Source organism: Roseibium aggregatum, from assembly GCF_017309185.1.
GTDB lineage: Bacteria > Pseudomonadota > Alphaproteobacteria > Rhizobiales > Stappiaceae > Roseibium > Roseibium aggregatum_B.
Genome location: NZ_JAEKJZ010000003.1, coordinates 285335 through 342755 on the forward strand (window position 1 = coordinate 285335; position 57421 = coordinate 342755).

Annotated in this window: 53 protein-coding genes (2 of these 53 cut by a window edge); 21 read left to right on the plus strand and 32 right to left on the minus strand. The window is 60.8% G+C overall.

The window, feature by feature from the left end; translation table 11 throughout:
- Positions 1 to 290, plus strand: the end of a protein-coding gene (locus JF539_RS16495; protein ID WP_207141795.1) for a glycoside hydrolase family 3 protein. 934 nt of this gene lie to the left of the window's left edge; 290 of the gene's 1224 nt are visible here — the last part of the coding sequence; the start codon falls outside the window, past its left edge; its stop codon occupies positions 288 to 290.
- Between the two features lie 106 nt (positions 291 to 396).
- On the opposite strand, the gene JF539_RS16500 is transcribed toward JF539_RS16495, so the two are convergent.
- From JF539_RS16500 to urtA, 7 genes are all read right to left on the minus strand, one after another.
- Positions 397 to 771: an FmdB family zinc ribbon protein gene (locus JF539_RS16500; RefSeq protein WP_207141796.1), complete on the minus strand. Its 375-nt coding sequence runs from the start codon at positions 769 to 771 to the stop codon at positions 397 to 399.
- Positions 772 to 780: 9 nt separating this feature from the next.
- A complete protein-coding gene (gene fmdA, locus JF539_RS16505; protein ID WP_207141797.1) occupies positions 781 to 2010 on the minus strand; it encodes a formamidase in 1230 nt (409 codons plus the stop codon).
- A gap of 54 nt (positions 2011 to 2064) precedes the next feature.
- Complete coding sequence (urtE, locus tag JF539_RS16510) at positions 2065 to 2754, minus strand: urea ABC transporter ATP-binding subunit UrtE (protein ID WP_207141798.1); 690 nt, start codon at positions 2752 to 2754, stop codon at positions 2065 to 2067.
- A gap of 14 nt (positions 2755 to 2768) precedes the next feature.
- On the minus strand, positions 2769 to 3524 hold the full coding sequence (gene urtD, locus JF539_RS16515) for an urea ABC transporter ATP-binding protein UrtD (RefSeq protein ID WP_207141799.1): 756 nt from the start codon (positions 3522 to 3524) through the stop codon (positions 2769 to 2771).
- Positions 3525 to 3536: 12 nt separating this feature from the next.
- Positions 3537 to 4703, minus strand: a complete 1167-nt coding sequence (gene urtC, locus JF539_RS16520; protein ID WP_207141800.1) for an urea ABC transporter permease subunit UrtC — start codon at positions 4701 to 4703, stop codon at positions 3537 to 3539.
- A gap of 10 nt (positions 4704 to 4713) precedes the next feature.
- Entirely contained in the window at positions 4714 to 5640 is a 927-nt protein-coding gene (gene urtB / locus JF539_RS16525) for an urea ABC transporter permease subunit UrtB (protein ID WP_207141801.1), read from the minus strand.
- A gap of 174 nt (positions 5641 to 5814) precedes the next feature.
- Entirely contained in the window at positions 5815 to 6993 is a 1179-nt protein-coding gene (urtA, locus tag JF539_RS16530) for an urea ABC transporter substrate-binding protein (protein WP_209017388.1), read from the minus strand.
- A gap of 514 nt (positions 6994 to 7507) precedes the next feature.
- Between urtA and JF539_RS16535 the strand changes: the two genes are divergently transcribed.
- The 8 genes from JF539_RS16535 (at position 7508) to JF539_RS16570 (ending at position 19312) form a co-directional block, all read left to right on the plus strand.
- Entirely contained in the window at positions 7508 to 10936 is a 3429-nt protein-coding gene (locus JF539_RS16535; RefSeq protein ID WP_207141803.1) for an ATP-binding protein, read from the plus strand.
- Positions 10917 to 11852 carry a DNA-binding response regulator gene (locus JF539_RS16540; RefSeq protein ID WP_209017362.1) on the plus strand — a complete coding sequence of 312 codons (936 nt, stop codon included), beginning with the start codon at positions 10917 to 10919 and terminating at the stop codon, positions 11850 to 11852. The genes JF539_RS16535 and JF539_RS16540 overlap by 20 nt, the downstream gene beginning before the upstream one ends.
- 472 nt (positions 11853 to 12324) lie before the next feature.
- Positions 12325 to 14025, plus strand: a complete 1701-nt coding sequence (dld, locus tag JF539_RS16545) for a D-lactate dehydrogenase (protein WP_207141804.1) — start codon at positions 12325 to 12327, stop codon at positions 14023 to 14025.
- A gap of 20 nt (positions 14026 to 14045) precedes the next feature.
- Complete coding sequence (locus JF539_RS16550; protein ID WP_207141805.1) at positions 14046 to 14204, plus strand: LuxR C-terminal-related transcriptional regulator; 159 nt, start codon at positions 14046 to 14048, stop codon at positions 14202 to 14204.
- Between the two features lie 498 nt (positions 14205 to 14702).
- Complete coding sequence (locus tag JF539_RS16555; protein WP_207141806.1) at positions 14703 to 16853, plus strand: helicase HerA domain-containing protein; 2151 nt, start codon at positions 14703 to 14705, stop codon at positions 16851 to 16853.
- A 41-nt stretch (positions 16854 to 16894) separates the two neighbouring features.
- Complete coding sequence (locus JF539_RS16560) at positions 16895 to 17842, plus strand: DNA double-strand break repair nuclease NurA (RefSeq protein WP_207141807.1); 948 nt, start codon at positions 16895 to 16897, stop codon at positions 17840 to 17842.
- 107 nt (positions 17843 to 17949) lie between these two features.
- Positions 17950 to 18174 carry a hypothetical protein gene (locus tag JF539_RS16565; protein ID WP_207141808.1) on the plus strand — a complete coding sequence of 75 codons (225 nt, stop codon included), beginning with the start codon at positions 17950 to 17952 and terminating at the stop codon, positions 18172 to 18174.
- A complete protein-coding gene (locus JF539_RS16570; protein WP_236042541.1) occupies positions 18167 to 19312 on the plus strand; it encodes a DNA methyltransferase in 1146 nt (381 codons plus the stop codon). Before JF539_RS16565 ends, JF539_RS16570 begins: the two co-directional genes overlap by 8 nt.
- 283 nt (positions 19313 to 19595) lie before the next feature.
- Here JF539_RS16570 and JF539_RS16575 read toward each other — a convergent pair whose 3' ends face one another.
- The 6 genes from JF539_RS16575 to JF539_RS16600 form a co-directional block, all read right to left on the minus strand.
- Positions 19596 to 21917 carry a hypothetical protein gene (locus JF539_RS16575; RefSeq protein ID WP_207141810.1) on the minus strand — a complete coding sequence of 774 codons (2322 nt, stop codon included), beginning with the start codon at positions 21915 to 21917 and terminating at the stop codon, positions 19596 to 19598.
- Between the two features lie 57 nt (positions 21918 to 21974).
- Entirely contained in the window at positions 21975 to 23246 is a 1272-nt protein-coding gene (locus JF539_RS16580; RefSeq protein ID WP_207141811.1) for a TRAP transporter large permease, read from the minus strand.
- A gap of 36 nt (positions 23247 to 23282) precedes the next feature.
- Positions 23283 to 23783 carry a TRAP transporter small permease gene (locus JF539_RS16585; RefSeq protein WP_207141812.1) on the minus strand — a complete coding sequence of 167 codons (501 nt, stop codon included), beginning with the start codon at positions 23781 to 23783 and terminating at the stop codon, positions 23283 to 23285.
- Between the two features lie 31 nt (positions 23784 to 23814).
- Entirely contained in the window at positions 23815 to 24855 is a 1041-nt protein-coding gene (locus JF539_RS16590; RefSeq protein WP_207141813.1) for a TRAP transporter substrate-binding protein, read from the minus strand.
- A 109-nt stretch (positions 24856 to 24964) separates the two neighbouring features.
- Positions 24965 to 25756 carry a GntR family transcriptional regulator gene (locus JF539_RS16595; RefSeq protein WP_207141814.1) on the minus strand — a complete coding sequence of 264 codons (792 nt, stop codon included), beginning with the start codon at positions 25754 to 25756 and terminating at the stop codon, positions 24965 to 24967.
- A gap of 224 nt (positions 25757 to 25980) precedes the next feature.
- Entirely contained in the window at positions 25981 to 26871 is an 891-nt protein-coding gene (locus JF539_RS16600; protein WP_207141815.1) for a LysR family transcriptional regulator, read from the minus strand.
- A 119-nt stretch (positions 26872 to 26990) separates the two neighbouring features.
- Between JF539_RS16600 and JF539_RS16605 the strand changes: the two genes are divergently transcribed.
- From JF539_RS16605 to JF539_RS16645, 9 genes are all read left to right on the plus strand, one after another.
- A complete protein-coding gene (locus JF539_RS16605) occupies positions 26991 to 28148 on the plus strand; it encodes an ABC transporter ATP-binding protein (RefSeq protein WP_207141816.1) in 1158 nt (385 codons plus the stop codon).
- Positions 28148 to 29068, plus strand: a complete 921-nt coding sequence (locus JF539_RS16610; protein ID WP_207141817.1) for a carbohydrate ABC transporter permease — start codon at positions 28148 to 28150, stop codon at positions 29066 to 29068. The genes JF539_RS16605 and JF539_RS16610 overlap by 1 nt, the downstream gene beginning before the upstream one ends.
- Entirely contained in the window at positions 29065 to 30000 is a 936-nt protein-coding gene (locus JF539_RS16615; protein ID WP_209017363.1) for a carbohydrate ABC transporter permease, read from the plus strand. Before JF539_RS16610 ends, JF539_RS16615 begins: the two co-directional genes overlap by 4 nt.
- A gap of 120 nt (positions 30001 to 30120) precedes the next feature.
- Positions 30121 to 31383 (plus strand): extracellular solute-binding protein, encoded by a 1263-nt coding sequence (locus JF539_RS16620; protein ID WP_207141818.1) that lies wholly within the window; start codon positions 30121 to 30123, stop codon positions 31381 to 31383.
- Positions 31384 to 31454: 71 nt separating this feature from the next.
- Complete coding sequence (locus JF539_RS16625; protein ID WP_207141819.1) at positions 31455 to 32279, plus strand: phosphodiesterase; 825 nt, start codon at positions 31455 to 31457, stop codon at positions 32277 to 32279.
- Between the two features lie 343 nt (positions 32280 to 32622).
- Positions 32623 to 33300 carry a FadR/GntR family transcriptional regulator gene (locus JF539_RS16630; RefSeq protein WP_207141820.1) on the plus strand — a complete coding sequence of 226 codons (678 nt, stop codon included), beginning with the start codon at positions 32623 to 32625 and terminating at the stop codon, positions 33298 to 33300.
- Positions 33297 to 34574, plus strand: coding sequence for a CynX/NimT family MFS transporter (locus tag JF539_RS16635; protein WP_207141821.1), 1278 nt, complete (start codon positions 33297 to 33299; stop codon positions 34572 to 34574). The genes JF539_RS16630 and JF539_RS16635 overlap by 4 nt, the downstream gene beginning before the upstream one ends.
- A 273-nt stretch (positions 34575 to 34847) precedes the next feature.
- The gene (locus JF539_RS16640; protein WP_207141822.1) at positions 34848 to 37517 is read left to right on the plus strand and encodes a hypothetical protein; all 2670 of its coding nucleotides are present in this window, start codon (positions 34848 to 34850) and stop codon (positions 37515 to 37517) included.
- A gap of 112 nt (positions 37518 to 37629) precedes the next feature.
- A complete protein-coding gene (locus JF539_RS16645) occupies positions 37630 to 38160 on the plus strand; it encodes a hypothetical protein (protein ID WP_207141823.1) in 531 nt (176 codons plus the stop codon).
- A 56-nt stretch (positions 38161 to 38216) separates the two neighbouring features.
- On the opposite strand, the gene JF539_RS16650 is transcribed toward JF539_RS16645, so the two are convergent.
- The 5 genes from JF539_RS16650 to JF539_RS16670 all read right to left on the minus strand — a co-directional run bounded on the left by JF539_RS16650 (position 38217) and on the right by JF539_RS16670 (position 41876).
- Positions 38217 to 38678 carry a YHS domain-containing (seleno)protein gene (locus tag JF539_RS16650; RefSeq protein ID WP_209017365.1) on the minus strand — a complete coding sequence of 154 codons (462 nt, stop codon included), beginning with the start codon at positions 38676 to 38678 and terminating at the stop codon, positions 38217 to 38219.
- A gap of 77 nt (positions 38679 to 38755) precedes the next feature.
- Positions 38756 to 39619: a cysteine hydrolase gene (locus JF539_RS16655; protein WP_207141825.1), complete on the minus strand. Its 864-nt coding sequence runs from the start codon at positions 39617 to 39619 to the stop codon at positions 38756 to 38758.
- Positions 39620 to 39828: 209 nt separating this feature from the next.
- Entirely contained in the window at positions 39829 to 40713 is an 885-nt protein-coding gene (locus JF539_RS16660; RefSeq protein WP_207141826.1) for a sensor histidine kinase, read from the minus strand.
- 77 nt (positions 40714 to 40790) lie between these two features.
- On the minus strand, positions 40791 to 41255 hold the full coding sequence (locus JF539_RS16665) for a DUF1348 family protein (protein WP_207141827.1): 465 nt from the start codon (positions 41253 to 41255) through the stop codon (positions 40791 to 40793).
- A 72-nt stretch (positions 41256 to 41327) separates the two neighbouring features.
- Positions 41328 to 41876 carry a carboxymuconolactone decarboxylase family protein gene (locus JF539_RS16670; protein WP_207141828.1) on the minus strand — a complete coding sequence of 183 codons (549 nt, stop codon included), beginning with the start codon at positions 41874 to 41876 and terminating at the stop codon, positions 41328 to 41330.
- 182 nt (positions 41877 to 42058) lie between these two features.
- Here JF539_RS16670 and JF539_RS16675 point away from each other — a divergent pair, with 182 nt between their 5' ends.
- Positions 42059 to 42631 carry a TetR/AcrR family transcriptional regulator gene (locus JF539_RS16675; protein WP_207141829.1) on the plus strand — a complete coding sequence of 191 codons (573 nt, stop codon included), beginning with the start codon at positions 42059 to 42061 and terminating at the stop codon, positions 42629 to 42631.
- A 60-nt stretch (positions 42632 to 42691) separates the two neighbouring features.
- On the opposite strand, the gene JF539_RS16680 is transcribed toward JF539_RS16675, so the two are convergent.
- The 5 genes from JF539_RS16680 to JF539_RS16695 all read right to left on the minus strand — a co-directional run bounded on the left by JF539_RS16680 (position 42692) and on the right by JF539_RS16695 (position 48629).
- The gene (locus JF539_RS16680; protein ID WP_207141830.1) at positions 42692 to 43921 is read right to left on the minus strand and encodes a M24 family metallopeptidase; all 1230 of its coding nucleotides are present in this window, start codon (positions 43919 to 43921) and stop codon (positions 42692 to 42694) included.
- A 205-nt stretch (positions 43922 to 44126) separates the two neighbouring features.
- Entirely contained in the window at positions 44127 to 44981 is an 855-nt protein-coding gene (locus JF539_RS27510) for an ABC transporter permease (protein ID WP_209017366.1), read from the minus strand.
- Between the two features lie 9 nt (positions 44982 to 44990).
- Positions 44991 to 46256, minus strand: a complete 1266-nt coding sequence (locus JF539_RS27515) for an ABC transporter permease (RefSeq protein ID WP_236042531.1) — start codon at positions 46254 to 46256, stop codon at positions 44991 to 44993.
- A 93-nt stretch (positions 46257 to 46349) separates the two neighbouring features.
- Positions 46350 to 47450: an extracellular solute-binding protein gene (locus tag JF539_RS16690; protein WP_207141831.1), complete on the minus strand. Its 1101-nt coding sequence runs from the start codon at positions 47448 to 47450 to the stop codon at positions 46350 to 46352.
- An 84-nt stretch (positions 47451 to 47534) separates the two neighbouring features.
- Positions 47535 to 48629, minus strand: coding sequence for an ABC transporter ATP-binding protein (locus tag JF539_RS16695; RefSeq protein WP_207141832.1), 1095 nt, complete (start codon positions 48627 to 48629; stop codon positions 47535 to 47537).
- Positions 48630 to 48768: 139 nt separating this feature from the next.
- On the opposite strand from JF539_RS16695, the gene JF539_RS16700 reads away from it, so the two are divergent.
- Positions 48769 to 48930, plus strand: coding sequence for a hypothetical protein (locus JF539_RS16700; RefSeq protein ID WP_207141833.1), 162 nt, complete (start codon positions 48769 to 48771; stop codon positions 48928 to 48930).
- Positions 48931 to 49113: 183 nt separating this feature from the next.
- Here the strand turns inward: JF539_RS16700 and JF539_RS16705 are convergent, their stop codons facing one another.
- The 9 genes from JF539_RS16705 to JF539_RS16745 all read right to left on the minus strand — a co-directional run bounded on the left by JF539_RS16705 (position 49114) and on the right by JF539_RS16745 (position 57169).
- The gene (locus JF539_RS16705; protein ID WP_207142046.1) at positions 49114 to 50214 is read right to left on the minus strand and encodes a branched-chain amino acid ABC transporter substrate-binding protein; all 1101 of its coding nucleotides are present in this window, start codon (positions 50212 to 50214) and stop codon (positions 49114 to 49116) included.
- Positions 50215 to 50364: 150 nt separating this feature from the next.
- Positions 50365 to 50733: a DUF6867 family protein gene (locus JF539_RS16710; protein ID WP_207141834.1), complete on the minus strand. Its 369-nt coding sequence runs from the start codon at positions 50731 to 50733 to the stop codon at positions 50365 to 50367.
- Positions 50734 to 50742: 9 nt separating this feature from the next.
- Positions 50743 to 51474 (minus strand): ABC transporter ATP-binding protein, encoded by a 732-nt coding sequence (locus tag JF539_RS16715; RefSeq protein ID WP_207141835.1) that lies wholly within the window; start codon positions 51472 to 51474, stop codon positions 50743 to 50745.
- Positions 51471 to 52316: an ABC transporter ATP-binding protein gene (locus JF539_RS16720; protein ID WP_207141836.1), complete on the minus strand. Its 846-nt coding sequence runs from the start codon at positions 52314 to 52316 to the stop codon at positions 51471 to 51473. Before JF539_RS16720 ends, JF539_RS16715 begins: the two co-directional genes overlap by 4 nt.
- Complete coding sequence (gene livM / locus JF539_RS16725; protein ID WP_207141837.1) at positions 52313 to 53647, minus strand: high-affinity branched-chain amino acid ABC transporter permease LivM; 1335 nt, start codon at positions 53645 to 53647, stop codon at positions 52313 to 52315. The genes JF539_RS16720 and livM overlap by 4 nt, the downstream gene beginning before the upstream one ends.
- A 3-nt stretch (positions 53648 to 53650) precedes the next feature.
- Positions 53651 to 54586: an ABC transporter permease subunit gene (locus JF539_RS16730; protein WP_207141838.1), complete on the minus strand. Its 936-nt coding sequence runs from the start codon at positions 54584 to 54586 to the stop codon at positions 53651 to 53653.
- A gap of 245 nt (positions 54587 to 54831) precedes the next feature.
- Complete coding sequence (locus JF539_RS28020) at positions 54832 to 56193, minus strand: sensor histidine kinase (protein WP_207141839.1); 1362 nt, start codon at positions 56191 to 56193, stop codon at positions 54832 to 54834.
- Positions 56190 to 56855, minus strand: a complete 666-nt coding sequence (locus JF539_RS16740) for a response regulator transcription factor (protein ID WP_207141840.1) — start codon at positions 56853 to 56855, stop codon at positions 56190 to 56192. Before JF539_RS16740 ends, JF539_RS28020 begins: the two co-directional genes overlap by 4 nt.
- Complete coding sequence (locus tag JF539_RS16745) at positions 56855 to 57169, minus strand: PepSY domain-containing protein (RefSeq protein ID WP_207141841.1); 315 nt, start codon at positions 57167 to 57169, stop codon at positions 56855 to 56857. The genes JF539_RS16740 and JF539_RS16745 overlap by 1 nt, the downstream gene beginning before the upstream one ends.
- A gap of 138 nt (positions 57170 to 57307) precedes the next feature.
- Between JF539_RS16745 and JF539_RS16750 the strand changes: the two genes are divergently transcribed.
- A protein-coding gene (locus JF539_RS16750) for a DUF3500 domain-containing protein (protein ID WP_207141842.1) crosses the window boundary here: on the plus strand, positions 57308 to 57421 show its 5' end (the start). The gene runs 1089 nt beyond the window's last position; 114 of the gene's 1203 nt are visible here — the first part of the coding sequence; the start codon lies at positions 57308 to 57310; its stop codon lies beyond the right edge, outside the window.

The window sequence follows — 57421 nt, forward strand, 5'->3', positions numbered from 1 at the left end:
TCATTTCCGATGATCTGCAGATGGACGCGATCCGCAAGACGTATGGGTTGAAGGAAACGGTCGTCGGGGCGGTGAAAGCGGGAACGGACATCCTGCTGTTTGCCAACGACAAGCACCCCGATCCGGATATTCCGGTGAAGGTCGCGGATATCCTGGAAGAGGCGGCAGAAAGCGATCCGGACCTGATCGCGAAAATCGATGCCGCTTCTGAACGCGTTCTCGCCCTGAAAGGCCGGTTGGCGGAACCGGTGGAAGAAAGCAGGTGCCTGGACGGGGCGGAAGCGGAATGAAAAACCAGGGTCGGCCGGCTCCCGCCTCACTTGTCCGGAATGACGATTCGAGGGAGCGTCAGAAGCCCTGGGGCGGGTCGAAAACCCGCCCTCAGAATTGCGGACTTCAGTGGCTGATCATCCACGGCCGCTTTGACGGGAAGGTCTTGCTGCCGTCAGGGCGGTAGACCGCGCTGGAGCGGAAGTTGCCCTTGGTTCCCGAACAACAGGAGCATCCCGCCGGGTGGCGTTTCTTCGTCTCACGGGCGCGATCTTCCCGGTCCGCCTTGGTCGAGAACTTCGGCGCGTGGCGGGCGGTTTCGTTGCGCTCGTGCGCGTTCCGGCTGTCCGGAGACAGGCCGGACATGTGCGGCGCTTGCAGGATGGCCCTGGGGGCCTCCTGCTTGCAGGCCGGACATTCGATCGGATCCGCGTGAGCCGACATGGGCCGGGACGCTGTGATCGGACCGCAACTGGTGCAAAGGTAATCGTAGACCGGCATGTGACGTCCTTAAAGATCGGGTGCCAACGGCACGTCGACAGAGCCATCGAGGAATTTCGTCGGTCCGTCGGAACCCGGCATCATGTCGAAGTCGAAGATATCCGTCGGCAGCCACAAGGTTGCGCAGGCGTTCGGGATGTCGACGACGCCCGAGATGTGACCCTGCACCGGAGCCGTCCCAAGGATGGCGTAGCTCTGCGCGCCCGTGTAGCCGAATTTCTTCATGTATTCGATGGCGTTGAGGCAGGCCATGCGGTAGGCGACATGAACGTCGAGATAGTGCTGGGTGCCGGCCTCATCGACCGAAATCCCCTCGAAGATCAGGTAGTCGTCGTATTTCGGCGTGATCGGCGAAGGTTTGAAGATCGGGTTCTTGACGCCGTATTTGGAGACGCCGCCCTTGATCAGGTTTACCCGGATATGCAGCCAGCCGGCCATTTCGATGGCGCCGCAGAAGGTGATCTCGCCGTCGCCCTGGCTGAAGTGCAGGTCACCCATGGAAAGACCGGCACCGTCCACATAGACGGGGAAGTAGATCTTGGAACCGCGCGACAGGTCCTTGATGTCGCAGTTGCCGCCGTGTTCGCGTGGCGGCACGGTCCGTGCGCCCTCGGCGGCCGCCGCGTCGCGGGCTTCCCCCTTGAGCTGGCCCATGTGGGCGGACTGGGTGTTCGGCAGGGCCGCTAGTGCAGGCACCCGGTCGGGGTCGGTGTCGAACAGGCTCTTTTCGCGATCGTTCCACATGTCCAGCATCTTGCGGTCAGGCAGGCAGCCGATCAGGCCCGGATGGATCAGACCGGCATAGCTGACGCCCGGCACGTGACGGGAGCGGGTGAACATGCCTTCGATGTCCCAGATCGACTTCTGCGCTTCCGGAAAATGCTCGGTCAGGAAGCCGCCGCCGTTCTGCTTGGAAAAGAAGCCGTTGAAGCCCCACAGCATGTCTTCCTTGGCGCCGATGTCGAGAATGTCGACCACCAGGAGATCGCCCGGCTCCGCCCCTTTGACGCCGATCGGGCCGGAAAGGTAGTGGACCTGCTCCAGCTCGACGTCGCGCACGTCCGCCGCGTCGTCGTCGTTCTTGATCTGGCCGCCGGTCCAGTCATAGGTCTCGATCTTGAAATCGTCGCCGGGCTCCACCCAGACCGCCATCGGGATATCCGGATGCCAGCGGTTGTGGACCTTTTCGTTGGTATGGGGAGACTCTTTCAGGTCTACCGAGATCAGTGTGTCTGCCATTGGGCTCTCCTCTGGTTTGCACCCGCACCGGGCGCGGTTGGACTTCAAAAAGGGTTAGACGGACAGGAAGGCGGCGACTTTTTCCTCGTCGACGCTGGAGCGCGGCTCGTCGTGAACGAGACGGCCGTTTTCGAGAACGAGCACCCGGTCCGCCACATCGAGCGCGAAGGACAGGACCTGTTCGGAAACCACGATGGACAGGCCGCGCTCGTCGCGGATGCGTTTCAGGACGCGGGCCATTTCGCGGATGATCGAGGGCTGGATGCCTTCGGTCGGCTCGTCGAGCAGCAGCACCTTCGGGTCGGTCGCCAGGGCCCTGGCGATGGCGAGCTGCTGCTGCTGACCGCCGGACAGGTTGCCGCCCCGGCGGCCCTTCATGTCAAGGAGCACCGGAAACAGCTCGTAGATGTTTTCCGGAACCTTGGACTTGCCGCTCAGCGTCAGGCCGGTCTCGATGTTTTCCTGGACCGTCATGGTCGGGAAGATCATCCGGCCCTGGGGCACATAGGCGATCCCCTTGGCGACCCGCTCGTAGCTTTTCAGCGTGGTGATATCGATGCCGTCGACGGCGGCGGCACCGGTCTTGGTGGGGACGATCCCCATCAACGACTTCATCAGCGTGGTCTTGCCCATGCCGTTGCGGCCCATGATGGCGATGATTTCGCCGGGGGCGACCGTGAAGTCGAGGCCGTGAAGCACTTCGCTCTGGCCATAGGCGACGTGGTATTGCGCGACATTCAGCATGATTGCGGTGCCTCCTAGTGACCGAGATAGACTTCGACGACCTTCGGGTCGGCCTGGACCTTGGCCATCGACCCTTCGGCGAGGATCTTGCCCTGGTGCATGACCGTGACCCGGTGCGCGATGTCCTCGACGAATTTCATGTCGTGCTCGACCACCATCACCGAACGGCCCTTGGTGATCTCGTTGAGGAGCTTGGCGGTCTGCTTGCGCTCCGACACGCTCATGCCGGCGACCGGCTCATCGAGCATCAGGAGTTCCGGGTCCTGGATGAGCAGCATGCCGATCTCCAGCCACTGTTTCTGGCCGTGGCTGAGGAGGGCGGCCTGCATGCCGAGAAGCGTGTCGAGAAAGACCATTTCCGCGATCTCGCGCACCCGGGTGACGACTTCCGCGTCCCGCTTGAAGGTCAGCGCGCCGAAGACGCTGCGGCCCCGGGGGAAGGAAATCTCCAGGTTCTCGAAGACCGTCAGATCCTCGTAGATGGTCGGGTTCTGGAACTTGCGGCCGACGCCCTCGCGGACGATTTCATGCTCGCGCAGTTCCGTCAGTTCCTTGTTGCGGAACTTGATGGACCCGTCGGTGGCCTTGGTGCGGCCGCAGATCAGGTCGAGGACCGTCGTCTTGCCGGCGCCGTTCGGGCCGATGATGACGTGGATCTCGTTCTCGTCGACATAGAGGTTGAGATCGTTGACCGCCTTGAACCCGTCGAAGGAGACCGTGAGGTTTTCCACGGAGAGCAGGAAGTCTGTGTTGTTGCTGACGACATTCATTTGTTCACACTCCTACTCGGCGGGTTTCGCGGCTGGATCTGCGTCGTAGTCCGCCGGAGTGGCCGCAGGGGCCGGCGTGCCGCCCGACGGAGGCTTTTTCGATATCCAGCGGTCGACGTAAGGACCGAGGTAGGTCCGGTAGAGACCGGCCAGACCGTTGGGGAAGACGAGCACGACGGCGATAAACAGCGCGCCGAGGCCGAAGAGCCAGAGCTCCGGGAAGGTTTCGGAGAAGGTGGTCTTGGCCCAGTTGACCAGCAGCGTGCCGTAGACCGCGCCGAAGATCGAAAGGCGTCCGCCAACCGCGCAGAAGATCACCATTTCAATGGAGGGAACGATGCCGACGAAGGACGGCGACATGAAGCCGACCTGGAGCGTGAACATGGCGCCTCCGACCGCGGACAGGACCGCCGCGAGACAGAAGACGAAGATCTTGAAGTTCGCCACGTCGTAGCCGGAGAAGCGGACGCGGTCCTCCTTGTCGCGCAGGGCGACGAGCAGCCGGCCGAGCTTGCTTTTGAGCACGAACTGGCAAAGCACCAAGGCTCCGATCAGCAGCGCGCCGTTGACATAGTAGAGGATGTACTTGGCCTCGTCGGTGCGGATGTCCCAGCCCTTGAGGGTTCTGAGGTCGGTGATGCCGTTGACGCCGCCGGTATAGCCCTGCTGGCCGATGATCAGGATGGTCAGGATCGCGGCGATCGCCTGGGTGATGATGGCGAAGTAGACGCCGCCGACCCGCCGCTTGAACATCGCCGCGCCGATGATGAAGGCAAAGGCGGCCGGCACGACGAAGATGGCGATCAGGGTGAAGGTCAGGCTGTTGAAGGGCTCCCAGAACCAGGGCAGGGCGGTGATCTGGTTCCAGTCCATGAAGTCCGGGATGCCCGGTGTGGACTGGATGGCGGTCGCTTCCGGGGTGGAGGCTTCCAGCTTCAGATACATGGCCATGCAATAGCCGCCGAGGCCGAAGAAGACGCCCTGGCCGAGGCTGAGGATGCCACCCCGGCCCCAGCAGAGCACCAGGCCGATGGCGACGAAGGCATAGGTCAGATACTTGCCGAACAGGTTGAGGCGGAAGATGTCCATCGCGAGCGGCATGAGGACGAAGATCACCGCGGCGATGATGGCAAGACCGAGAAGGTCTTGCCGGGAGAGAAAGGATTTCACGTTGGTCATGGCGGTCTCCTCAGCGGCGCATTTTCAGCGAGAACAGGCCTTCGGGACGCAGCATCAGGATGCCGACCACCGTCAGGAGCGTGAGAACCTTGGCCATGGAGCCGGACAGGAAGAATTCCATGGTCGACTGGGCCTGGCTGATGGCGAAGGAGGAGGCGATGGTGCCGAGCAGGCTCGCCGCGCCGCCGAAGACGACGATCAGGAAGGTGTCGACGATATAGAGCTGACCCGCCGTCGGTCCGGTGGAACCGATCATGGTGAAGGCGCTGCCGGCGATGCCGGCGATGCCGCAGCCGAGCGCGAAGGTGTTGCGGTCGACTTTTTCGGTGTTGATGCCGACGGCGCCGGCCATGACCCGGTTCTGGACCACTGCGCGGGTCTGCATGCCCATGCGCGAACGGAACAGGAGGAAGTAGACGCCGATGGCGATGACGAGGGTGAGCACCATGACAAAGATGCCGTTGATCGGGATCTCGATGATGTCGGTGAGTGGAACGGAGCCCAGCAGCCAGTTCGGCAGGGACACGCCGACCTCGCGGGCGCCGAAAATCGAGCGGTAGGCCTGCTGCAGGATGAGGCTGAGGCCCCAGGTCGCGAGAAGCGTGTCGAGCGGCCGTTTATAGAGATGACGTATGAGGGCCCATTCGACCAGCGCTCCGAGCGCGCCGGCGGCCACGAAGGCGAGCGCCATGGCGAAGAAAAAGTAGATGCCGAAAAGCGAGGGAATGTAGGCCTGAACGAAGTTCGAGCACAGATAGGTGACATAGGCGCCGAGGATCATGAACTCGCCGTGAGCCATGTTGATGACGCCCATCTGTCCGAAAATGATTGCAAGACCCAGGGCCATCAGGACGAAAACGGAAAACAGGATCAGTCCGGCGAAGCCCTGCATGGCGAAAATGGACCCGAGTTCAGTCCACGTGTAGTCGGCGAACATTGCGCACGTCTCCATGCTGCGGGGCGCGGGCGGGTGCCTTGAAGCCCCTGCGAGGGAAAGGGTTTGGTACGAAGAGAGAGAGGTGGCGCTGCGCGGGCTGCTTCCGCGCAGCGCCTTCAAATGAGCCCGTGATCAACCTCGGGCGTTTCCTCCGCCGGGGAGTTCAGGCAGGGCTTACTGGTAGCCTTCCGGGAACGGATCCGGCTCCATCAGCTCTTCGGTTTCGTAGACGAGGTCGTACTGACCGTCCGTCTTGGCGAGACCGATCCGGGTCTTGGACCACAGGTGGTGGTTCTCGTGGATACGGACATAGCCTTCCGGCGCCGTGGTCAGCTCGATGCCGGGAGAGGCGAGGCGGACCTTGTCGATGTCGAAGCTGCCGGCCTTTTCAACCGCGGCCTTCCACAGCCAGGGGCCGAGATAGGCGGCCTGGGTCACGTCGCCGATGACGATGTCGTCGCCCCACATTTCCTTGAACGCCTTGACGAATTCCTTGTTGTTCTCGTTGTCGAGAGACTGGAAGTACTTCATCGCGGCGTAGGCGCCTTCGATGTTCTCGCCGCCGATGCCGCGGATCTCGTCCTCGGTCACGGAGATGGTCAGGAGAACCGGCTTTTCCTTGGTCATGTCGATGCCGGCTGCCTTCAGCTGCTTGTAGAAGGCAACGTTGGAACCGCCGACGACGATGGCGTAGATCACGTCAGGCTTTTTCAGCTTGATCTTGTTGATGACCGAGTTGAACTGGGTGTGGCCGAGCGGGTAGTACTCCTCGCCGACGACCTTCAGGCCGAGTTTCTCGATGTGCTTGCGGGCGATCTTGTTGGAGGTGCGCGGCCAGATGTAGTCGGAGCCGAGCAGGTAGAAGCTTTTCGCTCCCTTTTCCTTGGCGACCCAGTCGATGCCGGCGATGATCTGCTGGGTGGCTTCCTGGCCGGTGTAGATCACGTTCGGGGACTGCTCCAGGCCTTCGTAGAAGGTCGGGTAGTAGAGCATGCCGTTGTACTGTTCGAAGACCGGCAGGACGGCCTTGCGCGAAGCGGAGGTCCAGCAGCCGAACACGGCGGCGACCTTGTCGTTGACGAGCAGCTTCTTGGCCTTCTCGGCGAAGGTCGGCCAGTCGGAGGCGCCGTCTTCCTGAATGTATTCGATCTTCCTGCCGAGCACACCGCCCATGGCGTTGATCTGCTCGATGGCGAGCTTTTCCGCCTGCACGGAGCCGGTTTCGGAAATCGCCATGGTGCCGGTGACGGAATGCAGGATGCCGACCGTGACGGTGTCATCGGTGACGGCAAGGCCTGTCGTGTTCACGTCCTGGGCCAGCGACGGCGCGAACGCGCCGGCGGTTGCCAGCATTGCCGCTGCTGCTGTTCCTGTGAGAACAGAGCGGCGGGACAGCCGGTTTTCAATCAAGTCTTTCAGACGTCGCATACTTGGACCCCTCCAGGTTTGAGGTTTAAGCAGGGCGCCCCCGGGCACCACCGCATGGGTCAAAGGCTCGTCTGAATTTGTGCGCTGCCGCAATGCGTCAGTTGCTGTGGGTCAATTGACTGATTCACACCGGCTTGAATTCGTGAAATAGTTATATGTTTGTCGCCAAGTAAGTGAAACTCTGACCAATTGGAGATAATTATTAGGTTTGTGTCTGAATTAGTGTGTTTTCATTTTTCTGAAACTGTAAATTTATTTATGTTTCAGGAGATGATTTCACTGCAAATTCGTGGAGTAGGCATGAAATTTGCTTAGAAATTGTTAGGCTATCGTTCGATCGCCATCTTGAAAAATTTGCCGGAGCATTAAGCGTCGGCTGCACCAAAAGACGTTGCGGTGCACAATTGATGGGCGTTGCCGAATGGAATGGTTGGGGTGAATGACAACACATCAGCGGGTCGTCCGCTTGCGCCGAACCTATAACCAGTGGGTCGCGAACCAGACCCTGGAAGACTACGCCTTGCGGTTCACCGCGAAAAGCGCGCGGCGCTGGTCGCCGGTCTGGGTCGCCAACACCGCGCTCGGCGCGATCTCCTTCCTGGCGCTTGAGGCCATCGGCGCCGCCATCACCTACAATTACGGATCGACCAACGCCGTCTCGGCCATCCTGTTTGTCGGACTGCTGATCTTCATAACCGGCCTGCCGATCTCCTTCTACGCGGTCAAATACGGCGTCGACATCGATCTTCTGACCCGCGGCGCGGGCTTCGGCTACATCGGCTCGACGGTTACCTCGCTGATCTACGCCGGCTTCACCTTCATCTTCTTCGCGCTCGAAGCCGCGATCATGGCGACCGCGCTGGAACTGTTTTTCGGCGTTCCGCTCAACATCGGCTATCTCGTCTGCGCGCTCGTGGTCATTCCGCTGGTCATTTACGGGATAACGCTGATCAGCCGCCTGCAGATCTACACCCAGCCGGTCTGGATCGTGCTTCAGCTTCTGCCCTTCGTGTTTCTCGCCTGGCAGGGCATGGCGCCCCTGGAGGACTGGCGCGGTTTCACCGGCCGGCTCGGCAATACGGAAGGGCATTTCAGCCTGCTGCTCTTCGGAGCCGCGAGCGCCGTGCTGTTTTCCCTGATCGCGCAGATCGGCGAACAGGTCGATTTTCTCCGCTTCCTGCCACGCAAGAAAAAGGGTCAGCGGGCGAAGTGGTGGCTGGCCATGCTGGCGGCAGGTCCGGGCTGGATCGTCGTCGGCGTGGTGAAGTTGCTGATGGGCTCCTTCCTGGTCGTGCTCGCGCTCCAGAACGGTCTCAGCCCCGAGAAGGCCATCGAACCGACGCATATGTACCTGGTGGCCTTCACCAAGGCGACGACCCCGGAAGTGGCCGTGGCCCTGACCGGCATTTTCGTCATTGTCTGCCAGGTCAAGATCAACGTCACCAATTCCTATGCCGGTTCGATTGCCTGGTCGAATTTCTTCTCCCGGCTGACCCATAGCCATCCCGGCCGCGTCGTCTGGCTGGTCTTCAACGTGGCGATCGCGCTGACGCTTATGGAACTCGGCGTCTACAAGGCGCTGGAGCGCACGCTCGGTCTTTATTCCGTCGTGGCGGTCGCCTGGATCGGCTCGATCTTCGCCGATCTGGTGATCAACAAGCCGCTCGGATTCAGTCCGCCGCACATCGAATTCAAGCGGGCGCACCTTTATGACATCAACCCGGTCGGCCTCGGCTCCATGACGGCGGCCAGCATCGTCGCCTTCATCGCCTATTCCGGGGTGTTCGGACAGGCAGCCCATGCGCTGGCGAGCTATATCGCGCTGTTCACAGCGATCCTGCTCGCGCCGCTGATCGCCTGGGGCACCAAGGGCCGCTATTACATCGCGCGCCAACCGGAAAAACCGGCCCCGGAGACCCTGACTTCCGGAAACGGCGACAAGAGACTCCGGATCAAATGCTGCATCTGTGAGCATTCATTCGAGCCCGAGGATATGGCTCATTGTCCGGTTTACGCCGGCCCGATCTGTTCGCTGTGCTGCTCGCTCGACGCGCGCTGCGAGGACGACTGCAAGGAAAACGCCCGCATCGGCGATCAGCTGGGACTGCTTCTGGACGCGCTTTTGCCGGTGCCGGCGGTGCAATGGCTCAATTCACGGCTTGGCATCTATCTCAGTGTCATGACCATCGTGACCCTGTCGCTGGGAGCGATCCTTTACCTGGTCTTTATCGAGGCCGCGACGCTCGGCGTGAATGGAGCCCAGGAGGGGATCGCGCGGGCGCTCACGCAGGTGTTCTTCATCCTGCTGGTGATCCTGGGGGTGCTGGCCTGGCTTTTCGTGCTTGTGCACGAAAGCCGGAAATTCGCCAACGAGGAAACCCGCCGCCAGACCAGCCTCCTGATGAAGGAAGTGCGCGCCCACAAACGCACCGACGCGAAACTTCAAAAGGCCAAGGAAGCCGCCGAGTCCGCCAATCAGGCCAAGAGCCGCTACGTTGTCGGCATCAGCCATGAATTGCGCTCTCCGCTGAACGCCATTGCGGGCTATGCCCAGCTCATGCGCAAGGACCCAGCGATCCCTGCCCACCGGCGCGACGCGGTCAAGGTGATCCAGCATTCGGCGGATCATCTGGCCGGGCTGATCGAGGGGCTGCTCGACATCTCCAAGATCGAGGCGGGCCATCTGACGATCTACCGCGAGCGCTTCAATCTGCACGAGTTCCTGACGCAGATCGTCGACATGTTCCGCCTGCAGACCGACGCCAAGGCGCTTCGTTTCGAGTTCCGGCCCGCCGACAATCTGCCGGTCTATGTGTTCGGCGACGAGAAACGCCTGCGCCAGGTGCTGATCAATCTGCTGTCGAACGCCATCAAATGGACCGACACAGGTAGCGTCAGCCTTGTCGTCGGTTATCAAAGCCAAGTCGCGGAATTCTCGGTCGTCGACACGGGGATCGGTATCGCGCAGGAAAACCTGCAGCGGATCTTCAATCCCTTCGAGCGGATCGAGGAGGAGGGCAAGACCTCGGCGCCCGGAACCGGGCTCGGCCTGACGATCACCAAGCTTCTCAGCGAGGTCATGGGCGGAGATATCCAGGTGACGAGCGAACCGGGAAAAGGCAGCACCTTCAAGGTGCGGATCCTGTTGAGCTCGGCCGAGGCGCCGACCCAGATCGTGCGCGCGGAAAAACGCATCCTCGGCTACGAAGGGCCGGTCCAGACCGTGATGGTGGTGGACGACGATCCGGCCCAGCGATCGCTGGTCGCCGATTTCCTGACGCCGCTCGGCTTCAAGGTGCTGGCGGCAAGGGGCGGGCAGTCCTGCCTGGATCAGGTGGCCAGGGAAAGGCCGGATGCCTTCCTGCTCGATATCAGCATGCCGGGCATGAGCGGCTGGTCGCTTGCCGGCAAGCTGCGGGAAAACGGCCACGGCGACGCCGTCATCATCATGATCTCCGCCAATGCCGACGACAGCGGCCGGGATCCGCTGCACCGGATCTATCACGACGACTATCTGGTGAAGCCAGTGCGACTGAGCGCCCTGCTGGACAAGCTGCAACAGGGTTTGAAACTGGTCTGGTTGACGGAAGAGGATCAGCCGCCACCCGCGCTTCAGCCCTATGCGCCGCCGGAAAAAGCCGATCCGGGCAAGATGGTCCTGCCTTCGGAGGAAAGCCTCGGCATTCTGAAACAGCTTTCCAGCATCGGCTATGTGCGCGGGATCCGGGCGAAGCTCGACGACATCGAGGCCCATGAACCGCAGGCGGCGGAGTTCGTCGCCCATATGCGCAAGCTGATCCGCGAATTCGATCTAACCCAATACGACAAGATCCTGGAGGGGCTCGGCCATGATCATGAATGCTCCTAACGTGAGTGAGACCGTTCTGGTCGTCGACGATACGCCGTCCTCGCTGGGCATGCTGACCGATGCCCTTGAAGAGGCCGGCTTCACTGTTCTGGTCGCCCAGGACGGCCGCAAGGCGATCGAGATCGCGCACCGGGTGACGCCCGATGCGGTGCTGATGGATGCGGTCATGCCGGAACCGGACGGCTTCGAGACCGCCAAGCGCATGAAGGCCGTGGAGGCGCTGCGCGACGTGCCGGTGCTCTTCATGACGGGACTGAGCGAAACGGAGCATATCGTCCGGGGGCTGGAATCGGGCGGCGTCGACTACATCACCAAGCCAGTGAACCCGGAAGAGCTGATCGCGCGGCTGAAGGTGCATATGTCCAATGCGCGCAATTCCCACAGCGCCCATGTGGCGCTCGACGTCTCGGGCCGCTTCCTGCTGTCGGTGGATCTTTCGGGAAACATCTGCTGGGCGACGCCCCAGGCCATGGCGCTGATCGCCGTCGGCGACAAGAGTGCGGAGGGCAAGCTGGGCCGGCTGCCGTCGCATGCCGTCGACTGGCTGCGCACGCTGCTGCTCGAAGGCGGCAAGGTGCCTCAGATGGGCCAGGAAGTCACCGCCGCGATGGCGGGACGCGAGCTGAAATTCAGCTATGCCGGGCTGATCAGCGCCGGCGAGCATCTGCTGCGCGTCGACGAGGTCTCCGAAGGCAAGCCGGCGGATGTGCTGAAGGCCGCCTTCGAGCTCACCGAGCGCGAGGCGGAGGTGCTCACGTGGATCGCCAACGGCAAGTCCAACAAGGAAATCGCCGCCATCCTCGACATGAGCCCCAGAACGGTGAACAAGCATCTCGACCGAATTTTCGGCAAGCTCGGGGTGGAGAACCGGACTTCCGCCGCGATCGTATCGCTCCGGAAGCTGCTGGAGACGTGACGGGGAGGCCGTCGAACACCCGGTTTGCAAATTGGCTGGAAATGCCTGGAGGCCGATACTTCGGAGCCATTTGAAAAGTCTGACCCGCCGACAAGGTGCCTGGAAACCGCCGGTTTCGGGAGGCGGCCCAGGTTGGCGGGGTGCTGGACTTTTTCAGGAGCCCGGAGGAGCCGCAAAATAAAGCCCCGCTGCCTTCGGTGAACCCCGACACGCACTCCACCTTCAGGAAGGTGTCGGGTTTCGGTCCGCGCTCCCGGTCTGGGGCATCCGGCCCGGGCTCCACAGGCGATACGCCGTCCCGGGCCGCCGGCTCGGCCGCTGCACCTGCGGGAACCGCTTTGAACGGTCGGCCGGCCGTGATATTCCAGCGGCATAAAACACCAGGGGAAACAGACGATGACCGTTCAGAGCAGTCATCGTCTGTTTCCCCTGGTACACGGCATCATAACCATCGTTAGGGATATCCGGGCAAATGACTTCCGATGCGCATTTCACCGACGCACTGAGCGAGATCGTAGGAGCTTCCTTCGTGCGGACCGGCTCCGCCGGCACCAAGCGGTTCCGGACGGGATTTCGCTCGGGGCAGGGCGAGGCGGAAGCCGTGGTTCTGCCCGGCACGCTTCTGGAGATGTGGCGCGTCTTGCAGGCCTGTGTCGAGGCCAACCGGATCGTCATCCTGCAGGCGGCCAACACCGGGTTGACGGAGGGCTCGACCCCAAGCGGCGACTATGACCGCAACGTCGTGATCGTCAACACGCTGCGCATCGACAAGATCCATCTTCTCAACAACGGGCACCAGATCGTCAGCCTTCCGGGCGGCACGCTCTACAAGCTGGAGAGGATGCTCAAGCCGCTCGGCCGGGAGCCCCATTCGGTGATCGGCTCCTCCAACATCGGCGCATCGATCGTCGGCGGTGTCTGCAACAATTCCGGCGGGGCCCTGACCCGGCGCGGACCCGCCTACACGGAGCTTGCCCTCTACGCGCAGGTGGGCCGCGACGGGGTGTTGCGGCTCGTCAACCACCTGGGGATCGACCTGGGCGAGACGCCCGAGGAAATCCTGGGCCGGCTCGACCGGGGCGAGTTCACCGAAGCGGACGTCAGGGACGGGGTCGGCCGGGCCTCGGACGACGGCTATGCCGACAAGGTCCGCGATGTCACCGCGTCAACGCCCTCCCGCTACAATGCCGACCCGGACCGGCTGTTCGAGGCGTCCGGCTCCGCCGGCAAACTGGCGGTTTTCGCGGTGCGGCTCGACACCTATCCGGCCACCGGAGGGGAGCGCGTCTATTATATTGGCACCAACGATCCGGCGGATCTGGCCCGGTTGCGCCGCCGCATCCTGACCGAGTGCGACGAACTGCCGATCTGCGGCGAATACGTGCACCGCGAACTGTTCGATGTAGCGCGCAAATACGGCAAGGACACCCTGCTGATGATCGACTGGTTCGGCACGGACCGGCTGCCCGTGTTCTTTGCCATCAAGGGCGCGCTCGACGCGCGGCTGAACAAGGTGCCGTTCCTGCCGCGCAATCTGGTCGACCGCACGATGCAGGTGTTGAGCAGCCTCGTCCCCGAGCCGCTGCCGAAGCGGATGCTGGACTGGCGCGCGCGCTATGAGCACCATCTCATCCTGAAGGTCGGCACGGATGCGGCCGGGGCGACGGAAAAGATCCTGTCGGAGATGCTCGACGGGGACGCCTGGTTCGCCTGTTCCGAGGCCGAAGCCAGGAAGGCGATGCTGCACCGCTTTGCCGCGGCCGGCGCGGCCGTGCGCTATCACGCGGTGCATACGAGCGAGGTCGAGGATGTCATCGCGCTCGACATCGCGCTGGCGCGCAACGAGGAAGACTGGTTTGAAACGCTTCCCGAGGAGATCGAGAAGGATCTCGTCGCCAAGCTCTATTACGGCCACTTCTTCTGCCATGTCTTTCACCAGGATTACGTGGTGCGCAAGGGGGCGGATCCCAAGGCGCTCAAGCAGAAGATGCTGGCGCTGCTGGACCGGCGCGGCGCCGAATACCCGGCCGAGCACAATGTCGGGCATCTCTACCCCGCCAAGCCCGCACTGGCCGCCTTCTACGAAGACCTCGACCCGACCAACAGCTTCAACCCGGGCATCGGAAAATCGTCGAAACAGCGGCGGGTGTTCGACACCGAAGCGCAGCCCTGACGCCTGCCGCTTACCGGTTGGTGCGAAGTGACAGCGGGGTCCGGAAAGGCAAGCCGGCGGACGTCCTGAACGCGGCTTTCGAGCTCACCGGGCGCGTGCCGGAAGTCCTCACCTGGATCGCCAACGGCAAGTCCAACAAGGAAATCGCCGTTCTCCTCGACAGGGGTCAAGGACCGTGAAAAAGTATCCTGACGGCGTTTTCGGGAAGCTGGGCGTGGAGAACCGGACGTCGGCGGCGATTGTGTCGCTAAGGAAGTTGTTGGAGACGTGAGGGGGGCGGCGGGTAAACATTAAACTGATGTTGACAGAAGGTAACTTCTTGGTGCGTCAGTGAGTGGGGCTAGAATTGCCGACCATTGCGCTATGCGAAGCCGCTTGATTGGCCAAAAAATCAAGTTTGGTATAGGAAGTAGTTCTTGTCATCTCACTAGATTTTGATTCTTGTTTGCATTTTTAATTTTATTTTTCTTGTCTGCCGTGGGTTTGCAAAGGCGCTTACGTGGTAGGTTTTGTTGTCGCGCCTAGAAAATTTCTCCTCAGTCGATCTCAAATTATTGTCGCGAAGTTTCTTCACGGTGAAAAATATTTTCTTTGAAGGATCGGAACTGCGAAACGAATCATATAAGTTGTAAGTTCCTATTAATGCAATTCGGAGATGTTTATCGTAGGGGGGTGTTTTGCACAACGATATTCTTTCAGAAATAACTCAAGAAGCTAACTTAAGTAGATCCTCCGACGCGGGACGGGAGCTGGTGTCGTTCTTGGATCCAGAACTCACCATAGGGGAATTGCTTGCAATAAATTTTCAAGACGCTCAAGTCTTGGTGCATGATTATGCCCGTCAGAAGGTGAGAGGCCTACCTCACGGTTCGTTTCTCGTGGCTAGTCGGATGAGCTTGGACCCTTCCGCTATTATCCCCGCCGAGGACGAAGAGGCGGCTTTGGTGCTTCTCCGAATTGTAGGCGACTACCAATTACCAAACGCCCGCCTGATGGAGGACTATCGGTTCCAAGCCGGTATGCGCGCGACAGACAGTGAGGAGACCTGGGATCACCCAAATCGGGTGGATGAATGGACCAAAAACAATTTATCCTACGGGGGGTATAAATGCCGAGTCCTTGGCACCTTTCGGATGAAAGAAGCGGAAAACGGAGTTTACAAGTTTTCGTTCGGAGCCGACCTCGTCAACTACTACTCTGGGCGAGGTATGAAGGTTTACAAGCCGGTCGGAAAGCTCTTGTCCAACATAGTGAATTTTCAAAAGACAGTGGGAACAAGTGAATTTGGAGAAGCTGGGCGTCTTCGCATTGGGCGTGTGAGGTTTGCGGCAAGTGAGATAGGGGTTGACGAAGCTTTGGATAACGTTCCGGTCGAAGTCGATCCCACTGACTTTGTATCTCGACGTACATTTTATGGCGGGATGAGTAGAGGCGGTAAATCAAACGCTATGAAGATCACTGCAAAGGCTGTGTATCTTCTGCGTGCGAGGTCAAACTCAGCGAGAGTTGGGCAACTGATTTTTGATCCAAACGGGGAATACGCTAACGCGAATATTCAAGATGGCGGCTCCATCCGGTCTGTCTATGAAGAGATTTCTGGTTTGCAATACGCAGACGAGATTGCGACATATGGTTTGAATGCTCACCCAAATGATCCTCAGCGCAAGATAGTAAAGATCAATTTTTACGGTGCTACGCCCACAAATTGGGGCGACTCCGCGGTTGTCAGAACTGCGCTCGATCAACTTTTTGTTGGCAAACAAATAATTGCGACCTCACTTGGTGAAGCCGGAGAAAAATATATTCTAGCATTTCGTGATGCGAACATTGTTGTGCCAGATGACCTTTCCAGCCGAGGTGATCAAACCCGTCTTAAGAGAGAGGTGCAAGTTTACCGCGGGATACTTCATGCCGCGGGATTTGATGCGCCTAACCAGACAGCGAATATCAGAGGTTTATTTAGTCGTGATCTTCGCGAAGCCATGCAGAACAACCGATGTGACGGCGACAAACAGACCAATATCGCTGCGGCTGGCGCCATCCTTGAGGACGATACTGTATCTTGGGGAGATTTTGTGGATGCTCTTCGTGGATTGCTGTTATTCATGGAAGAGAGAGACAGTGGTTGGAGTGACTTCGATAGGACTTACAGGGACGGCCATAACGGTCGACCTTGGGATCGGGGAACGTTAAATAATCTTCTGCAGATTTTTAGGTATCCAAACGGTGTCCGAAGTTTCATGAGCTTGACAAGGCTGCATTCTGCCAGCTCAGCAGTAGATTACGCGCAGGAAGTAGTGAACGACCTGCGCCTTGGGAAACTGGTGATATTTGATCAATCGACCGGAGATCCTGATCAAAACGTTGCTGCGGCAGAAAGAATTTTGTGGGCAATATTCAATCGCCAAAAAGCTGACTTCGTGGATCCGTCGGTTGACTCTGACGGACAGATCGTACCGCCTCCTCCTGTGATGGTTTATCTTGAGGAAGCGCACAACTTGCTACCCGCCGGCGGTGGGAAAGATGAGCTTCGTACTATTTGGGCAAGAACCGCTAAAGAAGGTTCGAAGTACCGGATAGGAATGGTTTTGGCTACACAAGAACCATCCTCTGTAATGCCAGCGATTTTGAAGAATACAGACAATTGGTTTGTGGCGCACTTGAATAATACGGATGAAGTTCGATCGTTGTCAAAATTCTACGATTTTGAGGATTATGCTCATCAGATAAAAAGTATTTCAGATCCTGGTTTTGTTCGAATGCGGACGCTATCTAATCCTTTTACTATTCCAGTCCAAATCGATCTCTTTCAGGCGAGGTCTAACTGATCGCAATGCCGTACGAAAATCAGCGTGCTTCCGGAGAATCTTTGATTGCGCTGCAACAAAGTGCAATTTTTCAGGAATTTGCGGGTAAGATTAGAGCGCCTGAAACAGTCGCCGTTGATCCTCTCCGACCTACAGACATTCCTCGGCCGGCTTCCGAAATCAATCGCATTGTTGCTATCGATGGTTCACTTGTGACTGAAACACTTCGGGATGGCTTTCCTGGCGCAGAGGCGAGTCTCGTTCAGTTGGCTTTGGTCTATGTCGATCTTAGGAAGCTAAAAACTGAACCCGCGGCAAAGATAATTCCGCCTCGTGCGTTCAACACAATGGATACCGCCCACACACTTCAAACTGTGCTTCCGGGTAGGAATGTTGTGCGAGAGGATGGACTTTCTCCGCGAGATTACTTTCGTGTTTCAGTTTTCGAGGCATTGCAGGGCAAAGTTGTTGCTCAGGGACATGAAACCCTGTTGGAGACCTACGAAAGCCTTGTCTCCGGTAGGGATACACCGTTTAAGTGCCCCGCCTGCGGGAACGAAATAATACCAACCGTGGGTAGGAGCAACTGCCGTTGTGGTGCTGAAGTATTGAGCACGGACCAGCTAAGGTTTCATGAGCGGTTCAACGAAACCGGTCCAAATGGTGAACCTCACGGTGAAGTCATGAGGTTCTTGGAAATTGTTCTCCTTGTAAACGTCCTTCGATATTTTCTAACTTCGGAGTCTGCAGTTCGCGTTCTGCCGGATATTGCATTTGTTCTTGATGGTCCGCTAGCTGCTTTCGGGCAATATGCGTCGTTGGCACCTTACGTCAAAGCCGAATTACGACGCATTCACGAAGAGTCTATCAAAAGAACTGGCCGTGGATTGCTGATATTCTCACTAATAAAGACCGGGCAATTTGTCGAACATTTTGAGCGAATAGACTTTGATCGTGAAAAAGGGCCCGACAGTTTTTTTCCTCGCAGAGTGCGCTTCTCCCAAGTATAAAATATATTCATAGAAATATTGTTTACCGGCCAGATGATGCAAAGGAATGGGGGAAAGCAACATATTTTGGCAGAATGGTACTTTACAAAAGTAAGACTGGGCAAAAGATGGTTGTAAACACGGCGATTACAACAGAAGAGGCGGATGATTTATCTAATGTCTCATTGGGTGCGTACCCAAGACTTGGTGATGTCCTCACTATTGTAGATAGGTTATCCACTTACCTGTTTGAAGGAGGTTTTGTCCCAATTGTTCGGGCACACTCTCACGCTGCAATTCCATTGAAACTTGGTGGTGAAATATTGAAGAACCTCTTTGACGAAGATGTTTGACGGGGAAGTAGATACTTGGCGCATTGGAACGCCAGAAGGTCGATGGGCAGGCTTTGGGCCTTACTACGCGATGTTTCCGGTCAATTTCGCACGTTATATCATTTCAGAATACAGCAATTTAGGTGAAACTGTAATTGATCCGTTTTGTGGGCGCGGAACGACCAACTATGTTTCTCAAGTCCTAGGCAGAAATTCATATGGATGTGAATTGAATCCTGTCGGTTGGTTATACGCAAAGACAAAGGTAAGTCCGGCACGACAGCTAGGGCGCGTATTGCGGCGAATAGACGAGGTGTCAGCTTCGCAAACAGGAGGAGATCGCGATCCAGTCAATGAGTTTCAGGATTGGGCGTGGTGTCCAGAAGTTCTTGGATTCATCAATAGTGCAAGACGAAACTTGGATTGGAGAACCTCGGTCGTTGATCGAACGGTAGCTTCTCTGATGTTGGTTTATCTCCATGCCAAGCTGGGAGGTGGTCTTTCCAACCAGATGCGACAAAGCAAGTCCATGGCACCGGACTATGCGGTCCGTTGGTGGAAAGAGAGAAAAATGCGCCCACCATTCGTTGATCCAAGTAAATTCTTAAAATCTCGCGCAGAGTGGCGATATGCTAAGGGTTTCAGCGCGGCACATGGGCGCAGTCGCTTGTACTTTGGAGACGCAAGAGTCGGTCTTGAACGCTACAATTGCGAACTGGCGTCTTTGATACTTACGTCACCACCTTACCTGGGCATCACCAACTATCAATATGATAACTGGATTCGTTTATGGGCGCTCGGGGGACCAGAACTCCCCGAATGGAATCAAAAATATCGATACGCAAACAAAGAAACCTATGACGCTCTCATCAACGATGTATTTGGTGCTCTTGCCCTCAAATCCCGAGCAGATGCAGTAATCGTCGTTCGGACTGACGCACGTAAATTCACATTGGAAACTACCGCATACTCAATGGACCGCGTCTGGCCACACCATCAATTGTTTGGGCGTAAGTCGAAAGCAAGCAAGCCTACGCAAACATCTCTTTTTGGCGATAAATCGGAAAAGCCAGGAGAAATTGACTTGATTGCAATTCCTCAAGGAAAGGAACCGCCTAGAGGGTTTATTGACGTGGCCACATGTGCAGTAATCTCGTAGGGAATGAGTGAAATGCTTCTCCTGTACGGACATCACCTCGGTCCGTAATTGCCATTTTATTTCAAAGAGCGGGCTATCCAATGAACGTCCAAAAGCACGGGTGAATGAAAGCCGCCAATCCAATTTACCTCGCCCTCACAATCTCCACTGTCCATGGCCTATCTCCTCATTTCGCTGCGCCCAGTCTCAGACCCGATGTAGAGATTGAACTGGCCGCGCGAAAGCTTCTAGAGGCTGGAGCAGGTCTCATTGCATGTTCGACGAAGAAGGGAACTCGTCCCCCTCACCGAAACACATAAACCGGGCTCGTCCAGGCGCGGGTGCCGTCTTCGAGGGTGACGCGGATGTAGAGCGGGTTGTCTTTTTCCGCTTCGATGGCGAGCTTGCGGGTGAAGCGCATCGACGTTGCGGCGTTTTCGTCCGGCAAGCGGTAGAGCTTGAAGAAGCGCGGCAGCTCGCCGGAGTCGTCGAAGATCGTGTCGTCGTAGCCGATATCGGCGATGTCGATTTCGGTGGTGACCAGCGGGGTTTCGATGGCGAGCGTGCCGGCGCTCGGGTCGGCGAGGGTCAGGTCCGCGCCGCCGGAATTGCCGGTGGTGAGCGCCTTCCATTTCACCTCGCTGTCGCTGACGAGATCAAGCGTTTTGTCGCGGTTCAGGAAGTTGACCGGGACCGCCTGCCGGATCGTGTTGCCGGAGAGCTTCGCACCGCCGTCCCAGATCACTTCGCGGAAGCGGCCGCGATATTCCGCACCTTCCCAGTGCAGCCGGATGCGGGCGCCAAGGTCGGCTTCGGCGTAGGGGCGGACGGTCTCAAGGAGATCGAGGCCGTTGAAGATGTCGACCCGCTCGATGGCGCAGGCGGCGTCCACGGCAACGGAAAGCTCCGCGCCGCCCTCGGCCAGGCGGACGATGTCGCCCATCATGGCGGTCTTGCCGGTATGGGACAGGGCCCCGCCGAGCGCCGGGTCGTCATGGTAGATCTCCGCTTCCGCTTCGAAGGTGGCGGTCACGTCGAGGACGACGCGGCCGGTCGGGCCGCCGGTGGTGCCGTAGTGGCGGCGCTTGCGCATGCAGTCGAGGAGGGCGGGGCGGGAGAGCTCCGCGGCGTTGAAGCAGGTGAGGCCGCCGATGGCGCCGAACTTGCCGGCGCCCGGATAGCTGGCGCCCGGGCGTCCCTTGTGGCCGTCGGAATTGCAGACGACGCCGACCCGGTAGCCGAGCTTGAAGGCGTCGTGCAGCAGCCACTCGAAGGTGCCCCAGGAGGAATGCACCTCGACCGACTTCTCGAAGCGGCCGTCATGGGCCACCCGGATATCGGCGTAGCGCCCGCCGCAATGGGCGTAGCAGACGACATCGTCCTCGCCGTTCTTGGCGAAGGCCTCGAAGAGCTCCGCCGCCGTGAAGCAGTCGGTTCCGGCGGTCGTCTGGTCCTCGATCAGCGCATGGGACGAGCGGCGGATCGTGCGCCCCTCCACGGGAAAGAACACGTTGCGGTCGCCGCCGAGCGCCGTGTTGCCGGACCATTCGTAGCCGGGCATCGCCACGAAGCTGCCCGTCGCGTCGAATTCCGCGGTGATGCGGTTGAGCTCGCCCCAGAAGGCGTCGGTGATCTGGAAGTCGTTGCCCTGGTGGCCGCAGGCGTCCATCCAGGCGAGATCGCGGGCGAAGGCGAAATAGTCCCAGGCGCTGCCGGTGCCGATGGTCTCCTCGGACTGGCCGTGCATGTCCGCCCAGAAATGGACCAGCTCCAGGTCCTCGACGATCAGCGGGTTGGTCTTCGCCACAAGGGTTCCGTCCTCGCTCCGGACCGTCACCGACACCTTGCCGGGCGTGGCGACGACAAGCCCGGGGAGGGTGAAGGACCGGTCGCCCGGTGTCAGTTCCACGCTTGCCGGCAGGCCCTCGATGGCGCCGTCGGCCTCCAGCAGAAAGCGTGCCGCGCAGCGGTCGGAGGGGTTGCCCCATTTGTCCTCGCCCTTGAGCTTCAGGGCGAAGCTCTCGCCCGGGCGCCGGAGCGAGGGCAGGGCGGCGACATAGCGCTCCGGTTCGCCCGGCACGATGGAAATCATCGGCTGGACCGGCAGCGGCTGGAAGTTGAAGGTCGCGATCGGGTCGACGAGGATGCGGAACTCGAAGGTCTTTTCACAGAAGGTCTGGAGCCGCATGCCCGGCCCGCCATGGTCGGTCACGCCGAAGCGGATGGTGAGCGTGTCGCCTTCCTGCAGGAATCCCTTCACCACCTTGATCCAGAGCGTGCGGTCCCACGGGCGGACGTTGCCCTTCGGGTCCCAGCGCAGCTGCAGGACGGCGCCGTTGGAGGCCTCGACCGTGCAGTAATTGGGGCCAGCGGGATCGTCGAACTGCGGATTGCTCTGGTCGGAGGCGAAGCGGAAGACGATGCGCAGGCTGCCGCTGTCGTCGATGCCGAACTTGCCGGCCGTATAGACCAGCGTGAAGGACGCATGGGAGCCGGCTTCGAACCCGCCTTTCGGGGAAATCTCGGCGTGTCCCAGAAGTGCTGGATCGATCGCGTGGCGGATCACACCGCTGTCCATCGCTTCCCAGGGCCGGTCGGCGGCGGAGGTCGAGAGGTTTTCAGTCATGACAATCTTTCTTGCAGTCAAGGGGCGGAGGCGGATGCGCCCGCGAAGGGGACGCGCCTAGCCGACGAGGCGAACGAGCGTCAGGGAGAGCGGCGCGATATAGGTGATGAGCAGAAGGTCGACGATCAGGACCAGGATGTAGGGCCAGATCGCGGCGACCACCCTCTCGATGGAGACCTTGGTGATCGCCGAGGCGATGAAGAGATCGACACCGAGCGGCGGCGTCACGGTGCCGATGGAGAGGTTGACCGAAACGATGATGCCGAACAGCACCGGATCGATGCCGAAACTCATGGCCGCGGGGTAAAGGATGGAGGTGAAGATCACGATGGCCGCCGCCGCGTTCATCAGGCAGCCGACGATCAGCAGGAAGACGTTGACCAGGAGAAGGTAGACGATGGGCCCGCCGGCGAACTCCGCCATATGCGCGGAAATGCTCTGCGGCACCTGGTTGATGGTGATCAGCCAGGCGAAGACCCCGGCCGCGTTCATGATGAACATCACCACCGCCGACGACAGCACCGCCTTGTAGAAGGCACGCCACAGCGAGGCCAGCGTCAGCTCGCGGTAGAAGGCGCCGACGAGGATGCCGTAGAGCACCGCGACGATGGCGGCCTCCGTCGGCGTGAACACGCCGCCATAGATGCCCGACAGGATGATCACCGGCATCAGAAGCGGCAGGAAGGCCTGCTTGAAGCTTGCCCAGATCTCCTGGCCACCCTGAAACGCGGTCTTCTCGACCTCCTGTTTCGACGTCAGGAAACGGTTCAGGAGCAGAAGGGAAACACAGATCAGGATGCCGGGCACCATGCCGGCCAGGAACAGGTCGGAAATGGAAACCCCGGTGACGACGCCGTAAAGGATCAGGAGGATCGAGGGCGGGATGATCATGCCGGTGACGCCGGCCGCCGCGATGGTCGCCGCCGTGTACTCCGGGCGATAGCCCTTTTCTTCCATCGGCTGGTTCATCACTCCGCCGATGGCGGCGACGGTGGCCGCGTTGGAGCCGGAAAGCGCGGCGAAGAAGGACGACGACAGGATCGCCACCGCCGCGAGCCCGCCGGTCATGTGGCTGACCAGGGACGAGGCGAAGCCGACGAGCCGCCGCGACATGCCGCCGGTGGACATGATTTCGCCGGCGAGGATAAAGAAGGGAATGGCGAGCAGCGGAAAGGAATTGTTCGTCGCGAGCATGCGCTGGGCGATGATTTCCATGCTGATCCCGCTCAGCCACAGCCCGAACACGCTCGACAGGCCGAGCGAAACGGCGATCGGCACCCGGAGCAGCATCAGAAGGACAAGGGAACCGAAGAGGGCGGCGGTTGTCATGGGCGATGATCCTGGCGAAGGCTGGACGGAAAAGACTTAGTGATCGTCGGCGAGAAGCTGATCGGCCGGCAGTCGCCACTGCCTGGCCAGCAGTTCGGCGGCATAGATCAGAAGGAAGGCCATGCCCGCGGGGATCGCCCCGTAGACCCAGGCCATGGACACCTCCAGCGCCGGTGAGATCTGCGCCTGGACGCGCAGGGTGAGCAGCAGGCCGCTGCGGAACAGCACGGCGAAGAACAGCACGCAGGCCAGCGTGGCTAGGATGAGCGCCGAGCGCTTGAGGACCGGCGGCAGGTGGGCGACCAGAATGCCGATGGCGGCGTGCATGTTGCGGCGGAAGGCGATCGCCGAGCCCAGGAAAATCATCCAGATGAAGAGATAGCGGATCAGTTCGTCCGGAAAGGCGAGCGAACTTTCGATCACGTAGCGAAACACCACGGTGGCGATGCCGAGGACGAACATCGCGACGAAGGCGATGACGCACACCACCGCCAGGGCAAGCTCGGAAAGGTCGAGAAGGTTTCTTACGGCTTTCATCGTGCTGCTCCTGGCGGCTTCCGGTGCTTGCTTACTTCGTGTCGACCGCGGACTGGATCAGCTCGGCGCCGATCTTCTCGCGGTATTCACCCCAGACCGGCTCCATCGCCGCCTGGAAGGCCGCTGCCTGGTCCGGGCTCAGACGCGTCACGGTCATGCCGCCGGCTTCCATCTCGGAGAGATATTTCCCCTCGACCGCGTTCATTTCCTTGCGTTCCCAGTCCTGGGTTTCGATCGCCACGTCCTTGAACAGCTTCTGGACGTCCTCGGGCACGCCGTTCATGATCTTGTCGCTGGCGAGGAACATGATCCCGGCCCACTGGTGGTTGGACAGGGTGATGAAGTCCTGCACCTTGTCGAAGCCGAAGGCCTTGACGTTGCCGACCGGGTTGTCCTGGCCGTCGACCGTGCCCTGCTGCAGGCCGGTGAAGACCTCCGACAGCGCCATCGGCGTCGGATTGGCGCCGAGCGCCTTGAAGGTGGCGACGTTGAGCGGATTGTTGACGACGCGGAACTTGATGCCGGTCATGTCGTCCGGCATTTCGATCTTTGTCTTGGCCGTCGTGATGGTGCGGAAGCCGCTTTCATACATGGCGAGCGTGTGGATGCCCGTCGCCGCCTGGAGGCCTGCGTAAAGCTCCTTGCCGACCGGGCCGTCGGAGATCGCGTAGGCGTGTTCGCTGTCACGGAAGAGGAACGGCAGGTAGAAGATGTCGAGCGGCGGATAGAAGCTTGCCACGTTCGTGGTCGGCACCAGCGCGAAGTCGATCACGCCGATCTGGATGCTTTCCACCAGTTCGCGCGAGGAGCCGATGGTCGAATTCGGAAAGACCTCGACGGTGATCTTGCCGCCGCTCTTTTCCTTGACGATGTCGGCGAATTTCTGCGCGCCCTGCGCCAGCGGGTGGGTCTCGTTGTAGGGATGCCCGAATTTCAGGGTCATTTCAGGCATGTCCTGGGCCACGGCGCCGGTAAGGGCGAGGCCGCTGACGGCGAGCGCGGCGACGATCGTCCGCGTATGGGTGAAGGCCTTGCGGACAAGGCTGCCGGGGGTGGAAAATGTCAGTTCCATGGTTTGCGTTCCTGTCTCTCGAGTGATGTCCGCCTCCCGATGGCGGAGGGCATGCCGATGGGCTTTGGCGCCCATTCTTGTCTGCTGGGTCGAGCCGGGCCGGGGTTCGTCAGCCCGCCTCGCCGAAATCCGTCTGGCCGTGCTGCGCCATGGGCACGATCTCGATGACGCGGTCGCTCGGCGGCACGAAGATGCGCTGCCAGGTGATCGGCGTGTCGCGGTAGCTGAGCCCGCAGATGGACCAGACGATGCCGTACTGGCCGGGGGGCACGTCGAGCTGGCGCGCCACGCGCGGCGGCAGCGGCTGACAGGCCATGGTCTGGCGGGTGTTGAGCGTCGGCGCGTTGAAGCGCTCGGCGAGCATGTCGCGGAAGGAAACGCCGTTCAAAGTGGACTGGCTCATCCGCGCGAGATCGGAAAACCGGTCGGCGGGAAGGTAGATCTCGCTGAACACCTCGAATTCGTCATTCACCGAAACGAGGCGGTGGATATGGACATATTCACCGTCCGGGGTGCCGAAGAACTGGCTCCAGGGCCCGCTCTCGCGCGTGGTCTCGACACTGACGATCTTGAAATAGACGGGCAGGAGCCGCGTGCCGCCTTCCGCCAGAAAGCGGAAATGCTTGAGCTGGCCTTCCTGCGCCCGAGCGCCGGAAACAAATGTGCCGCGCCCGTGATGGCGCTCGACCACGCCCATCTGCACCAGGCTGCGCAAGGCGCGCTGCACGGTGCCGAGACTGGCGCCCATCTCCGCCGCCAGCTGGTCCTCGGCCGGAAGCCGGTCGCCGGGCAGCCAGCGGCCGTCCTCGATCGCGGTCAGGATCTCTTCCGAAATCCTCTGGTGCTTCGCCTTGGCCGGGCCGCCGGTGTTGGCGACCTCACGCAGGATGGTTTTCTTCATCGCTCTAAAGGTCCTCTGTAGGACTTGATGAAGAAACGCTAATTTAGGCTGAGATCATACGTCAAGTCCTATATAGGAATATCATGCGTTTGCCGTCAAAACGGGCGCGCTGCCGAAAAATGCGGCGGGTTTCGCGAGGGAAATGGCGTCTCGCTGGGCAAAGCGGGCAGAGCTGGGCGGGAGGCGCAGACCCGGTTGCGGTTCGACCTGAGCCGCCCGACGCCCTAGAACTGCTTCTCGGCTCTTGCCTCGATGGCCACGTCGAGAAAGCTCTGGATCAGTTTCAGCTCGCGCTTGTCGGCCGGGAGGGTGATGCAGTCGCGGTAGTCTTCCGGCATTTCGACGATGGGGATCGCCGCAAGCTTGTCGGAGGGATAAAGGCTGTTTTGCAGGAGAAGTCCGACGCCGAGCCCGTGCAGGATCGCTTCCTTCACCATCGGGAAGGTGGTCGTGCGGATGATGCGGGGAAAATCCAGGCCGTGTTCGCGGATCTTGGCGCGGGCGATCTTCTGTGTCAGTGAGCCGTCTTCGGGAAGGATCAGCGTTTCGCCCTGAAGTTCGCTCAAGGACAGTTTTTTCCGTGCCGCGAGCGGGTGGTCGCGGCGCAGATGCGCCATGTAGACCGTCCGGCGCAACACGTCGGTGTAAAGCGCCCCGCTTTCCTCCGGCTCCGTGACGATCGCGATATCCACCTGCCGGTCGGCGAGGAGGCTCATCGCGCTTGTCCAGTCGTAAAGCGTGAAGTCGATCTGGACATTGGGGTAGAGCTTGCCGTAGCGGGCGATGATCGGCATCGCCGGACGGGGCGCGTTGGCGATCAGACGTATGTGGCCGTCGGTCAGCGCGCTGTAATCGTTGATCTTCTCGGTGACGAGCTGGTCCAGGGTGGCCAGCCGGTCCGTTATGCGGAAGAGTTCCGTTCCCGCGCGCGTCAGTTCCAGCCCCTCGCGCCGGCGGATGAAGAGCTGCGTTCCCATCTTGCGTTCCAGGTTCGCCACATGCTGCGTCACCGAGGACTGGGTGACGCCGAGCCGCAGGGCCGCGCGCGAGAAACTTTTTTCGCGGGCGACATAGGTGAAGGCGGTGATCTGGTACGGGCTCGGCCTGGAGTTCATGACAGTTCCATGTTGTTTTGCACCGCAAACCTTAGTCAGCATTAGCGACGCTTATATTACGTCACAGACATTTCAATCGGCCTGCCTAAGGTGCGCCCGTAACCAGAAAGGGCGGTGCCATGTCTGCCATTCAAATGCGGTCGATTGAAAAATCCTTTGGCGAGACGCCGGTGCTCAGGAACGTCGATCTGTCGATCAGGGCCGGTGAGTTTCTGACGCTGGTCGGGCCGTCCGGCTGCGGCAAGTCCACGCTGCTGCGGATCCTTGCGGGGCTCGAGGCGCCGAGCGCCGGGTCGGTGGTCATCGGCGACAGGACGGTCAACGGCGTTCGCGCCGCCAACCGGAACCTGGCGATGGTGTTCCAGTCCTATGCGCTCTATCCGCATCTGACGATCGCCGAGAACATGAAGACGCCCTTGCGGCTGCGCGATCTTTCCTTCACCGAGCGGCTGCCGTTCGCCGGTCCGCTGATCGCTCGCGACAAGCACAGGAAACTGCAGGAGCAGGTGGAAGAGACGGCGAAGGTCCTGCGTATCGAGGGGCTCCTGAACCGCAAGCCCGGCCAGCTCTCCGGCGGACAGCGTCAGCGCGCGGCCCTGGGCCGGGCCATGGTGCGCAAGCCGGTCGCCTTCCTGATGGATGAGCCGCTCTCGAACCTTGACGCGGCCCTGCGCATCCACATGCGCTCCGAACTGGCCGAGCTGCACCGCTCCTTGCGAACCACCTTCGTCTATGTGACCCACGACCAGGCCGAGGCGCTGACCATGTCGGACCGCATGGCGGTCATGATGGACGGTGACATCCTTCAGCTCGGATCTCCCGAGGACGTCTACAACAACCCTCAGGATATTCGTGTCGCCGAATTTGTCGGCGCGCCGAAGATCAACCTGCTTCCGGGCGAGGTCGATGAGGCCGGCCATGCCCGCTGCGGCGAGGTCGCGCTGTCGCGGGTCGCGGCCGGAGCCGCCTCCGGCGAGGTCAGGATCGGCCTGCGTCCGGAGCATCTGGCCGTGGTCGAGCGCGACGAGCCGGGCGCCCTGACCGGCCGCCTGGTGCACCGGGAGAACCTCGGCGCGGACCTCTACCTTCATCTGGCGATGGCCGACGGCAAGCACCGGATGGTGGTGCGGACCGGGGTCCACGAAAGCGGCCATATCGCGGTCGGCGACGATGTCACCTTTGTGCGCAAGCGCGGCGAGGCGATGGTTTTCGGCCGGGACGGCAAGCGCCTGTCGCTTTCGGAAGCGCCCCGAACCTCTATTCCGGAGGTCGCGTGATGACGCGGGGAAGCGCCCACTGGTGGTTCGTCGGTCCCGCACTGTTCCTGATGATCGTCATCCTGCTGATGCCGATCGGGATCGCGGGCGTGTTGAGCTTCACCAATTACAGCCTCGGCAACGCCGGCGCCGACTGGGTCGGTCTCGACAATTACGAAAAGATCTTCACCCGCTCCACCTACGAGAAGATGTTCGGAGCGACGTTCCGCTATGTCTTCGTGGTCGTGCCGCTCTCGGTCGGCCTCGGTCTCGGCGCCGCGCTTCTGATCAATTCCACGAAACGGTTCGGCGATCTTTACAAGACGATCTACTTCCTGCCTGTCATGGCGGCCCTGATCGCGATGGCGATCGTCTGGGAATTCGCGCTGCATCCGACCGTCGGCATCGTCAACAGCACCCTGGAGCGAGGCTGCGGTTCGGTCCTGGAAACCTGGAGCTGGTACGCGCACGGCTGCGAGCGGGGCTTTCCCTTGTGGCTGACCGATCGCGACTACGCGATCTGGACGGTCGCCTTCATCGGCATCTGGCAGGGCTTCGGTTTCAACATGGTGCTTTATCTGGCCGGACTGACCTCGGTGCCGCGCGAGCTGTATCACGCGGCGGAGATGGACGGCGCCAGGACCGCCTGGGACCGCTTCCGGCTGGTCACCTGGCCGATGCTCGGGCCGACGACGGTGTTTGTCGTGACGATTTCCGTCATCCGCTCGTTTCAGGTGTTCGACACGGTTGAGGCCTTCTATCCGCAAGGCGGAGGCCCGTCGAAATCCGTCTACGTGATGATGTTCGCGATCTACGAAAAAGCCATCCAGCAGAACCTGATGGGGATCGGCGCCGCGATTACGGTCGTGTTCCTGGCCTTTGTCATGTTCCTGACCCTGATCCAGCGCTGGCTGATAGAAAGAAGGGTGCACTACACATGACCGACCTTTCGCTTTCCTCCGCGGGGGCGTCCAGCCTGCCGGCCTACCGTTTTTCCGTCGGCGAGACGATCAAGCATGTGGTGCTGATCCTGGGCGCGCTGATCGTGCTGCTGCCGTTCTATGTCATGCTCAGCTACAGCTTCAAGAGCCCGGCGGAGATCATGCAGAACACCGGCGGTTTCTTCGGGCTGCAGGAGGCCTTCCGGGACGACTATTGCGTCAAGCTCGGCAAGGACGTGGCCGACTGCATGGTCACACCCGTCATCTACAATTACACGACGGCCTTCCAGAAGGCGCCGCTGCTGCGGTATCTGCTGAACGGGGCGATCGTCACCGCATCGATCTTCTTCATTCAGGTGCTGGTGGCGCTGCCCTGCGCCTATGCCCTGGCCAAGCTTCGATTCTGGGGCCGGGAAGCGGTCTTCGGGCTGGTGCTGTTCTGCCTCCTGATCCCGGTCCATGCCATCGCGCTGCCGCTTTACATCATGCTGGCCAAGCTGGGGTTGACCAACACCTACGCGGCCCTGGTCATTCCCTGGACGATTTCCGTCTTCGGGATCTTCTTGATGCGGCAGTTCTTCATGACCGTGCCGGACGACCTGATCGACGCGGCGCGCATGGACGGCATGAGCGAGTTCTCCATCATCTGGAACGTCATGCTGCCGACCGCGGTTCCGGCCCTGCTGGCCTTCGCGATCTTCTCGGTGGTGGCGCACTGGAACGACTATTTCTGGCCGCGGATCGTGATCACAGGAGACCGGGACCTGTTCACGCCGCCGCTCGGCCTGCGCGAGTTCAAGGGCGACGCGGACGGCGACAACTTCGGCCCGATGATGGCGACGGCGACGATCATCGTCGCGCCGCTGATCGTCGCCTTCCTGATCGCCCAAAAGCGTTTCATCGAAGGCATCACGCTGAGCGGCATGAAGTGACGACAAGGACAAGGAGCCGCCAGACCGGCGGCTCCATTACCGAAATCCCGAAGGGGATCAACCGGGTGCGGGCGAGTTTGGCGACCTGACCGCCCCATCGGCAACATTACGGAGACTTCCATGAAAAAGTGTCTGACTGCAATAGCATTTCTTCTGGCGGCCGGCACGGCCCAGGCGGAAGACAAGATCACCATCGAATTCGCTTATCCCTACAGCCACCTGTTCGATGTGACCTATGAAAAGATCCTGCCGCTCTTCAACGAGAAATATCCCAACATCGAAGTGAAGATGCGCGCCTCGTATGAATCCTACGAAGATGCGTCCAACACCATCCTGCGTGAAGCCGTTGCCGGCGAACTGCCGGACGTCACCATGCAGGGCCTGAACCGTCAGGCGATCCTGGTCGACAAAGGCATCGCAAGGTCGCTCGAGCCGTTCATCCAGGCTGAGGAAAACTTCGCCAAGGACGGCTATCACGAGGCGATGCTGAAGCTCGGCACCTTCAACGGTGAAGTTCACGGTCTGCCGTTCTCCGTTTCCCTGCCGGTCGGCTACTACAACATGGACGTGATGGCCAAGGCCGGCATCACTTCCGTCGATCAGCTGCCGACAACCTGGGACGAAGTCGTCGAGACCTGCGGCAAGCTGCGCGAAGCCGACGTCAAGAACCCGATCTTCTGGGGCTGGAACATCACCGGCAACTGGTTCCTGCAGGCGCTGATGTGGTCCCAGGACAAGGCGACCATGGAAGGCAACGACATCCAGATCGACAGCCCGGAAGGCCTGACCGCGCTGAAGACCATGCACAAGATCTTCCGCGAATGCGACATGCAGAACATCGAGTGGAAGGCCGCGCTGTCGTCGTTCTCAGCCGGTGAAATCGGCATGATGTTCTGGTCCACTTCCGCTCTGGGTGCCGTCGAGCGCGCCAAGGGCGATTTCGTCCTGACGACCCACGAGTTCCCGGGGCTGGACGCCTCCGGCCCGAAAGGCCTGCCGGCCGGCGGCAACGCCGCGATGCTCGTTTCCACGTCGACGGATCCGAACAAGTTGCAGGCGGCCTGGAACTGGCTGAAGTTCATCACCTCCGGTCAGGGGGCTGCAGAAGTCGCCCGCACCACCGGTTACATGCCGCCGAACAAGGCGGCCAACGAAGTCATCCTGGCCGACTTCTACAAAGAGAACCCGAACAAGGAAACCGCGGTGCGCCAGCTGCCGCTCTTGCGCGACTGGCAGGCCTATCCGGGCGACAACGGCCTGGCCGTTACGCAGGTCATCTACGATGGCATCGAAGGCATCGTCACGGGTGAATACGACGACATGGAAGAGTTGCAGGAACAGCTCGCGGAAGAAACTCAGGATCTTCTGCCGTCCGGCAACTGACCTTTCCAATGAATTTGCGCCGCCCGGGCCTCCGGGCGGCGTTTCCATTCCCAACCAAGAAAGGGCGCGGCGTGAAGCTCCTGCAATTCACCGACATTCACCTGACGGCACCTGGACAGACCATCGGCGGACGCGAGCCGAACATCAATTTTCAAAAAGCGCTCGACCATGCCCTGGAGCATCACGCGGATGCCGATGCGCTGGTCATCACCGGGGACCTCTCCGATTGGGGCGACCTTGAGGACTACAAGCGTCTGAAGGACATGATCTCGGACTACCCGGTTCCGGTGCGTCTGTGCATCGGCAATCACGACAAGCGAAGCGTGTTCCTGTCGGTCTTTCCCGAATTCGCCGACGACGACGGCTTCGTGCAGGAGGTCTTCGACCTGCCCGAGGGGACAGGTATGACGCTCGATACCTGGGGGCCGGAGAGCCACGCCGGGTTCTATTGCGAAAAGCGTCTCTCCTCGCTGGACGAGAAACTGTCGGCCCAGGACAAGAAGGTCTGGCTGTTCATGCACCACAATCCGGTGCCGATCGGCATCGGTCCCATGGACAAGATCATGCTTCAGGACGCGGAGGCCTTCGGGGAGGTGATCGCCCGGCATTCGGCCAAGATCTCCCATATTTTCCATGGCCACTGTCATTTGCCGTTGTGCGGTTCCCTCCATGGGGTGCCCTTCAGCGCGCCGCGTGGCACCAATCACGCCGGGTGGCCCGATTTCGGAGCCAAGCGAAACCTGAGCAGTTCCGATCTGCCCGAGGCTTACGCGGTCATCCTGGCCGACAGCAGAAGCACGATGGTCCATATGGTTGAGTTCGGCTACGCGGGTGAAATCCGCGGCGAAGGCTCGCCGGAATACGCCGACTGGGACCGGCTGACCATGATCCGCTAGTTTGGCGATTTTGAAAGTCGTCCGAATGAGTGCCGTCAATCCTGTTTGTCTGCCGCTCCTTTCGACGAGAGATCGGTTGATTGCATTCGCTCCGGATTAGGACTGGGGTCCGGCTTTGCGCCTCTTGGCCGGGCCGACCCTGACGGGAACCGCGGTTTTTCACCTGCCTGCGCGGGTTCCGCCTTCATGGGGCTCCTTTGCTATCTGCCCGATCCTCCGGCGGTGCGATGCGGACGCACCCCGCAGGGGGGGCATAGCGCTGCTGCAAGGAGGGTGTCGATCCCGATAGACAATTTCCGGTATTTCCATTATCACCATATCATCAGATGACTTGGTGACTTTAATGCAATCCATAGCGAGAACCAGCCTGGCCGACAGCGCCGCCGATGCGATCCGGACGGAAATCGTCCGTAGCCGCTGGCCGGTCGGCGACAAGCTGCCCAATGAAGCGACGCTTTCACAGGAGTTGTCGGTCAGCCGCGGCACCGTGCGCGAAGCGGTGCGCATTCTTGTGTCGCAAGGGTTTCTCGAGACGCGGCAAGGATCGGGAACCTATGTGCTTTCGGCGGTCGACACGATCGGGCCCCTGACAATGGCGCGCCGCGCGACCCTGCGCGATCAGTTCGAGGCGCGGCTGGCGCTCGACGCGGAAGCGGCCAGGCTCGCGGCGCATCGCCGGACACCGGAGGTGATCGCGGAGCTGCGCCGGCTTCTCAACGAGCGCGGGAATTACGACGGGTGCGACAAGGCGGCCTTCGTGGCGAAGGACTTCGCTTTTCACAAGGCCGTCGTGGCGGCGTCGCAAAACAGCGTTCTGGTCAACATGTATGCCTTCTTTTCCTCCATCATCGGGGAGACCATCGAGGCGACGCTGGGCGAGGAACTGCGGGAGCCGGACATGGCCGCCCATGCATCGATCGTCGACGCCATAGAGACCGGCGATCCGGACAAGGCGGAGGCCGCCGTGCGCCGTTTCATGGCGCCGGTTCTGCGCGATCTGGAACGGCTGCTTTCCTCATGACCAGAACGGCACCCGTCGATCCGGGATCGATCGAGCTGATCGACGCGGAAGAGACCGGCGTCATCCCGGCTCCTGGACCCGCGGCAGGCCCGAGTGCCGTCGCACGGTTTGTGCTGGGGGCGAGCCTCGTTCTCATCGCCTTCAACCTTCGTCCGGTCTTCTCCAGTGCTTCGGCGCTTCTTCCGGAAATCCGGGCGGGTTTCGGGCTGTCGAATACCGGGGCAAGCCTGCTGACGACGCTTCCCGTGGTCTGTCTCGGCCTGTTCTCGCCCTTCGCTCCGCGTCTGGCGCGCGCGGTCGGCACGGAACGTACGCTGCTTGCCGTCGTCTTTCTGCTTGCGCTGGGAACCGCCCTGCGTGGCCTCGATTCCGTTCCGCTGCTTTTTTTCGGCACCGCGCTTGCCGGGGCCTGCATCGCGGTCGGCAACGTGCTTCTGCCCGGCCTGGTCAAACGAGACTTTTCCGACAAGGCGGCGCTTCTGACCGGCTGGTACACGATGGCCTTGTGCGGCGGGGCGGCGGCCGCTGCCGGACTGACCATCCCGCTGCAAAACGCGCTCGGCGGTTCGCTGAACGGTGCCCTGGCGGTCTGGGCCCTTCCGGCCCTGCTGGTCGGTGTCCTGTGGTTGCCGCAAGTGCTTGCCGCGAACGGGCAGGCGCGGGGGGGCCGTTTTACCGTCAAGGGAATGTGGCGGGACAGGATCGCCTGGCATGTCACCCTGTTCATGGGGCTCCAGTCCGCGCTCGCCTATTGTGTTTTCGGCTGGCTGGTGCCGATTCTCAGGGCGCGCGGGCTCGACGGGGTCACCGCCGGCGCAATCGTGTCCGTCTCGGTGATGATCCAGGCCGGCTCCTGTCTCATCGTTCCGCATATCGCTGTGCGCGGCAAGGATCAGCGGCTGATCAATGTGGTGCTGTGCGCGATGTCCGCCGGTGCCCTGATGGGCTTGCTGTTCGCACCGCTTTCGACGGTCTGGGTCTGGGCGATTGTCCAGGGCATCGGACAGGGCGGGCTGATCGCGGCGGCGATGACGGCGATCGTTCTCAGAACGGAAGATTCCCACGCCGCGGCCCAGCTCTCGGGCATGGCGCAATGCGTCGGCTACACGCTTGCTGCGATCGGCCCGCTGATTGTCGGCTTCATTCGTGGCTGGACCGGAAGTTTTACCTGGAGCGCGGTGCTGTTTCTGGCGCTGGGGCTGGGAGCGGCGGTCAATGGATGGTTCGCTGGCCGGGCGGTACACGTTAACGTCAAGGTCTTGAAAGTCGACTGAAAAAGGCGCTGTGCGCGGCTGTCCCGGCCTGATCTCCCGGTTCACGCTGTCTGGTCAGGGGGCGCGATGAACCCCTGATAAATTTGACAAAATGCGAAGGAGCTTCGTAATACCCTTTTAGATATTTCCCTGTAGATAATCCAACCAAGAGTTGATTTTTCACGGAGCGCGGAACTTTCCACCCTGGCTGGAGTGGCAAGTCTTCAAAGCGGCCGGGTGACTTCAACCGGTATCCGGATGCGGTGTTTCAGGCATGTCATACAGGGGCTTACATTGATCAAACTCGATATTGTTGACGATACGCAAATAAACAGCGGGTCTGTTTATGTCACGGGACACGGAATTCCGGGCAACACGACGGCGGAGGGAGGGCCCGACAGTCTCAACGTGCTGAGCTGGAAGGGGCGCTTCGTCCAGGCGGCGGTCTTGATTGCCGACGCCAGCTGGGAAAACGGCACGGCGACCATCACGACAACGGTTGCGAACGAAGTTCAGGTCGGCGACACGGTCTATGTTTCAGGCGTCAGTGTTACTGGCTACAACGGCGTCTATAAGGTCACCGCCACGGATCCCTCAGCGCGCACGTTTCAGTTCAGTTATCCTTTCAGTCTGAATGCTGGCACAGGCGGTGCCGTGTACTTGCCGGAACTGCTCTCAACGTGGGAGATCAAGAGCGCCAAAGGCGCCGACGGCATGGTCACCCTCGGGCTCCAGTGGCCCGCCAATATTCCGCTCAATTCGCCGATATACCTCTCCGGGCTCTCTGGCGACGGCGTTGCGTGGAACGGGGTCCGTACCGTTGCGCAAAACCCGTCTAGCAATCCGGCTCTGGCCTCGAACGAGATCCAGTTCGATTTTGCCTCAGCCAGCGGAACGGTCGGTGATCTGACCGGAGCCTCCGTCCAGGTCGTCTCGCTGATGCCCGTCAATCTGATGGCGCTGCCATGGAACCCTTCGACGAACGAGCGCAGTATTTCGCTCGACGCGGGCATTGAAGGTTGTTCCGCCCAGCTTGTTGCGATGGTCACCCCGGCAGGGGAGCTTCCGTTTCCGCTGGGGATCACGCCAGGCACCGCGAATCTCAGCAACCTGAGCATCGCACCGTTCCGCGTTGGCCAGCAGGCCGGGAATTCCGTTGCGGATATCGTCGAGTTCTACTATGCGGGAGAAGGCCGTGGTTCGACGTTCGATGTCAGTCAGGTGGACGGATTTGCCTTGCCGCTCACATTGAAGGCCTCCGGGGTCTCCTCCGGTCCGTCGCAGGTCGGCGTCAACCCAAAGCTTCAGGGCTTCGATCGTGAAGCTGTCGGAAGGGCCTTCACCGCCTTTATCGGCAAAGAGCCGGAGGACGTACGGACCAGCGGGGCGTTTGGCCGCCTGCTTTACGACGGGGCGGTTTCCGCCAACCCGTGCTCCATTGCGGCGGCAGGCGGGCAAGGCGGGACACTGTCGGGTGTCAGCCTGGCTGCCGCGAACCCCGGCAGCGCTATCATTCAGGCCACGACGTCCGGCCCCCATGGTCTGGTTCCGGGGCAAAGCATCACCGTTGCCGGGGCAAATGCCCCCTATGACGGAACGTTCACGGTGCTGGAGACCGGCCTGACCGATACGTCATTGACAGCGGAGACCTTCACCTACGCAGCTGCCGGTAGTCCCTCTTCAAACGCCACCGGAACCGTGACGCCAACCACGTTCGGTGTCATCGCCACGGGCTCGGCCAATCTCGTCGTCGCGACCAGTTCGGGAACGGCGCCGACTGCCGGTTCGGTGGCGCAGTTGAGCAACGTGCCCGACGGTACTTTCTCTGAGAGCGTCGACGGATCCTACACGGTGGTTGCCATTCCATCGAACGCCGGTCTTTCCGGAGGTGTCGTTTATCTTTCGGCGACAAGCGGTCAGTCGTTTGCCGTTGGCAGCGTCACGGGCGGAGGAACGCTCGACACTCCAGTCTTCGCCGCGCCGCCAAGCGTTCCACGAGATCAGTTCTTCGTGATCGCGGCGCCCAAGGACTGGCTTGCCAACCAGTCTTTGGAAACCGCCAAGACCGATCCCCTGGCAACATGGTGGGATGCGACGATCGATGCTTTTTTCGCGAAAGACAACGTTCTACGGGTCGCGGTCGGAACCGATTGCTACAAGGGCGTCTACAACCAAGAGTACCAGGCATTCGAGTTCAGCCTCACGTCGGACGAAGCTGGAACTGTCCTCTTTGACATCGCGAAACCTGTCGCCTCGACCGGGCAATCCCAGAGCCTGGCCAATGCCACCTGGGTCTGGGGACAGGCCGGCATTCCCTCCGACACCAAAGGGGCTGTCTGGGACCAGATCGTCCAGGCTTTCTGCCGCGGCGTCGCGATGGACGGTGTGTTCAAAACGGATCAGAAGGGCGTCGGCTTAAGCAATTCCGCCTGGACCGCGACCGAAAACTGGTACACCGAGCACTCCAGTCCGAATTTTCCGAATTTCACATCGCGGTACTGTCCGTTCTCGAAGTTCCTGCACTACGGAACGCTCGACGGGGACACCGATCGTACGGGAGCGGCGTCGATCTACCTGCAGAACCTTGCCTACGGCTTTTCCGAGGACGAAACGCCGCTCGGCTCCAGCGGTAGCGCCATCCCAACGGCCGTGCCGTCGAAAATGGACGGGACGGTTGCCGACGGTGCGACAATGACATTGACGGTCTGTCGTTTTCCGGATGCCGTACGAGCCCAGGGCGTGGCCGTATGGCTCGCCGGAGGCGTGCAAGGCGTCCAGGTCATCAATCCGGGCAGCGAGTACAAGAGCGCGCCGACCGTCAGCTTCTCGCGTTCGCAGAGCGGGATGCGGGCCGAGGCGTTTGCGACGGTCTCTGGCGGGAAGGTGACCGGTGTGACCGTGACGGCCTCGGGTAGCGGCTACGACGCGCCTCCGCAGGTCACGTTCTCCAGTCCGGTTTCCTGAGTCGCCAGGTAAATGGAAATTGCTTTTAAAATCGTTGGAAAGTGATTTTGAGAGTGTGTTCTTTCAGAGAATGCACGTTGAGGTTAATCGCTGCCACTGGTAGATTCGGTGCATGGATGAAGCCGTCCCCTATGAAGAAATTGCGCTGGCTCTCGCAAACCATATTCACGACAATTGGTACTGTGAAGAGCCTCTCTCTGCCGGCCAGCCACCCGTTAAAATGCTGGATTGTGCTTCGGAAAGCGCATTGCAGAGAGCCGCGATCATCCTTGCCGGCCTCAAGCTCATGGAACCCATCGGAGAAAGCGGCTCGCGGTATGTCTTCTCGTGCCCGGCCGAGGAGTTTGAGGCGGTCATCGCGCGCAACAAGGATCAGGGATGCGACTACGATTCCCTGGTCGTGGCGGTTATCCAGCTTTGCGAGCATGCGGCCTTCAAGAAGGAGCTGCTGGATTGCCTGGTGCGCCTGGAGCTCTGTACCTACTCCAGTTCTCACTTCGATCCGGGCAGGATGCCTCCACCGGGAGTGCCGCCGGAAGTGCTGAACATGGTTCGGCAATTGCCCAGGTTCGAAATCGTGTGGGCGGAAAAAAAGAAGTATTACGACGATCTGGCACAAGACTGGGCATCCGCGCGCCAGTGACATTTTTGATGAGGCGAGCCGCGTCGTTGCGCGGCTCGCCTGTTTGCCGTCTCGGATCAAAGATCGCCAACCGCCTCGGACCGGATTTCAGGCCATTTCGCGAAGGCGCCTTCGATCACTTCTTCTCTTTTCTCCAGATACTTCTGAAAGATCGCCGCGTTGACGAAGAGATAGAGTTTGCCGTCAACGATATCCGCGTAGCGGACGTCGCCATCGAGCTTCTTGCCGACGAAAACGCCGAAGGCGCAGAAGCCGCCGAACTGCGGAAGAAAGGCCTCGGGTTCGGCGTCGAAGCGCTCTTTCGTTTTCGCGGAGGCAAAGTAATAGTCCACGCCCTCATGTTCTGATGTGTGAACGGCGTCGCCGAGACCCGGCGTTTCGCCGTCGAACATGGACACCGGATCGACCCCGTGCAGGCCGAGCGGATGCCCGGTGAGGGTCAGACCGTTTGCGACATTGACTTCGTCCGCGGCGAACACGGTCGAGGAAAGCGTGAGAACTGCTGCCGTAGCCAACATAATCGGAATTGCATATCTGGATTTCATCGAACTGGTCCTTCCTTGAGTATGAATATGCTGATTTCAGATGATTTCGTTCAGGCGGAACGTGCGATCCGTTCGACCGCGTCGTCGGTCCACCAGACCCCGTTCGCGACCATTCGGAAGTTGATGATGGCGGCGAGGTAGCCGTCGCCCTCGGGAACCTTGGCGCCGGCGGTGGCATCGCGCACCACCGCGACTTCGTAGCCGAGCTCGAGCAGTTCGTAGAGATGGGCCTGGGTGCACAGGTTGGCGGACATGCCGGCAAGGATCACCTTGTCGATGCCGCGCTTGCGGAGCTGAAGGTTGAGGTCATTCTGCGCCGGGCTGTAGACCTTGTGCGGCGAGCAGACGATGGTTTTGCCGTCTTCGATATATTTCTTGTATTGCGGCATCCAGTCGGCGCCGGACCCTTCGAAGTTTTCAAGCGACAGCGGGCCGAGACGGTCGAACATGCCGATCGCGTGCATGGTCTTTTCCAGAGTGCCTTCGAACTGCCACTGATGGTCGTGCGGGTAATAGTAGTGTGGCGAGATGAAGACCGGCATGTCCGCCGCCTTGGCGGCCTTGAACAGCCGTTCGATGTTGTCGACCGTGCCCTGCTCGGTCACGCTTTCGCCAACGACGCCCCAGGTCACACCGTCTTTGGACAGGAAATCGATCTGGGGATCGGTGACCACAAGGGCGGTGCGGCCAGGCTCGATGGTCATGTCGACCTGCGGCAGTCCGGGTTTTTCGGGGTCGGCGTAATGCGCGCGGGCTTCTTCGGTGGCGGCGGATGCTGGGCCGGAAGCGACGGCGGCAGCGGCCGTTCCCGCCACAGCGGCACCCGCAGCACCCGCGAGCAGGCGGCGGCGGGCGAGATCCACGGTTTCGGCAGTCACGTTGCAACCGCATTCCTTGTCATGATCGCATTCCATGTCAGTACTCCTCTGCTTGGGTTGGATGGCGCCCGTCTTGTCGAGGCGCCATCGGGTCGACGGCCGCGCAAACCCCGGAGGGGAAGCAGCAGTTCCCCGTTCGCGGAAACGGCGTCCCGCGTTGCAAATGGTCTTGCGTCCGTTTTTCGAAGACCGGCACCGCGGTCGCGGCGCCGGAAATTCAAGGCCGGAAACTCAGAGCCGGAAACTCAGGGCCGGAAGGGCATCCCGCCGGTGAAGGGATAAGGCGACCGCGAAGCGTTGCTTTTTCTTGCGGTTGCGGGTTTGGTGTCGCCCGGCCGTGTCGGCGGCAGCCAGAGGGTCAACTCGGCTCCGGCCGTGTCCTTGCGGTTCTTCGCTTCAATCCGTCCGCCGTGGCGCTCGGCGATCAGGCGGGCGATCCAAAGTCCGAGGCCTGAAGAGTGCCCTTCGGAGCCTGCCTTTGAGGAGAGCCGGGTAAACGGACGGAAGGCGCGCATGAGATCCGCAGCGGTAAAGCCCGGGCCTTCGTCGCTGATACGCACATAGGTTCCGCCGTCGTCCGCCGGGCCGGTTTCGCAGATAACCGTCGTGTCGGGCCTAGTATGTTTGACCGCGTTGCCGATCAGATTGTCGAAGACCTCGTAAAGCAGTTCCGCGTCGGCGGAACAGGGCACTGGATCGATGGCGTGACAACAGAACCGGACTGACCTTTGGCGGGCAAGCGGCTGGTTGACGGTTACCGCCAATTCGAGAATGTCGACAAGGTTTACCGGTGCAGGGTCGCAGGAAAGCGGGTCGCGGTTGTCGCGGGCGCGCTTCAGGATCGCACTCAGCATCCCCGACATCTGCTGAACAATCCGGTCGGCGCGCGTTGCCTTGCCGGCGATTGCCGGGGACCGTTCGTCCTGGGCGCTTCTCTCAATGTCTTCAATGAGCAGTGCCAGATTGGCCAGCGGGCCGCGGAGGTCATGGGCGACAATGGACAGCGCGCTGCTGAAGGCGTCGCGGTCGTCCTTGCCGGAAGAATTTTCAGGCTGAAAAAAACGAGCCTGGAAGGGAGCCGCGCCGTTGGCGCTTGCGAGGCCGTATTCGAAAAATTGGTTTCTATTCATAATTTCCCCCAGTGCGTTGAATGGCGGATGCCCGCTGCCTCCAGCCGGAGCGGAACGGGCATCGCCGGCTGCGTCCGTTAAAGGTTGAGGTCCGACAGTCCCGGATGATCCTTCGGTCGTGGACCTTGAGGCCACCGGAACAGGCGGTCGTTTTCGGAAATCGGCAGGTCGTTGATGGACGCAATGCGGTGGCGCATCAGTCCGTCCTGGGAGAATTCCCAGTTTTCGTTGCCGTAGGACCGGAACCAGGAGCCGTTTTCGTCGCGCCATTCGTAGGCGAAGCGGACCGCGATCCTGTTCCCGGTGAAGGCCCAGAGTTCCTTGATCAGCCGGTAGTCCAGCTCCCGGGTCCATTTCCGCGTCAGGAACGCGATGATTTCCTCGCGTCCGCTGATGAAATCTGAGCGGTTCCGCCAGAGGCTGTCAGCCGTGTACGCCAGCGCCACTTTTTCCGGAGACCGGCCGTTCCAGGCGTCTTCGGCCAAACGGACCTTTTCGGCGGCCGTGTCTTCGTTAAAGGGAGGAAGGGGCGGACGGGTCATGAAAATATCTCCTTGCGGGATGTTGGGCGCCGCGGCCGGACGGTGGGGTCCGAGACCGCGGGCCCGTCTGCCTCACGCGACCTTCGTGTCGACGACCGGAAAATCGATCGGCGTGGCGAAGGTTTCGTTGAGGTAGTTGGTGAGGGTGTTGAGAGCGACGTGGGCCACGATCTCGACGATTTCCGCTTCGCTGTATCCCGCGACCTTCACGGCGGAGATATCGGCTTCGCTCACGTGGCCGCGCTCGCGGACCAGTTTTACGGCAAAGCGAACGGCGGCGTCGGCGCGGGGATCGTTCGATGTGCCGTTCCGGTTGGCGGCGATTTCGGCATCGTCCAGCTTCGCAAGGTTCTTGCCCAGATAGGTGTGCGCCGAAAGGCAGTAACCGCAGCCGTTCAACTGGGCGACGGCAAGGGCGATACGCTCACGGGTCTGCGGGTTGAGGCTCCCCTTGGCGAGTGCGCCGTTCAGGCCGAGGTAGCCCTCAAGGGCAGCCGGGCTGTTGGCGGTCAAGCGAAACAGGTTCGGCACGGAGCCGAGCATTTTCTTCACACCCTCAAGCAGCGGGCGGGATGCGGACGGTGCTTCTTCTATGGAAGCGGGAAGCTGGATACGAGGCATGTCTTGTCACCTTGTTCTATCGGTAGGCGCGTCCTTGCGCTGTTGATGATATACAGACAAGTCTGTCTATTTACAAGCGCCCTAAAGACAGAAAAATTGCCAGCGGTCCTTGTTGTGCCGCATTCAAAAGGCTAACTATAGGAAAAATAGACAGAACTGTCTGATCACTGGAGACTGAAAAAATGCAATCGCGCCGGGATGAGCTCGTCGAAACCGCCCTCAGGCTTTTCTACATGCACGGATTCAATGCCACAGGTATCGACAAGATCCTTGCCGAAGCCGGGGTGGCGAAAATGACGCTCTACAAGCATTTCCGGTCCAAGGACGAATTGATCCTTGCCGTGCTCAACCGTCGGGACGAACAGTTCCGCAACTGGCTGATGAGCGAGATGGAGAAGGCGTCGCAGGATCCGCGGGAACGGCTTCTGGCCATGTTCGACGCGCTCGAAACCTGGTTTCAGGGCAAGGCGTTCAAATCGCTCGGTTTCAACGGCTGCGCCTTCATCAACGCGGCGAGCGAGTTTGGAGACCAGCTGCACCCGATCCATCGCACCTGTGCCGAGCACAAACAGAGGATCGTGGAATATCTCGAGCGGCTCTGCGCCGAGGCGGGAGCAGAAGACCCGGCTGCGCTGGCCGAGCAGCTGGCCTTGCTGAAGGAAGGCGCGATCGCCACGGCCCATGTTCGCGGCATGCCGGAAGCGGCGAAGGCCGCCAAGTCCATCGCCGAGGGCCTTTTGCCGACCGGCAACTGATGATCTCCTCATGCCGGGGAGCAGGCGCGCTCCCCGGCATGAGGTCACGATGGGGTGAGGTCAGCGTTTTGCAATAATGTTGTGCTCCGGCCCGAAGGGGAAGCCGGTGATGTTGTCCGCGCCGTCTTCCGTCACGATCAAAATATCGTGCTCCCGGTAGCCGCCGGCACCCGGCGCACCTTCCGGGATCATGATCATCGGCTCCATGGAGACGACCATGCCCGGTTCCAGCACCGTTTCGACATCCTCGCGCAGTTCGACCGAGGCCTCGCGACCATAGTAGTGGCTGAGAACGCCGAAGGAATGTCCGTAACCGAAGCTGCGGTATTTCAGGAGGTCGTGACTGCGGTAGATGTCGTTGAGCTCCGAGGCGATATCGCAACAGCGCGCGCCCGGACGGATCAGTTTCAGCCCCTCGCGGTGAACATGGCAGTTGATCTCCCACAGACGCAGGTGCTCGTCGGAGGCGAATTCGCAAAAGAGCGTGCGCTCCAGCGCGGTGTAATAGCCGAAGATCATCGGGAAGCAATTCAGGCTGAGGATGTCGCCGGCCTCGACGCGCTTGTTGGTGACCGGGTTATGGGCACCGTCCGTGTTGATGCCGGACTGGAACCAGGTCCAGGTGTCCATGAGTTCGACGAAGGGGAAGGATTTCGCGATCTCCCGGATCATGGCGTTGGTGGAGGCGATCGCCACCTCATGCTCGGGCACGCCGGCCTGAACCGCGTCGACCAGGGCCGCGCCGCCGACGTCGCAGATACGCGCGCCCTCGCGGATCAGCACGTGTTCCTCCGCGCTCTTGATCGTACGCTGCGCCATGGCATCCGCCGCCATATCGACAAGCTCGACGCCGGGCAGGGCGTCCTCGAGCAGCTTTTTCATGTCGAGCGACACATGGTCGAATTCGATCCCGATCCTCTTGATGGCGGTGTTGGGCATTTCGAGCAGTGACTGGATGGCGAAGAAATAATTGTCCCGCCGCCAGTCGGTGTAGATGACCGTGTCGCCGTGTGTCCGGCGCCAGGGCTGGCCGCCGTCAATGCCGGCGGCAATCGTCGTGGCCTTGTCCTGGGTGACCAGGAAGCCGTATTTGCGGCCGAAGTAGCAGTAGAGGAAGCCGGAGTAGTAGCAGATGTTGTGATAGGAGGTGAAGAGACAGGCATCGATCTGCCGGTCCGCCATCAGCTTTCTCAGTTTTTCCTGCCGGCTGTCCATTTCCGCGGGCGAGAAGGGCGAGAAGGCCTTCTCGCCGTTGTTCATCTCATAGATGCGGATCATGTCGTCACTCATTGGAAGCTCCTTCCTCGTTTTTGATCTTCAGCAAACGTGGCCTGAAACGCAAAGCGGGCCGGCTTCTTTGGAAGAAGCCGGCCCGCCAGGCCAAATTCAGATTGTCTTGCTACCGGGAAACGGATCCGTTTCCACCCGATGACTGGCGTTCCGCCACCGGCTCACGTTTTGAAAGCAGCAGGGCGGCTGTCCGCCCGTGCCGGGATCACCCCGGCGTCATACCTCGCAGACGTTCCGACCTGCGGCGCAGAAACTCCAGCACGGTCAAGAGGACGATGGAAATGGCCACCATCAGGGAAGCCACCGCCAGAATGGTCGGCGAGATCTGTTCGCGCAATCCGGTAAACATCTGCCAGGGCAGTGTCTTCTGACCTGCGGAGCCGAGGAACAGGACCACCACCACTTCGTCGAAGGAGGTGATGAAGGCGAACAGCGCGCCGGAGACGACGCCCGGAACGATCAGCGGCATCTGCACCTTGAAGAAGGTGGTGACCGGGTTCGCGCCCATGCTGGCGGCAGCGCGCACCAGCGACCGGTCGAAGCCGACGAGTGTGGCCGTGACCGTGATGATCACGAACGGCGTTCCCAGCGCTGCGTGAGCCAGCACCACGCCCCAGTAGGTGCCCTGAAGTCCGATACGGGAATAGAAGAAATACATGCCCGCAGCGGAAATGATCAGCGGCACAATCATCGGTGAGATGAGAATGGCCATGATCGCCGACTTGAACGGCACATGCGACTGGGACAGGCCGATCGCCGCCAGCGTGCCGAAGCTTGTCGCCAGGAGCGTCGCGACAGGTGCGATGAGCACGGAATTGGTCAGCGCCTGCTGCCAGTCCGGGTTGGTGAAGAAGTCATGGTAATGCTTGAACGAATAGCCTGCCGGATCCAGCGCCAGCATTTCCTTGGTGAAGGTGAAGAAGTCCTGGGCGTTGAAGCTCAGCGGCAGGATCACCAGGATCGGAAAGATCAGGAAGAAGAAGATCAGTCCGCAGAGGAGCCGGAAGGTGTAGAACCAGGTCCGCTGCAGCGGGGAGGCGTATGGGGGAAGTGCGCTCATATCGTCCTCCTATCCGAGCTTCACGTTATCGATGCCGACGATCTTGTCGTAGACCACAAACAGCACCAGCACGGCCACGAGGAGCAGGGTTCCAAGGGCGGCCGCGAGGCCCCAGTTGAGAGACGACGAGATGTGATAGGCGATCCGGTTGGAGATGAAGATACCGGAGGTGCCACCGACCAGTTCAGGCGTGATGTAATAGCCGATCGACAGAATAAACACGAGCACGGCGCCAGCACCGATTCCCGGGACCGATTGCGGGAAATAGACCCGCCAGAAAGCGATCCAGTCGTTCGCGCCGAGACTTTTCGCCGCCCGGACATAAGAGGGCGAGATGGTTTTCATCACCGAGTAGAGCGGCAGGATCATGAACGGCAGCAGGATGTGGGTCATGGCGATGATCGTGCCGGTCTGATTGTTGATCATAACCAGTCTGTTCGCGTCGGAAATCAAGCCGATCCAGACCAGGAAGTCGTTGATAACCCCCTGTTGCTGCAGCAGGACCTTCCAGGCGGAGGTGCGCACCAGCAGGGAGGTCCAGAAAGGCAAAAGCACAAGGATCATCAGAAGATTGGAACTGCGCAGCGGCAGCGAAGCAAGCAGAAAGGCGATCGGATAGCCCAGCAGCAGGCAGGAGATCGTGATCATGATCGACAGGAACAGGGTTCGGCCGAACAGGAACAGATAGATCCGGTCCTCGTCAGGCTTCATCTGGATGCCTTCGGGCGTTTGCTCGGCGTCGACCGCGTTCAGGAAATAGCCACCGGTGAAGCGGGGCGACAATTGCTTGAGAACCTGCCAGACCTCGACGTCTCCCCATTTGCCATCCGCTTCCAGGAATTGTTCCTTGAAAGGTCCGGCTTCGTCCATGCGCTTGATCCGTCGTCCGGTCTTGCGGAACAGGCTGGAGATGCCGCTCTTTTCGTAGTTCAGTCTCGAGCCGAGACGGGTATGCGTTTTTTCGGCTACCGCGATCTTGAGGTCGTTGTAAAGCGCTTCATAGGCCGCTTCGTCCGGGGCTTCGCCCGTGGCCGGGTCCCATTCCTGAAGCACGACGACGGTCTCAGGCAGCGTGTCGGAAACGATCTTGTTTTCGACCGAGCGCCACAGCATGTCGACTATCGGTGCGACAAAGGTCAGGAGCACAAAAATCAGGAGAGGCGCGATCAGCATGAGGGAGCGCATCTTCTCCCGGAACAGGGCCCTGGACAGCGCCGCCTTGAGCGGTTTTCCGTCCTGTGTCGTCAGCATTTCCGCGTTTGCCGTATTGCTCATGGAAGTCAATCTTCTTGCGGCCTCTCAAAAGGCCAGAACCGGTCCGAACGAAGGTGATCCGGGCCGTAGCGGCCCGGATCGTTGGCTAAGTGCTTACTTGGCAAGCCAGGCCTGGAACTGAGCGTCCAGGTCATCGCGGTAATCCGCCCACCAGTTGTAGTTGTTCACAAAGGTGTTCTTGGCGTTGTTCGGATCGGTCGGCATGTGCGGAGCCATGTCGATGCCGAGCGTTGCGTGCTTGCCGACGAGCGGTGCCGAAGACTTGCGGGCCGGACCGTAGGAGATGTACTTGGCCTGGTCAGCGAGGCGCTGCGTGTCGGTTGCGAAGTGAACGAACTTCTTCACGGCTTCGAGACGATCTTCCGGAAGACCTGCCGGGATCACCCAGCCGTCGAGATCGAACATCTGCCAGTCCCAGGCCATTCCGACCGGCTGCTTCTGCTCTTCGATGAGCGAGAAGAGACGGCCGTTATAGGCGGAGCCCATGAAGATTTCGCCGTCGGCGAGAAGCTGGACCGGCTCCGCGGAAGCGCTCCACCAGATCGTTTCGTCCTTGATGGTGTCCAGTTTGGCCAGGGCGCGGGCAACGCCTTCCTCGGTTTCCAGGGTCGTGTAGACGTCTTCGTAAGCAACGCCGTCACACAGCAGGGCCCACTCCATGTTGGCGATCGGCTGCTTGTTGAGCGCGCGCTTGCCCGGGTATTTTTCCAGGTCGAACACGTCACAGGCGCTGGTGGGCGGCTCGACACCGTCCGGAACCATGTCGGTGCGGTAACCGAAGGTCGTGGAGAACACGATCTGCGGGATGAAGCACTCGGAGACAAGCATGTCGCCGAAGTCTTCCGACGCCTTGGTGCCGTCAGGAGCGTCGGCGAGATCGGTGTCCGGGTCGATTTCCATCGCCAGGCCTTCGTCGCACAGGCGGATGGAGTCGGCGGCTTCCACGTCGACAAGGTCCCAGGTGATGTTGCCGGCTTCGTTCATGGCGCGCAGCTTGGCGACGGCTTCCGGAGACGACTCGTCCCAGATCACCGTGACGTCCGGGTTCTGGGCGACATAGGGATCGGTGTAGGCGTTCTTCTGGGACGCCTGGTATGCGCCGCCCCAGGAGACGAGCGTCATGTCCGCGGCAAGCGCCGTGTGACCGGCGAATGCCAGAGCGGTGCCTGCAAGAATTACAGTTTTGAGCTTCATAGTGAGTTAGCTCCCTCTTTTAGGATTTAACGGATTGTGTTCCGTCGTTGTCGCTGGCGGACGCGAGCCGTCCGCCCGGCGATTTCACACAACAGCGTCGAGTGCCTTGCAGTCGTTCAGCGCCCAGCCCACCGGGACCGTTTCGCCGACCGTCAGCTTCCGTTTCTCTCCACGGTTGCGAACCTTGACGATGAACTCGTCGTTGCCGGCGACGTTCATGCGAACGCGGATGTGGTCGCCGAGATAGATGAGTTCTTCGATCTGGCCGTTGACCAGATTGTCCATCTGGTCGTGGGTGTCGAATTCGACGCGCTCGGGCCGCAGGGACAAGGTTGTTCTGTCTCCGACCTCGGAGACATTGACCTTGTCGGCCTTGAGCTTGGTGCCGTCGTCCAGTTCGACGAGGCATTCCTCGCCCTGAATGTCGACGACCTTGCCGTTCAGCTTGTTGTTCTCGCCGATGAACTGCGCGACGAAGGAGTTCTGCGGGTCTTCGTAAAGATCGTCCGGCGTCGACAGTTGCTGGATGACGCCATCGTTGAACACGGCGACCCGGTCCGACATCGTCAGGGCTTCGGTCTGGTCGTGGGTCACATAGACGACCGTAACGCCCAGGTTTTCGTGAATGTGCTTGATCTCGTACTGCATCTGCTCGCGCAGCTGCTTGTCGAGAGCGCCGAGCGGCTCGTCCATCAAGACCAGTTCAGGATCGAAAACGAGTGCGCGGGCCACGGCGACGCGCTGCTGTTGACCGCCGGACAATTGTGCCGGGCGGCGGTTGCCGAAGCTGCCCAGCTCGACCATCTCCAGGGCGCGCTTGACCTTTTCCTGCTGCTCCGCCTTGCCGACATTGCGGACCTGCAGCGGAAACGCCAGGTTTTCGGCGACCGTCATATGGGGGAAAAGGGCGTAGTTCTGGAAGACCATGCCGATGCCGCGCTTGTGCGGCGGCACGTTGTTGATCGGTCGCTCGTTCAGGTAGATTTCACCGTGGGTGGCCGGTTCGAATCCTGCCAGCATCATCAGGCAGGTGGTTTTGCCGGAACCGGACGGACCGAGCATGGTCAGGAATTCGCCTGGCGGGATGTCGAGATTGAGGTTCTTTACGACGAGCGATACCCCGTCATAGCTTTTTTGAACGCTGTCATAGTGAACAGCAGCGCCCCGTGTCTTCGCCATTTTGTCCCCAAGTCTGGTTCGTTCATTATTATGGATCGCACAACCAGCTGCCTCTCGGGGAGGGCCCCTTCCCAAGGAGCAGTCGACAGATGCGATCGCGCCTAGAAAAACAAAAATGCAGCGGCATGGAAAGGGGGCAATGAAAAAAAATGTTTATTTTTTAATCAACTATCGGCTGAATATTTTGCATTGCGGCGCAATCGGGAAGATTATTACTCAACTTGAAACGCCGGAGAAAGAAGGTCTTGCTCCGGGGCGGTGTCTCTACTGTGCAGTGCTGCGCGTTTTTGCGCTTTTATAAGAGTTTTTTTCAAAATGTCTTGGAGTGGGAGCTGTATTGCGTCATGGAATGCTCCGGCTACGTCATTTCGAAACGGTCGGAGGTTTCCCGCGCCAGATCCCCTCGGCGCGCCTCAACGCATGAGCCCTGCCCGGCGGACCGGACAGGGCGCGAGTGAAAGTCAGCCGGTTGAAACCTTACGGCTTACTTGTAGTCGTACTTGCCGTCTTTCCATTCGTACCAGACATAACCCGGCAGGGAGACGTCGCCTTTTGCGTCGAAGGACAGGTCGCCGAGAACCGTCTTGAAGTCGCCACCGTCGAGGGCCGCGACAACCGGATCGTAGTCGGTGCTGCCGGCGGCCTTGGCGGCATCAGCCCAGGCCTGAATCGCGGCGTAGGTGTAGAGCGCATAGCCTTCGGCGGTCTTGCCGGCGTCTTCAAGGGCCTTCACGACCGGAGCGGCGACCGGGTTCTTGCGCGGGTCCGGGGAGAAGGTCATCAGTGTGCCTTCGCCGGCCGGGCCGGTGATCGACCAGTATTCGTCGGTCACGAGCGCATCGCCGGAAACCAGGATGGTGTCCATGCCCTGGTCAACCATCTGGCGCTTCATGAGGCCGGCTTCGGTGTGGTAGCCGCCGACATAAAGAACATCGACGTTTTCCTGTTTCAGCTTGGAAACCAGCGCGGTGTAGTCCTTTTCACCGGCGGTGTAGGCTTCATACAGGGTTTCTTCCTTGCCGAGGCTGTTCATGACGGCCTTGGTGGCGTCGGCCAGACCCTTGCCGTAGGCGGTCTTGTCGTGAACGACGGCGATGTTCTTGTCGCCGAATTCTTCCGCGAGATAGGTTCCGGCAACCTGGCCCTGCTGGTCGTCACGACCGCAGACGCGGTAGATGCCCGGTCCCGGGCGCTCGTCGGTGAACTTCGGGTTGGTGGAGGCGGGAGAGATCTGAACGATGCCTTCTTCCGCATAGACGGCGGACGCGGGGATCGAGGATCCGGAGCAGAAATGGCCGGCCATGAAGACCACGCCCTTGCCGACCATCTGGTTCGCAACCGCGACGGCCTGTTTCGGGTCGCAGGCGTCGTCGCCGATTTCCAGAACCAGCTTTTCGCCATTGATGCCGCCAGCGGCGTTGATGTCGGCCACGGCCTGCTCGGCACCGGCCTTCATCTGTGCGCCGAAGGAAGCGTACTGACCGGTCATCGGGCCGGCTGTCGCGATAACAATATCCGCAAAAGCCGCCGTGGACATGGCAATGCCGGCCACCGCGGAAACGCTCGCCAAAAGATATTTCTTCATCATCAACTCCCCTGGTTCCAGGTACCTGGACCGTGTTGGACAAGAAGCAAATGCTTCCGGTTTTGGCCGGGCTGCGAACGCCTTGTTTTCTTGTTCGCCCGTACCCCGGCCGGTTCTCCATGGGCACGCGATCCGTGCCCCTGGTATCTGTCAGCCTTCAGCGTAACGGTCGGTTTCGCCCTCGCGCAACCGCCAAGTGAAGGGGCCTGTCTTTTCGTAAAGCCAGACATATTGCGTCGTCATCTGGCCCGTTCGCGTATAGCGCCATCCCGCCAGCCCGATCGCCAGCAGGACCAGATAGTCCACGACGAGATAGTGGACGGACAGCAGCGTTCCCTCGAAGAGGGCGAAGGTCAGGAAGCGGATCGCCAGCGTCAGAAGGAAGACGAACCAGAACAGAACCCAAAGCGGGCGCCAGGTGTTGGCGCAGGCGCGTCCGGTCATCCAGGCCGCGCCGCCGCCGAGTGCGCACAAGAGGATCAGGAAAACGCCGATACCTGTTTCGTAGAGAATACCCATACCGTGCTCCTAATGCCTGCCGCCTTCGAGATACGCCGCCTGGACGTCTTCGCGGGCGAGCAGTTCCTGTCCGCTTCCCGACATGGTGATCTTGCCATTCACCATCACATAGCCCCGGTGCGCCAGTTTCAAGGCGTGATAGGCGTTTTGCTCCACCAGGAACACGGTCAGTCCGTCGTCGCGGTTGAGGTCCCTGATCGCGTCGAAGATCTGTTTCACGATCAGCGGCGCCAGCCCGAGCGAGGGTTCGTCCAGAAGCAAGAGCCGCGGCCTTGACATCAGCGCGCGGGCAATGGCCAGCATCTGCTGTTCACCGCCGGACAGGGTGCCGCCGCGCTGGTTGCGGCGTTCCTTCAGCCGCGGGAACAGGTCGAACACGCGCGCGAGGCTGCCCTCAAGGTCTTCGTTGCCGGCGGTTTCCGCACCCATGACGAGGTTTTCCATCACACTCATGCGCGGGAAGATCCGCCGTCCTTCGGGAGACTGCGCAATCGACTTGCGCATGATCTCGTGGGTCGGCATCCGGGTGATCTCCTCGCCGTCGTAGAAGATTTCGCCCGAGCTTGCCTGCGGCGTGCCGCAGATGGTCATCATCAGGGTTGACTTGCCAGCGCCGTTGGCGCCGATCAGGGTCACGATCTCGCCCTTGTCCACGATCAGGTCGACGCCGCGCAGGGCGATGATCTTGCCGTAGTGGGTTTCGACGTTGCGGACTTCGAGAAGGTGGTTTGGTGTCGTCACAGGCCGACCTCCTCTTCAACCGTGTCGACTTCCTCGTCCGGGACGCCGAGATAGGCGGCAATCACCTTCGGGTCGTCCTTGACTTCGGCCGCGCTGCCGTCGGAGATCTTCTCGCCGTAGTCCAGCACCACGACGTGGTCGGAAATTTCCATGACAACGCTCATGTCGTGCTCGATCAGAAGGATCGAGGTGTCGTGTTCCTTGCGGATGTACTGCAAGAGCGCGTTCAGTTCCGCGCTCTCCTTCGGGTTCAGCCCGGCGGCCGGCTCGTCGAGGCAGAGAAGCTCGGGTCCGGAACACATGGCGCGCGCGATTTCCAGGCGGCGCTGGTCGCCGTAGGGCAGATCGGCGGCCGGTGCGTCCGCCCGGTCGATCAGGTTGGTCTTGTCCAGCCAGTAGCGGGCCTTTTCGACCGCGTCGCGTTCAGCCTTGCGGAAGGACGCAAGGCCGAAGATCCCGGCGAGCGAATAGCCGGAGGCCAGCATCAGCGGATTGTGCTGGGCCACCATCAGGTTTTCCAGAAGGGTCATGCCGCCGAACAGGCGGATGTTCTGGAAGGTACGGGCGACCTTGGCCTGCGCCGAGATCTGGAAGTCCGGCATGCGTTCCAGCAGATAATGCTCGCCGTTGGACCGGTTCATGACGATCCGCCCCTCGGTCGGCTTGTAGAAGCCGGTCACGCAGTTGAACACCGTCGTCTTGCCGGCGCCGTTCGGGCCGATCAGCGCGGTGATGTCGCCGCGCCCGACGTTGAAGGACAGGTCGTCGATCGCGACCAGGCCGCCGAAGCGCATGGTCAGGTGCTCGATGGTCAGGACGGGGTTGGTATCCCAGGCGCTCATCCGTGGCCCTCCTGCACGAGATCGGCGCTGATGCCCTTGGCCTTCTTGCCGCTCAAGGTGATCGACGGATTGCGGGTGGAAATCAGGCCGCGCGGCCTCCAGACCATGATGACGACCATGAGCAGGCCGAAGACCAGCATGCGGTATTCCTCAAGTCCCCGGAAAAATTCGAAGCCGCCGATCATGACGATGGCCGCGATGACCACGCCGATCTGGCTGCCGAGACCGCCGAGCACCACGATGGCCAGGATCACGGCGGATTCGATGAAGGTGAAGCTTTCCGGAGAGATGAACCCCTGGCGGGTGGCGAAGAAAGATCCCGCGAAGCCGCCGAACATGGCCCCGAGCGCGAAGGCGGTGAGCTTGGTATTGGTGGTGTTGATGCCGAGCGAGCGGCAGGCGATCTCATCCTCGCGCAGAGCCTCCCAGGCGCGGCCGACGGGCAGCTTTCTCAGGCGCATGGTGACGAAATTGGTGATCAGCGCCATGATCAGAATGAGGTAGTAGAGAAAGATGATCCGGTGGATCGAACTGTAGTCGAGACCGAAGGTGTCGGCGAAACCGCCTTCTCCGCGCTTGAACTCGAGGCCGAAGAAGCTCGGGCGCGGGATGCCGGAGATGCCGTCCGGACCGCCGGTGAACTCATACCAGTTGAGCAGGACGACCCGGATGATCTCGCCGAAGGCGAGCGTCACGATGGCCAGGTAGTCGCCTCTCAGGCGCAGCACCGGAAAGCCCAGGATGATCCCCCAGAAGGCGGCCAGAATGCCGGCGAGCGGCAGGCAGATCCAGAAGGAGAAGCCGAAATACTGTGCCAGCAGCGCGTAGGAATAGGCGCCGACCGCGTAGAAGGCGACATAGCCGAGATCCAGAAGGCCGGCCAGGCCCACCACGATGTTCAAGCCCCAGCCCAGCATCACATAGGTGGTCACCAGGATGGCAAGGTCGAGATACTGGCGCGAGCCCCGGGCGCCGTAGGCGGAAAGCAGCAGGAAAGGCAGCGCGACGGCGAGGATCAGGAACAGCGGCATGGCGTATTTGCCGAGCGGCGCCAGCATCTTTGCGCTCGGCATGAAGCTGCCAGCCGTTTCGGTGACCGGCTTGTCGGCCTTCCAGACGAACAGGTTCAGGAGCAGCCGGCCACCAAAGACGACCGCGACCGCGATCGCAACGGCCACCCAGCGGTACTCGATGCCGAGCTGGCCGCCGAGGCCGCTGGCGACTTCGGCCTTCATGCCGATCAGCACGCTGAACAGGGCGAGCGCGATCAGGCCGCCGGCAGCCGCATCCTTGAGCGAGACCGCAAGCAGGTTATCGGATTTGGCAGACATCGATCAGACCTTCTCCACTTCCGGCTTGCCGAGCAGACCTTCGGGCATGAAGATCAGCACGATGGCGAGGATCGAGAAAGCCGCGACGTCCTTGTATTCCACGGAGAAATATCCGGACCAGAAGGTTTCGATCAGGCCGATGAGCAGACCGCCGAGCATGGCGCCGGGCAGGGAGCCGATGCCGCCCAGAACGGCCGCGGTGAAGGCTTTCACGCCCGCCAGGAAGCCGATGTAGAAGTCGATCACCCCGTAGTAGAGCAGGAACATCAGACCTGCGACCGAGGCGAGCGCGGCGCCCATGACGAAGGTGAGGGATATCGTCCGGTCGACGTTGATGCCGAGCAGCGAGGCCATCTTGCGGTCCTGTTCGCAGGCGCGTTGCGCACGGCCGAGAGACGTCTTGCTGATCAGCAGGGTGAACCCGATCATCAGCGCCGTCGTGACGAGGATGATCAGGATCTGTGAATAGGAGAGCTGGACAATGAAGCCTTCGCCGTCCGCGCCGCCGTCGCTCAGGGTGAAGCCGCCGGAAATCAGCGGCTGCAACGGCTTGTTGCGCGCGCCTTGCGAGATCTGGACGAAATTCTGAAGGGCGATGGACGCTCCGATGGCCGTGATCAGCGGTGCGAGGCGGAAGGAACCGCGCAGCGGGCGATAGGCGAGGCGCTCAACCGTCCAGCCCCAGGCGGCCGTCAGCGCCATGGAGGCGACCAGAACGGCGATCAGCGCGAGGATGAGAAGGACCACGGGCAGCGATGCCGTGATGCCGAATGCCACGATGAAAATCAGCGCGATGAACGCGCCGACCATGAAAATGTCGCCGTGGGCGAAATTGATCATGCCGATGATGCCGTAGACCATCGTGTAGCCGATGGCGATAAGGCCATAGATCGACCCGAGCGTCACGCCGTTGATCAGCTGCTGCAGAAAATATTCCATATTGTTATTATTACCCCCGGTCGCTTGGCCGTTTGCTGTCGAGGCTTGTCACCTTCGTTACAATTTCATTACCAAGACGATTTAGCTTAGACAATTCCTCTCGCAATGCGTGCTTGAGAAAAATATTTCATTTCTGAAATCGGCGTTAAGCGAAAATATTTTTCTTTGTGACAAGAAAATCTTTCTCATAGGAAAGAGATTTGGCGACAGGATTTCGAGCCTTTTGCCGAGCGGCGAACCGGTTGCTAGCCGAATTTTGACTTTTTGGACAAGAGCGCGATCCGGGCCCGAAATCCGGTGTCGGTGTTGGCAAGGTCAATGCTGCCACCGGCCGTCTCAACGACCTCCCGGGCGATCGCCAATCCCAGGCCGTCACCGGTAGCGCTTTCGTCGGCGCGTTCCTGACCGTTTCGAAGGCGCGCCAGACGGTCCTCGCGGATCCCGGGACCGTCATCTCGAAGATCGAGCACCAGGGTGCTGCCGTCGGTCCTGGCGCTCACGGTGATGCGGTTACGGGCGTGGCGGGCCGCGTTTTCGGCAAGCGCTCCGAAGGCTTCCGAAAAGTCGGTCGCGTCGATGCAGACATCGACGTTGCCGGGGACCTGGATATCCCAATCCAGCGCTCCGCCTTCCGGGGTTCGCTGGAGCACTGCGACAACCCCCTCAACGACCGTCGCCGCATTGCAGGCAGTGCGCCGCTGGGCGCCTTGTGTGCGAACCCGGACGAGTTCCCGTTCGATCCGCTTTTGCATGGAGCGCGCGATCATGACGATGTCGTTGGCGGTCTGCGTTTCGCCTCGTTCGCGCAAGCGGCCCGCTTCCCCGAGCAGCGCCTGAAGCGGCGTTTTCAGCCCGTGCGCAAGATCGCCGGCCCGGGCCCGGGCACGTTGAACGTCACTTTCGCGGGCCGAGAGCAATTCGTCGATTTCCCGTGCCAGTGGCTCGACTTCCGCCGGCCAATCACCGCCCATTCTCGCGGCGTCGCCGCGCCGCAGCGCCGCGGTTCTTTTTGTCAGCGCGCGCAAAGGCCTGAGGCCAACCGTCATTTGCAGCCAGCCCGCCATGGCCAGCGCGCCACCCAGGAGCAGGAGGTAAGGCGCAAGATCCACCGCGAATTTCCAGCGGGCCGTGGCGATCTCCGTGCTGTCGAGCGCCACAACCGCCGTTACTTCGGTCCCGCCGTCATCGACCGGCAAGGTCACGTTCCGGATCAACGCGAGAACCGGTTTTCGATCGGGGCCCGGAAGCTCGTACAGACCTGAGGACCGGGGTGACGCTCCCGCTCCCGCCTGAGCGAGGGGGAGTTCAAAATCCCAGAGCGAGCGTGAGCGAAGGACCTTCCCATCCGCCGCGAATTGCCAGTAAAGTCCGCTGTAGGGCCGGTCAAAACGCGGGTCGGCGGGCGAGATCGTCATTGCAAGACGCGTGTCCTGCTGTTCCAGACCGGAAAGCAGCTGGTCCAGATGGACCGAAAGCTCCAGCGCTGCCCTGCGTTCGGCGTGGCTGCCGAAAAGTGCGGTGAGCCCGATGGCGGACAACCCGAGCGCGGCCAGGATGGCAAGGGTACCGGCCAAAGCGAGACGGGCTTTCAGGGAAAGCCTTGTCACGGGCCGCTGTCCGACAGGTAATAGCCGAAGCCGCGCCGCGTACCGATTATTCCCGCGCCGAGTTTCTTGCGCAGCCTTGCAACGACGGCTTCCAGGGCGTTGATCTCGCGGGCGTCGTCGTCGCCGTAAAGATGCTCCAGCAATTCGCCCGGCGGCACCACCCGCTCATGGTGAACGGCTAGATAGGCAAGCAGGCGGAACTCCAGGGCGGTGGCATCCACGGACCGCCCGCTCACCCGGACCTGCATGCGGTTCAGATCTATCGTCAGCTTTCCGATGTCCTGGACCGAGTGGCTGCGGCCCGCCGCCCGGCGCACGAGCGCCCGGGCGCGCGCGATCAGCTCCTCCATCTGGAACGGTTTCGCGAGGTAGTCGTCGGCGCCCGAGTCGATCCCCTCAACCCTTTCAATCCACGAGCCGCGGGCGGTCAGGATCAGCACCGGCACGTCGCGGCCTTCGCTGCGCCAGCGCCTGAGCACCGTGAGGCCGTCCAGTTTCGGCAGCCCGAGATCGAGCACGATCAGGTCGAAATCTTCCGTTTCGCCGCGAAACCAGGCCTCTTCACCGTCCTTGGAGAGTTCAACCCGGAAACCCGCATCGGTGAGCGCGGAGGCGACATCACCGGCGATGCGCGGATCGTCCTCGACGGCCAGCACGCGCATCACCTGAGCTCCAATTCACGGTCGAGCACTTCCCCGGATCTTGCGTCAATCTCCAATTCGATCAGCTGTCCCTCGGGCGTGATGAATTCGAACTCGTAGATGAAGCGTCCGTGACGTTTATCCAGTTCGACCTCGATTACCCGTCCCGCGACTTCGGCCTCGGCGATCGCGAGGATTTCGCCAAGCGGCAATATTTCACCGCGCAACACGGCCGCTCGTGCCGCGTCCTGATCGAAGCCCTTCCTCGCGGCGGCAGGGGCAGCCACGAGCAGGCAGGCGATCAGGCCGAGAATGGGAAAGGGACCGGTCTTCATGGAGGCAGAATGTAGCCGAGCCAAGCTGATAGCAAGCTGACAGAAGGGGTCAGCGTCGTGTCAGGACGGGTTTGTCATGGTGCGAGCATCCGGGACGGACGAATGTCCCGACGCCCAGGTCAATCTGAAGGAGCGATTATGAAACTCGCATGGCCCCTCATCGCCGGAACCCTGCTCGCGGCGCCCGGCTCCGCCCTTGCCCAAAACAGCCAGTTCACGTCCATGGCGGAGAAAGCGCTCGGCGAACCTTTC

Bases quoted from the DNA above. Each gene is read 5' to 3' on its own strand.
- JF539_RS16500 (WP_207141796.1), bottom strand. From the start codon at position 771: ATGCCGGTCTACGATTACCTTTGCACCAGTTGCGGTCCGATCACAGCG.
- fmdA (WP_207141797.1), bottom strand. From the start codon at position 2,010: ATGGCAGACACACTGATCTCGGTAGACCTGAAAGAGTCTCCCCATACC.
- urtE (WP_207141798.1), bottom strand. From the start codon at position 2,754: ATGCTGAATGTCGCGCAATACCACGTCGCCTATGGCCAGAGCGAAGTG.
- urtD (WP_207141799.1), bottom strand. From the start codon at position 3,524: ATGAATGTCGTCAGCAACAACACAGACTTCCTGCTCTCCGTGGAAAAC.
- urtC (WP_207141800.1), bottom strand. From the start codon at position 4,703: ATGACCAACGTGAAATCCTTTCTCTCCCGGCAAGACCTTCTCGGTCTT.
- urtB (WP_207141801.1), bottom strand. From the start codon at position 5,640: ATGTTCGCCGACTACACGTGGACTGAACTCGGGTCCATTTTCGCCATG.
- urtA (WP_209017388.1), bottom strand. From the start codon at position 6,993: ATGCTGGCAACCGCCGGCGCGTTCGCGCCGTCGCTGGCCCAGGACGTG.
- JF539_RS16535 (WP_207141803.1), top strand. From the start codon at position 7,508: ATGACAACACATCAGCGGGTCGTCCGCTTGCGCCGAACCTATAACCAG.
- JF539_RS16540 (WP_209017362.1), top strand. From the start codon at position 10,917: ATGATCATGAATGCTCCTAACGTGAGTGAGACCGTTCTGGTCGTCGAC.
- dld (WP_207141804.1), top strand. From the start codon at position 12,325: ATGACTTCCGATGCGCATTTCACCGACGCACTGAGCGAGATCGTAGGA.
- JF539_RS16565 (WP_207141808.1), top strand. From the start codon at position 17,950: ATGGTTGTAAACACGGCGATTACAACAGAAGAGGCGGATGATTTATCT.
- JF539_RS16570 (WP_236042541.1), top strand. From the start codon at position 18,167: ATGTTTGACGGGGAAGTAGATACTTGGCGCATTGGAACGCCAGAAGGT.
- JF539_RS16575 (WP_207141810.1), bottom strand. From the start codon at position 21,917: ATGACTGAAAACCTCTCGACCTCCGCCGCCGACCGGCCCTGGGAAGCG.
- JF539_RS16580 (WP_207141811.1), bottom strand. From the start codon at position 23,246: ATGACAACCGCCGCCCTCTTCGGTTCCCTTGTCCTTCTGATGCTGCTC.
- JF539_RS16585 (WP_207141812.1), bottom strand. From the start codon at position 23,783: ATGAAAGCCGTAAGAAACCTTCTCGACCTTTCCGAGCTTGCCCTGGCG.
- JF539_RS16590 (WP_207141813.1), bottom strand. From the start codon at position 24,855: ATGGAACTGACATTTTCCACCCCCGGCAGCCTTGTCCGCAAGGCCTTC.
- JF539_RS16595 (WP_207141814.1), bottom strand. From the start codon at position 25,756: ATGAAGAAAACCATCCTGCGTGAGGTCGCCAACACCGGCGGCCCGGCC.
- JF539_RS16600 (WP_207141815.1), bottom strand. From the start codon at position 26,871: ATGAACTCCAGGCCGAGCCCGTACCAGATCACCGCCTTCACCTATGTC.
- JF539_RS16605 (WP_207141816.1), top strand. From the start codon at position 26,991: ATGTCTGCCATTCAAATGCGGTCGATTGAAAAATCCTTTGGCGAGACG.
- JF539_RS16610 (WP_207141817.1), top strand. From the start codon at position 28,148: ATGACGCGGGGAAGCGCCCACTGGTGGTTCGTCGGTCCCGCACTGTTC.
- JF539_RS16615 (WP_209017363.1), top strand. From the start codon at position 29,065: ATGACCGACCTTTCGCTTTCCTCCGCGGGGGCGTCCAGCCTGCCGGCC.
- JF539_RS16620 (WP_207141818.1), top strand. From the start codon at position 30,121: ATGAAAAAGTGTCTGACTGCAATAGCATTTCTTCTGGCGGCCGGCACG.
- JF539_RS16630 (WP_207141820.1), top strand. From the start codon at position 32,623: ATGCAATCCATAGCGAGAACCAGCCTGGCCGACAGCGCCGCCGATGCG.
- JF539_RS16635 (WP_207141821.1), top strand. From the start codon at position 33,297: ATGACCAGAACGGCACCCGTCGATCCGGGATCGATCGAGCTGATCGAC.
- JF539_RS16645 (WP_207141823.1), top strand. From the start codon at position 37,630: ATGGATGAAGCCGTCCCCTATGAAGAAATTGCGCTGGCTCTCGCAAAC.
- JF539_RS16650 (WP_209017365.1), bottom strand. From the start codon at position 38,678: ATGTTGGCTACGGCAGCAGTTCTCACGCTTTCCTCGACCGTGTTCGCC.
- JF539_RS16655 (WP_207141825.1), bottom strand. From the start codon at position 39,619: ATGGAATGCGATCATGACAAGGAATGCGGTTGCAACGTGACTGCCGAA.
- JF539_RS16660 (WP_207141826.1), bottom strand. From the start codon at position 40,713: ATGAATAGAAACCAATTTTTCGAATACGGCCTCGCAAGCGCCAACGGC.
- JF539_RS16665 (WP_207141827.1), bottom strand. From the start codon at position 41,255: ATGACCCGTCCGCCCCTTCCTCCCTTTAACGAAGACACGGCCGCCGAA.
- JF539_RS16670 (WP_207141828.1), bottom strand. From the start codon at position 41,876: ATGCCTCGTATCCAGCTTCCCGCTTCCATAGAAGAAGCACCGTCCGCA.
- JF539_RS16675 (WP_207141829.1), top strand. From the start codon at position 42,059: ATGCAATCGCGCCGGGATGAGCTCGTCGAAACCGCCCTCAGGCTTTTC.
- JF539_RS16680 (WP_207141830.1), bottom strand. From the start codon at position 43,921: ATGAGTGACGACATGATCCGCATCTATGAGATGAACAACGGCGAGAAG.
- JF539_RS27510 (WP_209017366.1), bottom strand. From the start codon at position 44,981: ATGAGCGCACTTCCCCCATACGCCTCCCCGCTGCAGCGGACCTGGTTC.
- JF539_RS27515 (WP_236042531.1), bottom strand. From the start codon at position 46,256: ATGAGCAATACGGCAAACGCGGAAATGCTGACGACACAGGACGGAAAA.
- JF539_RS16690 (WP_207141831.1), bottom strand. From the start codon at position 47,450: ATGAAGCTCAAAACTGTAATTCTTGCAGGCACCGCTCTGGCATTCGCC.
- JF539_RS16695 (WP_207141832.1), bottom strand. From the start codon at position 48,629: ATGGCGAAGACACGGGGCGCTGCTGTTCACTATGACAGCGTTCAAAAA.
- JF539_RS16700 (WP_207141833.1), top strand. From the start codon at position 48,769: ATGAAAAAAAATGTTTATTTTTTAATCAACTATCGGCTGAATATTTTG.
- JF539_RS16705 (WP_207142046.1), bottom strand. From the start codon at position 50,214: ATGAAGAAATATCTTTTGGCGAGCGTTTCCGCGGTGGCCGGCATTGCC.
- JF539_RS16710 (WP_207141834.1), bottom strand. From the start codon at position 50,733: ATGGGTATTCTCTACGAAACAGGTATCGGCGTTTTCCTGATCCTCTTG.
- JF539_RS16720 (WP_207141836.1), bottom strand. From the start codon at position 52,316: ATGAGCGCCTGGGATACCAACCCCGTCCTGACCATCGAGCACCTGACC.
- livM (WP_207141837.1), bottom strand. From the start codon at position 53,647: ATGTCTGCCAAATCCGATAACCTGCTTGCGGTCTCGCTCAAGGATGCG.
- JF539_RS16730 (WP_207141838.1), bottom strand. From the start codon at position 54,586: ATGGAATATTTTCTGCAGCAGCTGATCAACGGCGTGACGCTCGGGTCG.
- JF539_RS16740 (WP_207141840.1), bottom strand. From the start codon at position 56,855: ATGCGCGTGCTGGCCGTCGAGGACGATCCGCGCATCGCCGGTGATGTC.
- JF539_RS16745 (WP_207141841.1), bottom strand. From the start codon at position 57,169: ATGAAGACCGGTCCCTTTCCCATTCTCGGCCTGATCGCCTGCCTGCTC.